Below are 57204 nucleotides of genomic sequence, written 5' to 3'. Positions count from 1 at the left end.
CATGGTCAGCTTGGCGTCGCTGACCGCCTGGGAGCTGGCCTGGGAGGCGTGCTCGGCAGAGTCGCGGTTGCGCTCGATGAGATTGTTCAGTTGCTTGCGGCCGGCGGCCCAGGCCGGCGTCACCTGGTCGTTGAGCAGGTCCTGGGCCAGGGAGAAGTGCTTCTGGTGGTAGGCGTCCAGCACCTTGGCCAGGGCCTGGTCATAGGCGACGCGCGTCTTCGAGAACTCGTCGAAACTGGCCTTGTCCTCGGGGTCGAACACGGTTTTCTGGTAGTTGCCCATCTGCTCGCTCAAGCGGTCGGCGAAGGCCTTGTACTGGTCCTCGTCGGCCGTGACGAACTCACGCTGGTAGCTCAAGCCCACCAGTTGCTGGGTGTAGACGAAGCTCTCGACCCAGGCGCTGCGGATCATCGAGCTGTAGTAGACGCCGGGGACGCTGTCGGCGCGCACGTTTTCCTGTGCGTCGTCGATGGCCTTGAGGCGCGTATAGGAGGCCACCACCATCAACAGCATAATGGCGATAATCACGGCGAAGCTCGCCAGGATCCGTTGGCGCAATGTCCAGTTCTTCACAGTCATCCCTCGAAAGTGCTACGTCTACCGGCAAATTGGCCGAGTATAGCCCACAGATAACCCTGCTGACTGTGTCGTTTTTGCCTAGGTTTCCATATCTTTTCGACATGATGGCGCGAAGCCACACATTCCCCGTAGCAGCGGCCGCAGGCCGCGTCCGGTCTCACCGCGGTGTGCCAGGAAAGGCGCGGTGCCCTGGACGCGGCCTCGCGGCCGCTGCTACGGGGCCGTTGGGGCCAGGCGCTGGTCGATGGCGGTGATGACGGGGGCGAACACGGCGGCCGGCAAGGCGGCCACCGCTTCGCGGATCTTGGCAAGGAACGCCGGGGTGGCCGTGCGCGTTGCGCGCATGACCCACTGGGCCGCCTCGTCGAGGTTGCCCTGGCGCACCAGCATCGCCGCGTAGCTGCACTGGCCGCGAAAATCCCCGGCCAGGGCCGAGCGCTGGAACCAGTCGAAGGCCAGCGCGGCGTTTACCGGGATGCCCCAACCCTCTTCATGAAAGCGCCCCACCAGGTTCATGGCCTTGGCGTGGCCGCTGTCGGCGGCGCGCTGGTACCAGGCCAGCGCCTGCGCCATGTCGCGCGGCACGCCGCGGCCCTGGCTGAGCAGGTTGGCGTAGTTGTACTGGCCCCAGTCCAGCCCGCGCTGGGCGGCGGCGCGGTAATGCACCGCCGCCGCGGGCAAGTCCGGGGCGCAGCCCCAACCCAGTTCCAGGCAGCGGCCGACCATGTTCAGCGCCACCAGGTGCCCGCGCCCCGCCGCGATGCGGAACCAGCGCAAGGCCAGCCCCGCGTCGCGTTCTATGCCGTGGCCGTCGAGCAGCGCCTGGCCCAGGTGCGCCTGGGCCTCGGGGTTGCCGGTGGCGGCCTGGTCCAGCAGCAGGCGTGCCACCGCGGTGCGGTCCTGCACACCCAGGCGCAGGACGGGATCGGCCAGCATCAGAAGCGGTACTCGGCGGTCAGCGTGGCGCCGCGGCCATCACCCGGAATACCGTAGCCACGGCCGTTGTATTCGGTGAAGTAACGCTTGTCGAAGATGTTGGTGACGTTCAGGCGCAGATCGATGTTCTTGTTGATCGCGTGGGTGAACGCCACGTCATGCACCACGTAGTCCGGCAGGGTGGTCTTGGTCGCCGCGCTGGTGACCGAGTCGGCGCCGGTGCCGGTGCCTTGGTAGATGTCCACGGTGTCTTCGTAGCGCACGCCATAGCTGAAGGTGTTGTCGCCCGGCAGCTTCCAGGTGTTCCACAGGCTGATGGTGTGCTTGGGCGTGTTGGCGATGCCGACCGTGCCATCTTCAGAGGTGGCGTTGGCGGCTTTCAAGGTCACGGCGTTCTGGTAGGCATAGCCGGCATAGATCGACCATTTGTCGGTGATGTTGCCCACCACGCCCAGTTCCAGGCCGCGCACGCGCTGCTCGCCGCCCACGTTCAGCGTGGCGCCGGTGTCGTCGTCGGTGTAGGTCAGGCTGCGCTTGGTTTCATACAACGCCGCGGTCAGGCTGAGGTTTTCGTTGAACACATCCCACTTGGTACCCAGCTCGATGGTCTTGCCGCGCTGGGTGCTGTCGCCGGTGCTGGCGCCGGTCTGGGCGATGGCGGTCAGGCTGCTGGGCTGGCGGGCGTTGGCGTAGCTGAGGTAGATGCTGCCCTCTTCCACCGGCTTGTAGACCAGGGCGGTGTGCACGCTGGTGACTTTTTCCGAGTCCGACGAGTTGCCACCGTCCACCCAGGCGGCGGTCTGGCTGCTGCGCGACCAGTTGCTGGTGATGCGCGAGTCGTAGTGGTCCTGGCGGCCGGCCAGGTGCAGTTGCCAGTGGTCGTTGAAGGTCAGGGTGTCGAGCACGTAGAAGGCCTTGTCGACCTGCTCGGCGGCCACTTCGGCGCTGGTGTAGGTGTCAGCCGAGTACGGGTACTTGGACCAGCTGTTGCTCTCGGCCGTGAGGTTGCTCATGGTCGCGGCGTCGGCGGCGGTGAGCTTGCCGGTGTCTTCCTGCAGGGTCTGCTTGCTGTACTCGATGCCGGTGACCAGGGTGTGGCCGATGCCGAAGGTGTCGAAGCGGAACGTCAGGTTGCTCTGGTCGCTCCAGGTAGCGTTGGTCTGGTCGCGCGACGGGGTGTTGAGGTAGCGACGGTACACCCCCTTGTTGGCCATCACGCCCGGCGCCGGGCTGTTGGCGGCGTAGTAGGTGCCACCCGGGGTGGTGACGAAGTAGTCGTGGTCCAGGTGGAAATAGGTCAGCTGGTTGTCGAAGGTGACGTTGTCGTTGAAGTCATGGGCGAACTTCAGGTTCAGGCGGTGCGACTCGTTGTTTTCCTTGTCCAGGTTGCGCCAGCCCCAGTAGCTGCTCCAGCTGCCCAGGCGGTGCGGGCTGCTGCCGTTGCTGCCGTCGACGGTAGGAATGCCGTAGTCGGTGTTGCCGTTGTCGTGGATGTATTCGTAGGCAATGGTGAAGCGGGTGTCGGTGCCCAGGCCCAGGGACAGCGACGGCGCGAAGCCGTTGCGCTCGCGCTGGATCCAGTCACGGCCGTTCTCGCCGCCCTTGTAGCCCACCACGTTGAGGCGGAAGGCCGCGCCCTCGCCCAGGCCGTCGATGGTGTGGTTGATGTCCAGGGTGCTGCGCTTGTAGTTGGCCGTGCCCACGCCCACGTCCAGGGTGTCGAAGTCCTTCAGCTCCGGGCTCTTGGTGACCATGTTGATGGCCCCGCCAATGGCGCCCACGCCCCAGCCCGAGCTGCTGGAACCCTTGAGCACTTCCACCTGTTCGGTGTTGAACAGCTCTGAGCGGGTGTATTTCGCCGGGTCGCGCACGCCGTCGCGGTAGATGTTGCCGTCGGCGCTGAAGCCACGGATGTTGATGCTGTCGCCAACGCCGCCACCGCCCTCGCCCGAGTTGAAGGTAATGCCGGGCACGTTGCGCAGCACGTCCTTGAGGTCCTGGGCGTTCTGCTCTTCCAGCACGCGCTTGGGCACCACGCTGATGCTCTGCGGGGTGTCGCGCAGGGCCTCGGTGAACTTGCTGCCCGAGAGCTTTTCAGTCTGGTAGGGCGCTGTGTTGTCCTGGGGCGCGTCGATGACGGTCTGGTCCAGCTGCAAGGTGTTGGGCACCTGGTCGGCGGCGTAGGTCAGGCTGCTGAGGGTGGCGACGGCCATGCCCAGGGAAACGTCCAGGCGAGGTTGGAGGGTGGATTGACGGCTCATGGGGTTCTCGAAGGAGGGGCCAACGGGTTAAAGTAATTAACAACGATTCTCTTTCGCGCATTGTGCGATAACGCTTCTCAAGTTCTTGTTAAGAAGTTTTTACAATCGTTACATTTCCATGAAATCTGGACCGCCCATGCGCATTCTGGTCATCGAAGACGACCTGGTTATCCTCGAGAACATCACCCGCTACCTCAGCCGCCGCGACTACATCGTCGACTGCGCGGAGAACGGCGCCCAGGGCCTGGAGATGGCCCGCAGCGGCGACTTCGACCTGATCGTGCTCGACCTGATGCTGCCGCGCCTGGACGGCTACAGCCTGTGCCGGCGCCTGCGCGAGGAAGGCGGACGGCGCATTCCGGTGATCATGGTCACCGCCCGCGACACCCTGGATAACCGCCTGGAAGGCTTCGAGGCCGGCGCCGACGACTACCTGGTGAAGCCCTTCGCCCTGGCCGAGCTGGCCGCGCGGGTGAACGCCGTGCTGCTGCGCGCCGCGCCTCAGCACAAGGCCGTGCTGCAGGTAGCCGACCTGTGCCTGGACACCACCACCCTGGCCCTGAGCCGGGCCGGCCAGCCGCTGAAACTGCCGCCCGCCCCCCTGCGCCTGCTGATGGCGCTGATGCAGGCCAGCCCCGCAGTGGTGGCACGGCGCAAGCTGGAAGAACTGCTGTGGAGCGACTCGCCGCCCGACAGCGACAGCCTGCGTACCCACATTCATCAACTGCGCCACGTGGTCGACAAGCCCTTCGCCCTGCCCCTGCTGCGCACCGTGCACGGCATCGGCTACCGGCTGGCCGATGACTGAGCGCCGCCGCCATAGCCTGGGCCGCCGGCTGATCCTGATCTACGGGCTGGTGAGCCTGCTCACCGGCGCGCTGGTGCTGGCCCTGTCGGACCTGAGCCTGAACCGCCTGGAGGTGCGCCTGCAGGAAATCGACATGGGCATCGCCATCCAGCGCGTGCGCGAAGAAATCGCCAGCGGTGGCGCCGGCCGCCCGGGGCGCTTCTTCGTCGGCCAACCGGGCTCGGCGCAGTTCCCCGCCGACCTGCGGCAGCTGTCCCCCGGCTTCTACAAGCTGATGCGCGGCCAGCGCCTGTGGCATGTGCGCGTGGTGGACGACGGCGCCCAGCGCTACCTGCTGATGCGCGACTACACCGACTACGAACACGGTCTGTCGACCCTGTTGATTGTCGGCGTCACCAGCCTCGGCGGCCTGGTGCTGCTGGCCGTACTGCTGGGGGTGATCACCACCCGGCGCCTGGTGCGGCCCATCGAGCGCCTGGCCGCGAGCATGGGCGCGCGCACCGCCCTGCCCCCTTCCAGCCGCCTGGCGCCGGACTTCCCTGCCAATGAAATCGGCGCCGCCGCCCAGGCCTTCGACGACACCTACAACCACCTGGAACTGGCGCTGCAGCGCGAGCGCCTGTTCACCGCCGACGTCGGCCATGAACTGCGCACACCGATGATGGCAGCGCTGAGCGCTTGCGAGGTGCTGCGCGACGAGGAGCCGCTGAGCCCCGCCGCCGATGCCCAGCTGGCCCAGGTGGAGGCGTCGATCAAAGACATGCGCCAGCGCCTGGACACCTACCTGATGCTGGCCCGTGGCGAGGCCGACTGCTTGGGGTTCGCCCACGCCAGCCTGGCCCAGGCGGTGGCCGAACAGGTGCAGCAGGCCTGCCCCCAGGCGCGGCGCCTGCATTTGGCGCTGCTGGTGGAACCCCAGGGCAGCTCGGCCACCCCGCCGGCCTATCCATTGCCGCTGCTGCGCACGGTGCTGGGCAACCTGTTGCGCAACGCGCTGCAGTACGCCGGCACCGGCAGTGAGATTCGCCTGCGGGTGGGCGACAGCTGGGTGGAGGTGCAGGACAACGGCCCCGGCGTGCCCGCCGACCAGCACGAGGCGATTTTCCTGCCCTTCACCCGGGGGGCTCAGCCCAGCGTCGAAAACCTGGGCCTGGGCCTGTCACTGGTCAAGCGTATCTGCCTGAACCAGGGCTGGGCCATCAGCGTCCATTCCCCCGAGGGCGGGCCGACATGCTTCCGCCTGGACTGCGCATCGTCCCCAAAACAGAAACAATAAGTTCACCCTCTGGATAATTGTTCCTGAAACGGTTTCGCGGCCACAATGGCCGCGCCTCCCAACCTCAAGGAACGACCCACCATGCGCCCCGTACCCACCTCCCTCGCCCCGGCCCTGAGCTTCAACGGTGGCTTCGTCGACACCGTGGGCTTCCTGGCCCTGCAGGGCCTGTTCACCGCCCACGTCACCGGCAACTTCGTCACCCTGGGGGTGAGCATCGTGCACGGCACCTCGGGGGCGCTGGCGAAATTACTGGCGTTGCCGGTGTTCGCCATGGTCGTGGGCTTCACCCACCTGGCCGCCACCGCGTTGCACCGGCGCAACCTGGCGTCGCTGCACCTGCTGATGCTGGCGCACACCCTGCTGCTGGCGCTGTTCATGGCCTGCGCGGTCTGCCTGGGGCCGTTTACCGACGGTGATTCGCTGGTGGCACTGGTCACTGGCATGGTCGGCGTGGCGGCCATGGCTATCCAGAACGCGCTGTCGCGCCAGCACCTGAAAGCCGCGCCACCGACCACGCTGATGACCGGCAACGTGACGCAACTGGCGATCGACCTGTTCTCGCTGATCGGCCTGCGCGACCGCGGCGAACGCGACGTGGTGCTGGCGCGCATGGGGCCCATTGGCCGCAACCTGCTGGGCTTCACCGTGGGCTGTATCGGCTCGGCGCTGCTCTACCTGGCGGTGGGGCTGTGGTGCCTGGTAATTCCTGTGGCCGTGGCCGCCTGGGGCTGCGTGATGGTGTACGAAGGCAAGACCGACCTGGCGTAAGCCGTCAGGCGCAGCGCAGGCAATCGCGCCCGGCGGCCTTGGCGGCGTACAGCGCCTGGTCTGCCGCGGCAATCAGGGCATCGGCGCCCGTGTGCGGGGCCATGGCCGCCGCCACGCCCAGGCTGGCCGTCACCCGCGCCCCAGCGCCCAGCACCGGGTGCGCAATGGCCAGCGCGGCCACCGCCTGGCGCAACGCCTCGCCCAGGGCCTGCGCCTGGCCGGCCCCGGCGCCCACCTGCAGAATCAGCAGCTCTTCCCCGCCAAAGCGAAACACCAGGGCATCCTGCGCCTGCGCGGCCTGCTGGATAGCCTGGCTAACCTGGGCCAGGCAGGCATCGCCCTGCAGGTGGCCGTAGTTGTCGTTGTAGGCCTTGAAGTGGTCGATATCCAGCAGGATCACCGCCACGCTCACCGGCCTCGCCGCCGCCTCTTCCCACACCTGGGTCATGACTTCGCCCTGATAACGACGGTTGAACAACTGGGTCAGGGCGTCGGTGCGGGCAATGTCCAACAACTGCTCGCGCAGCAGGCGCCCACGCAAGGCAAACAGGTAGCTCAGCCGGCTGGCGCGCTCCTGGAAATACGAAGCCATCAACAGCAGCGCCACCGTGGACACGAACAGCAGCGCATTGGCCTGCCAGATTCTGAAGTCGGCAAAGTCGGCAAGGTAGGTGGTGACCAGCTGGATCGCCAGCATGCACAGCATGGCCACCGAGGCAAAGCGCATGGGCAACTGCTGGATCATGGTGCAGTAGACCATGATCAGCAGCATCCCCAGCTGGTAATGCAGCCGGTACGGGCTGTGGCTGTAGATCATCGCCACCAGCGGTATCAGTGACGACACCACGGTGCCGGCCGCCGCGGCCGTTTCCACGGCCCACCGGCGGGTGAGGCGCTGCCCCAGCACCAGCAAGGCGATGAACAGCGGCGTGACCAGCAGCAGGCGGCCGGCGGCCACGTAGGCGAACATGTCCCGCAGGGTCAGCCAGTCGCTGAGCAGGAACAGGTTGTACACCACCGCGCCGCCGATGCCCACGGCGGTGATGAACTGCAGGCGCTGCCTGACGGTGTCGGCCTGGTAGCGACGCTCCAGCCCATCACTGAACCGCAGGATGCGCACCCCGGAGGCAATCGTGCGCTCGACGTCGGCCAGGGTTTGCGCGTCGTGTGCTGGGTGGGGAACAGACATTGGGCACCGGGTACGAGTTGAGTCCGACTACCATAGACCAACAGGCAGCCGTTCGAAAAAAAAGATATACACTCGCCCCATCAGCTTTATAGATCCCGTAGCAGCTGCCGCCAGGCTTCGTCCCGTGCCACCGCGGTGAAGCAAGACGCAGCCTGGCGGCAGCTGCTACGGACTTTGCGAGTGCCCTGTCCATGATGACCCTGCGCCAGATCCGCCATTTCATTGCCGTGGCCGAGACCGGTTCGATCTCGGCCGCCGCCCAGGCGGTGTTCATTTCCCAGTCGACGCTTACCCTGGCCATCCAGCAACTGGAGCAGGAGATCGGCGTCAGCCTGTTCAACCGCCACGCCAAGGGCATGACCCTGACCCACCAGGGCCATCAGTTCCTGCGCCAGGCGCACCTGATCCTGGCCACCGTCGACAACGCCAAGCGCAGCCTGCAGCAGAGCACCGACCAGGTGGCCGGGCAGTTGATCATCGGCGTGACCAGCCTGGTGGCCGGCTATTACCTGGCCGACCTGCTGACCCGCTTCCAGCGCGCCTACCCCAACGTGGAACTGCGGGTGATGGAGGACGAGCGCCCGTACATCGAGCACCTGCTGGTGAGCGGCGACGTGGGCGTGCTGATCGTCTCCAACCTGGAAGACCGCCACGCCCTGCAGACCGAGGTGCTGACCCACTCGCCCCACCGCCTGTGGCTGCCGGCCCAGCACCCGCTGCTGGAGCACGACAGCATCACCCTGGCCGACGTGGCCCGCGAGCCGCTGATCCAGCTCAACGTCGACGAGATGGACCGCAACGCCCAGCGCCTGTGGACCCACGCCAGCCTGACGCCGCGCATCAGCCTGCGCACCGCCTCCACCGAGGCCGTGCGTAGCCTGGTGGCGGCGGGCCTGGGGGTGTCGATCCAGCCGGACATGACCTACCGGCCCTGGTCGCTGGAAGGCGACATCATCGAGGCACGGCCGCTGGCTGACCTGACCCAGACCCTGGACGTGGGCCTGGCCTGGCGCCGTGGCACCGCACGGCCGGCGCTGGTGGACCCGTTCCTGACCGTGGCCCGCGAGCAACCCAACGCTGGGCGCAGGCTATCGATTTAATCGAATGCTGCATTCAGTATTTAGAATTTGTAGCCCACTCGCCCGCGCACTAGTCTCTAACCACCGAGACAATCCGTGCCCGGGCTGCCTGTATCAAGGAGCCTGCCCGTGAGCCCAAAAGAAAAGAGACCTCGCAAGATGGCCGGCACTTCCACCCCTACCCTGTGCACCGCACTGCTGATCGACGGCGAGCTCGTCGCCGGGCAAGGCCTGGTGGAACCGATCATCAACCCGGCCACCGCCGAGGTCCTCACCCACATCGCCGAGGCCAGCAGCGAGCAGGTGGAGCACGCCATCATGGCCGCCCACCGCGCCTTCGCCAGCTGGTCGCGCACCACCCCGCAGCAACGCGCCAGCCTGCTGCTGCAGATTGCCGACGCCGTGGCCCGCCAGGCCGACAGCCTGGCGCAGCTGGAAGCACTGAACTGCGGCAAGCCGCTGCACCTGGCGCGCCAGGACGACCTGGCGGCCACCGTCGATGTGTTCCGCTTCTTCGCCGGCGCCGTGCGCTGCCAGACCGGCCAGCTGGCCGGTGAATACGTACCCGGCTACACCAGCATGGTGCGCCGCGACCCGATTGGCGTGGTGGCGTCCATCGCGCCATGGAACTACCCGATCATGATGGCCGCGTGGAAGATCGCCCCGGCGCTGGCAGCGGGCAACACCCTGGTATTCAAGCCATCCGAGCACACGCCGCTGTCGATCCTGGCACTGGCCCCGGCGCTGGCGCAGATCCTGCCGCGCGGGGTGCTGAACATTGTCTGTGGCGGCGGCGAGGGCGTGGGCGGCCACCTGGTCAGCCACGCCAAGGTGCGCATGGTGTCGCTGACCGGCGACATCGTCACCGGCCAGAAAATTCTCCAGGCCGCCTCGAAAACCCTCAAGCGCACCCACCTGGAACTGGGCGGCAAGGCGCCGGTGATCGTCTGCAACGACGCCGACCTGCGCGCCGTGGTCGACGGCGTGCGCAACCACGGTTACTACAACGCCGGCCAGGACTGCACGGCGGCCTGCCGGGTGTACGCCCAGGCGGGCATCCACGACCAGTTGGTGAGCGAACTGGGAACCGCAGTGGGCAAGCTGCGCTTCGCCGGCAAGCGCGATGCCGACAACGAGCTGGGGCCACTGATCAGTTCGCGCCAGCGTGACCGCGTGGCCAGCTTCGTCGAACGGGCGCTGAGCCAGCCGCACATCGAACGCATCACCGGCGCCGCCGTACATTCGGGCCCCGGCTTCTTCTACCAGCCAACGCTGCTGGCCGGCTGCCGCCAGAACGACGAGATCGTCCAGCGCGAGGTGTTCGGCCCGGTGGTCACCGTCACCCGCTTCGACGAGCTGAGCCAGGCCGTGGACTGGGCCAACGAATCGGAATACGGCCTGGCCTCGTCGGTGTGGACCCAGAACCTGGACAAGGCCATGCAGGTGGCGGCGCGCCTGCAGTATGGCTGCACCTGGATCAACAGCCATTTCATGCTGGCCAGCGAAATGCCCCACGGCGGCCTCAAGCGCTCGGGCTACGGCAAGGACCTGTCCAGTGACTCGCTGCAGGACTACAGCGTGGTGCGCCACATCATGGCGCGCCACGGGGAGCACCTCTGACCCGCCAGGCGTTATCACCACTACTCTAATAATCAGCCTCGACGAAGGCCCGCTGCACCGTTCGAACACTGCCCCGACCATAATTTAAAGAAGAGGGATACCATGCACGCGCACAAGACCGCACTGCTCAGCGCCTTGACCACCGCCCTGCTGGCCAGCGCCAGCCTGCAGGCCGCCGAACCGCTCAAGGCGGTGGGTGCCGGTGAAGGGCAACTGGATATCGTTGCCTGGCCGGGCTACATCGAACGGGGCGAGAGCGACAAGAACTACGACTGGGTGACCGGCTTCGAGAAGGAGACCGGCTGCAAGGTCAACGTCAAGACCGCCGCCACCTCGGACGAGATGGTCAGCCTGATGGCCAAGGGCGGCTACGACCTGGTCACCGCCTCGGGCGACGCCTCGTTGCGGCTGATTGCCGGCAAGCGCGTGCAGCCGATCAACACCGCGCTGATCCCCAACTGGAAGAACATCGACCCGCGCCTGAAGGACGGCCCCTGGTACGTGGTCAACAAGCAGACCTACGGCACCCCGTACCAGTGGGGGCCCAACGTGCTGCTGTACAACACCAACGTGTTCAAGACCCCGCCCACCAGCTGGGGCGTGGTGTTCAACGCCCAGGACCTGCCGGACGGCAAGCCCAACAAGGGCCGTGTGCAGGCCTACGACGGCCCGATCTACATCGCCGACGCGGCGCTGTACCTCAAGAGCGCCAAGCCCGAGCTGGGCATCCAGAACCCCTACGAGTTGAACGAAACCCAGTACAAGGCCGTGCTCGACCTGCTGCGCGCCCAGCACGCGCTGGTGCACCGCTATTGGCATGACGCCACGGTGCAGATGAGCGACGTGAAGAACGAAGGCGTAGTGGCCTCCAGCTCCTGGGGCTACATGGTCAATGGCCTTAAGGCCGACAACCAGCCCGTGGCCTCGACCATTCCGCAGGAAGGCGCCACCGGCTGGGCCGATACCACCATGCTGCACGCCGAGGCCGCGCACCCCAACTGCGCCTACAAGTGGATGGACTGGTCGCTGCAACCCAAGGTGCAGGGCGACGTGGCGGCCTGGTTCGGCTCGCTGCCGGCGGTACCGGCGGCGTGCACCAGTAGCGAACTGCTGGGGGCCGAGGGCTGCAAGACCAATGGCGTCGACCAGTTCGACAAGATCGCCTTCTGGAAAACCCCGCAGGCCGAGGGCGGCAAGTTCGTGCCGTATAGCCGCTGGACCCAGGATTACATCGCGATCATGGGCGGCCGCTGAGCCCACGCCCTTGTGGGAGCTGGCTTGCCAGCGAGCTTTGAAGGCCCTCAAAAGCTCGCTGGCAAGCCAGCTCCCACATCCTCCACGCCACACTCTCCATGCCCACCGGAGTAGCGCATCATGACGCTTGCAGTCCAGTTCACCCAGGTTTCCCGCGTGTTCGGCGAAGTGAAGGCCGTCGACCGGGTATCCATCGATATCCAGGACGGCGAGTTCTTTTCCATGCTCGGCCCCTCCGGCTCGGGCAAGACCACCTGCCTGCGCCTGATCGCAGGCTTCGAGCAGCCCAGCAGCGGCTCGATTCGCATTCATGGCGCCGAGGCCGCCGGCCTGCCGCCCTACCAGCGTGACGTCAACACCGTGTTCCAGGACTACGCCCTGTTCCCGCACATGAACGTGCTGGACAACGTGGCGTACGGCCTCAAGGTCAAGGGCGTGGGCAAGCAGGAGCGCCAGCAGCGCGCCGAGGAAGCCCTGGCCATGGTGGCCCTGGGCGGCTACGGCCAGCGCAAGCCGGTGCAGCTGTCGGGCGGCCAACGCCAGCGCGTGGCCCTGGCCCGCGCGCTGGTCAACCGCCCACGGGTGCTGCTGCTGGACGAACCCTTGGGTGCCCTCGACCTGAAGCTGCGCGAGCAGATGCAGGGCGAGCTGAAGAAGCTGCAGCGCCAGCTGGGCATCACCTTCATCTTCGTCACCCACGACCAGACCGAAGCGCTGTCCATGTCCGACCGCGTGGCGGTGTTCAACAAGGGCCGCATCGAGCAGGTGGACAGCCCGCGCACCCTGTACATGAAGCCCGCCACCCCCTTCGTCGCCGAGTTCGTCGGCACCTCCAACGTGCTGCGTGGCGAGGCCGCGCGCCTGGTGTGCGGCAGCGACCAGCCCTTCTCCATCCGCCCGGAACACATCCGCTTCGGCGAGGCCGCCACTGGCCACGAAGTGCAGGTGGACGGTGTGCTGCACGACATCCAGTACCAAGGCAGCTCCACCCGCTACGAGCTGAAGCTTGCCAGCGGCCAGGTGATCGCCATCAGCCAGGCCAACAATCAGTGGCAGGAGCCGAGCATCGTGCTGCAGCCTGGCCAGCGCCTGAGCGCGCGCTGGGCCCGCGAGGCGATGACGCCGCTGCGCGACGGCGAGGGCCTGTGACATGAGCCTGGCCCTGGAAAAACCGGCGCCGCTGGCGGACTACTCGCCCCTGCGGCGGCTGTGGAACCTGCTGTACCGCAAGCCCAACCTGTACCTGTCGCTGCTGCTGGTGCCGCCGCTGCTGTGGTTCGGCGCCATCTACCTGGGCTCGCTGCTGAACCTGTTGTGGCAGGGTTTCTACACCTTCGACGACTTCAGCATGACGGTCACGCCGGAGCTGACCCTGGCCAACTTCGCCGCGCTGTTCAACCCGGCGAACTTCGACATCATCCAGCGCACCCTGGTGATGGCCGTGGCCGTGTCGCTGGCCAGCGCCCTGGTGGCCTTCCCCATCGCCTATTACATGGCGCGCTACACCACGGGCAAGACCAAGGCGTTCTTCTACATCGCGGTGATGATGCCCATGTGGGCCAGCTACATCGTCAAGGCCTACGCCTGGACCCTGCTGCTGGCCAAGGGCGGCGTGGCCCAGTGGTTCGTCCAGCACCTGGGGCTGGAGCCGCTGCTGCAGGCGGTGCTGGGCATTCCCGGCATTGGCGGCAGCACCCTGTCCACCTCGCACCTGGGGCGTTTCCTGGTGTTCGTGTACATCTGGCTGCCGTTCATGATCCTGCCCATCCAGGCCTCGCTGGAGCGCCTGCCGCCGTCGCTGCTGCAAGCCTCGGCCGACCTGGGCGCCAAGCCGCGGCAAACCTTCATGCAGGTAATCCTGCCGCTGTCGGTGCCGGGCATCGCCGCCGGTTCCATCTTCACCTTCTCGCTGACCCTGGGCGACTTCATCGTGCCGCAGTTGGTCGGGCCGCCCGGCTACTTCATCGGCAGCATGGTCTACGCCCAGCAGGGCGCCATCGGCAACATGCCGATGGCCGCGGCGTTCACCCTGGTGCCCATCGTGCTGATCGCGGTGTACCTGTCCATCGTCAAACGCCTGGGGGCCTTCGATGCGCTCTGAACAACCCTCCATCGGGCTACGCCTGGCTGCCTGGGGCGGGCTGGTGTTCCTGCACTTCCCGATCCTGATCATCTTCCTGTACGCCTTCAACACCGAAGACGCCGCCTTCAGCTTTCCGCCCCAGGGCTTCACCCTGAAGTGGTTCGGCGTAGCCTTCGCCCGCACCGACGTGGTGGAGTCGATCAAGCTGTCGCTGCAGGTGGCCTGCGTGGCCACGCTGATTGCCATCGTGCTCGGCACCCTGGCGTCAGCGGCGCTGTACCGGCGCAATTTCTTCGGCAAGGAAGGCATCTCGCTGATGCTGATACTGCCCATCGCTTTGCCCGGCATCATCACCGGTATCGCCCTGCTGTCGGCGTTCAAGAGCCTGGGCATCGAGCCGGGGTTGATGACCATCGTCATCGGCCACGCCACCTTCTGCGTGGTGATCGTCTACAACAACGTCATCGCCCGCCTGCGGCGCACCTCCCACAGCCTGATCGAGGCGTCCATGGACCTGGGCGCCGACGGCTGGCAGACCTTCCGCTACATCATCCTGCCCAACCTGGGCTCGGCGCTGCTGGCCGGGGGCATGCTGGCGTTCGCGCTGTCGTTCGACGAAATCATCGTCACCACCTTCACCGCCGGCCACGAGCGCACGCTGCCGATCTGGTTGCTCAACCAGCTCAGCCGCCCACGCGACGTGCCGGTGACCAACGTGGTCGCCATGCTGGTGATGCTGGTGACCATGCTGCCGATCCTGGGCGCCTACTACCTGACACGCGGCGGCGAAAGCGTGGCCGGCAGTGGCGGCAAATAACACCTTCAAGGGGACAACAACCATGCAAACCCAACTGCTGATCAACGGCCATTTCGTCGCGGGCGAAGGCCCGCTGCAAGCGGTGTTCAACCCGGCCCTGGGCCGCGTGCTGGTGGAAATCCACGAAGCCAGCGAAGCCCAGGTCGACGCTGCCGTGCGCGCCGCCGATGCCGCGTTCGACAGCTGGTCGCAGACCACGCCCAAGGACCGCGCCCTGCTGTTGCTGAAGCTGGCCGACGCCATCGAGGCCCACGGCGAAGAGTTGGCCAAGCTGGAATCGGACAACTGCGGCAAGCCCTACAGCGCCGCGCTGAATGACGAGATCCCGGCCATCGCCGACGTGTTCCGTTTCTTCGCCGGCGCTACTCGCTGCATGAGCGGCTCGGCCGCTGGCGAGTACCTGCCGGGCCACACCTCGATGATCCGCCGCGACCCGGTGGGCGTCATCGCCTCCATCGCGCCGTGGAACTACCCGCTGATGATGGTCGCCTGGAAGATCGCCCCGGCGCTGGCTGCCGGCAACACCGTGGTGCTGAAACCCTCGGAGCAGACACCGCTGACCGCCCTGCGCCTGGCGCAGCTGGCCAACGACATCTTCCCTGCCGGCGTGCTCAACCTGGTGTTCGGCCGCGGCCCCAGCGTGGGCAGCCCGCTGGTCAACCACCCCAAGGTGCGCATGGTCTCGCTGACCGGCTCCATCGCCACCGGCGCGCACATCATCGCCGACACCGCCGACAGCGTGAAACGCATGCACATGGAACTGGGCGGCAAGGCGCCAGTGATCATCTTCGACGACGCCGACATTGACGCCGCCGTGGAAGGTATCCGCACCTTCGGCTTCTACAACGCCGGCCAGGACTGCACCGCCGCCTGCCGCATCTACGCGCAAGCGGGCATCTACGAGCAGTTCGTGGAGAAACTGGGCGCTGCGGTCAGCAGCATCAAATATGGCCTGCAGGACGACCCCAGCACCGAGCTGGGCCCACTGATCACCGCCCAGCACCGCGACCGCGTGGCCGGCTTCGTCGAACGCGCACTGGCGCAGCCGCACATTCGCCTGGTCACCGGTGGCAAGGCGGTGGATGGCAACGGCTTCTTCTTCCAGCCCACGGTGCTGGCCGACGCCCAGCAGGATGACGAGATCGTTCGGCGCGAGGTGTTCGGCCCGGTGGTGTCGGTGACTCGTTTCGACGACGAAGCCCAGGTGCTGGGCTGGGCCAACGATTCCGACTACGGCCTGGCCTCGTCGGTGTGGACCCAGGATGTCGGCCGCGCCCACCGCTTGAGTGCGCGCCTGCAATACGGCTGCACCTGGGTGAACACCCACTTCATGCTGGTGAGCGAGATGCCCCATGGCGGGCAGAAGCTGTCGGGGTATGGCAAGGACATGTCGATGTATGGCCTAGAGGACTACACCACCGTGCGCCACGTCATGTTCAAACACTGAGTAACCCTGGACGCGGCCTGACGGCCGCTGCTACGGGTGTTTGGCACGTAACTACAACAACGACCTGGGGTGTGCCTGTGGGCACCACCCCCGGGCACCTGCAACCTGAATCTGCCGATTCCTTCGGAGCACACACATGAGCGTCACCCCTGACATGGCAGCCGTCGACCACGATGCCGAGCAGCTCAGGCAACTGGGCTACACCTCGAACTTCAACCGCAGCATGAGCCTGTGGGAAAACTTCGCCCTGGGCTTCACCTACCTGTCGCCCGTGGTGGGCGTGTACACCCTGTTCGGCCTATGCCTGGCCGCCGGCGGCCCGCCGATGTTCTGGGCCTACCTGCTGGTGGGCCTGGGGCAGATGCTGGTGTGCCTGATCTTCGGCGAAGTGGTGTCGCAGTTCCCGATTTCCGGCGGCGTCTACCCCTGGGCGCGCCGGCTGGTGGGCAAGCGCTGGGCGTGGATGGTGGGCTGGATCTACTCCATCGCCCTGTGCGTGACCATCGCCGCCGTGGCGGTGGGCGCTGGCCCCTACCTGGCGGTGATGCTGGGCTTCGAGCCGAGCAACAACACCAACATCGTCATCGCCCTGGTGCTGACCCTGTTCGCCACCCTGGTCAACCTCAGCGGCACCAAGATGCTCGCACGCATCGCCATGTTCGGCTTCCTCTGCGAGCTGGTGGGCGCGCTGATCGTCGGCATCTACCTGCTGATCTTCGAACGCCACCAGCCGTTCAGCGTGCTGTGGAACACCTTCGACATCAGTGTCGACGGCTCCTACCTGCCGGCCTTCCTCACCGCCTCGCTGGCGGGGATGTTCCTCTACTACGGCTTCGAAGCCTGTGGCGACGTGGCCGAGGAAACCCCCAACCCCAGCAAGCGCATCCCGGTGGCCATGCGCATGACCATCTACATTGGCGGCATCTCGGCGATGTTCGCCTGCCTGGCGCTGATCCTCGCCGTGCCGGACATGCAGGCGGTGATCAACGGCACCGACAAGGACCCGGTCACCACCGTGCTCAACAACGCCTTCGGCAGCGTCGGCTCGCGGGTGATCATGGCGGTGGTGATGGTCTCGTTCATCTCCTGCGTGATCAGCCTGCAGGCCGCCGCCAGCCGCCTGCTGTACTCCTACGCCCGCGATGAGATGGTGATCGGCAGCGGCCTGCTCAAGCGCCTGTCGGCTACCACCCAGGTGCCGGTCAACGCGCTGTTCGTGGCCGGCGTGCTGCCGGCGCTGATCATCATCCTCGGCTTCTTCCTGCAGGACGCCGTGGCCACCATCGTCAGCTTCGCCGCCATCGGCATCTACCTGGCCTTCCAGATGATCGTGCTGGCTGCACTCTATGCGCGCCTGCGCGGCTGGAAACCCAGTGGCCAGTTCAACCTGGGGCGCTGGGGCCTGCTGGTGAACGTGGGGGCGCTGGTGTACGGCGTGGGCGCCATCATCAACATGGCCTGGCCACGCACGCCGGATACGGCCTGGTACGTGAACTACGCCATGGTAGTGACCACCGTGGTGGTGATCGGCCTGGGCCTGCTGTACATGTGGCTGGCCAAGCCCTACGACCGCGGCAACGCGCCGGCGGGCGATGCCTGGAAAATCGGCCGCTGAAGCCTTGCGGCCTCAGCTCAACTCACGGGCCAGCAGGCGAAAGCAGCGGGACTCATCGTAGTAGTTGGCCAACTCGCCGCGCCACTCGTGAATCACCTGCTGCAGCGCCTGCGCCACCCGCGGGCGCTGCACCGGGCGCTGGTAGGCCCGGTCGGCGTACGGCAACAGGCGGCTGAGCTGCAGCTTGCGCCAGTCGCTGCCATCGAAAATGCTCGCGCTGAAATACCCCGGCTGCCCCTGCCGGGCCGGCTTGCCCGCATCCTGCGCGGGCGCGCTGACGTCACACCAATACAAGTAAATATCCCCACAGCCCCCGAAATGGTGATCGAACACCACGTGGCCGGTCACGGTAATTCGCGTTGGTCTTACCCTGGGCATCAAGCGCTTCCTCGCTGGTCTGGGTGAGTCGAGGGGGGATTATTGCGGGTGTGGCTGGGGGGATAACGAGGAAGGATCTGGCGTTTTTGTAGGATTTTTCTGAAGCGCGGTTTCTCTACCCCAAAACCGCATTTCGCAGGGCAGCCCAATGAACCCTGTGGGAGCTGGCTTGCCAGCGAGCTTTTCGGGCCGTCAAAAACTCGCTGGCAAGCCAGCTCCCACAGGGTTTCACCGCGACCTGCTCAAGTGTTCTTGACCACCAGCTTGGCAGCCTTGCCCGCTCACCTTGCATGGGGCGGCTACGAATCATCGATTTTTTACAGGTTTTTTTCCCTCTCCTTGCGAACCCCACGCCCACTTTGTTATCTGTTATGAGTTGATTGCGTTTGGCCGAGGGCATGTCCAGACCTTTATCTCGATCCAGCCCGGCAGCCAGGAGGCGGCCCGGATTATTTGCAGACAGGTTTATTTATGCACCGTAGGCACCTTCTCAAGGCCTCGATGGCGCTCGCCGCCTACACCGGGCTGTCCGGCACCGGCCTGTTGGCCGCGCAGGCCATGGCGGCCACCGCCGATGGCGATGCCGAGCCGTTCAGTTTCGATCTGCTGCAGGCCCAGGCCCGGCAGCTGGCCACCCAGGGCTACACCGACCGCAAGCAGGTGCTGCCGCCGACCCTGGCGAACATGACGCCCCTGCAGTTCAACGCCATCCAGTACGACCCCAAGCATTCGCTGTGGTACGACAACAAGGGCCAGTTGGACGTGCAATTCTTCCACGTGGGCATGGGCTTCAAGCTGCCCGTGCGCATGTACAGCGTCGACGCCGGCAAACAGCAAGCGCGCGAGGTGCACTTCCACCCGCCGCTGTTCCGCTACGACAACACCGGCGTGGACACCAAGCAGCTCAAGGGTGACCTGGGCTTTGCCGGGTTCCGCCTGTTCAAGGCCCCGGAGCTGGACAAGCACGACATCCTGTCCTTCCTCGGCGCCAGCTACTTCCGCGCGGTGGACGCCACCGGCCAGTACGGCCTGTCGGCGCGCGGCCTGGCCATCGACACCTACGCGAAGAAGCGCGAGGAATTCCCCGACTTCACCAAGTTCTGGTTTGAAACCCCGGACAAGGAAAGCACCCGCTTCACCGTCTACGCCCTGCTGGAGTCGCCCAGCGCCACCGGTGCCTACAAGTTCGACATCGACTGCCAGGCCCAGCAGGTGGTGATGGCCATCGACGCCCACGTGTTCGCCCGCACCGACATCGAACAGCTGGGCATCTCGGCCATGACCAGCATGTTCAGCTGCGGCACCCAGGAACGGCGCATGTGCGACACCATCCACCCGCAAATCCACGACTCCGACCGCCTGGCCATGTGGCGCGGCAACGGCGAGTGGATCTGCCGCCCGCTGAACAACCCGGCCACCCTGCAGTTCAACGCCTTCGCCGACAACAACCCCAAGGGTTTCGGCCTGGTGCAGACTGACCACGCGTTCAGCAGCTACGAAGACACCGTCGACGGCTACGACAAGCGCCCGAGCCTGTGGGTGGAACCGACCACCAACTGGGGCGAGGGCTCGGTCAGCCTGATGGAGATCCCGACCACGGGCGAGACCCTGGACAACATCGTCGCCTTCTGGACGCCCAAGCAGCCGGTCAAGGCCGGCGACGCGCTGAACTTCGGCTACAAGCTGTACTGGAGCGCCCTGCCGCCCGTGGGCACGCCGCTGGCGCGGGTGCATGCCACCCGTTCGGGCATGGGTGGCTTCACCGAGGGCTGGGCCCCCGGCGAGCACTACCCGGAAGTGTGGGCGCGGCGTTTCGCCGTGGACTTCAAGGGCGGCGGCCTGGAGCGGCTGCCCGAAGGCACCGGCATCGAGCCGGTGGTGACGGTGTCCAGCGGCAAGGTGCAGGACTTCAACATCCTGGTGCTGCCGGACAAGGGCTACCGCGTGACGTTCGACTGGTACCCCACCAGCGACAGCGTCGCGCCGGTGGAGATGCGCCTGTTCATCCGCACCCAGGACCGTACGCTGAGCGAGACCTGGCTGTACCAGTACTTCCCGCCAGCGCCGGACAAGCGCAAGTACACGTGATGCGGCGCCTGGGACGCGGCCTCCGGCCGCTGCTACAGGCGTAGCAGCAACTGCCTTTGTGGGAGCAATGTAGCAGCGGCCGTAGGCCGCGTCCCGGGGCCACTCAATCGCGCAGGTCGGACTCGTGTATCGGCTGGTCGCGATGGGTGGCGCGCTGGTATTGCGCCGGCCACGTCGCCTGGCGGCCGCCCAGGTCGTCGTCGGCGTGCAGCGGCCAGTACGGGTCGCGCAGCAGTTCGCGCGCCAGCAGGATGATGTCCGCCTGGCAGGTGCGCAGAATGTGCTCGGCCTGGGCCGGCTCGGTAATCATGCCCACGGTGCCGGTGGCGATGCCCGACTCCTTGCGCACCCGTTCGGCGAAGCGGGTCTGGTAGCCAGGGCCCGTGGGAATCTCGGCGTTTGCCGCAGTGCCGCCTGACGACACGTCGATCAGATCCGCGCCCAGCGCCTTCAGGCGCTTGGCCAACTCCACGGTTTCATCAGGGTTCCAGCCATCCTCCACCCAGTCGGTGGCCGAGACCCGCACGAACACCGGCAGCTCTTGCGGCCACACGGTGCGAATTGCCTCGGTCACCTGCAGGGTCAGGCGGATACGATTCTCGAACGAGCCGCCGTAGCTGTCCTGGCGCTGGTTGCTGATGGGCGACAGGAACTGGTGCAGCAGGTAGCCGTGGGCCGCGTGCACCTCCACCACCTTGAAATTGGCTTTCAAGGCACGCCGGGCCGCCTCCACGAACGCCAGGATGACTTCCTGGATCTGCGCTTCATCCAGCGCCGTGGGCGCGGTGTGGCGGGGGTCGAAGGCGATTTTCGAGGGCCCCACCGGCACCCAGCCACCCTCGTTCACCGGAATGCTGCCGGCCTTGCCCAGCCACGGCCGCCAGGTGCTGGCCTTGCGCCCGGCGTGGGCCAACTGGATGCCGGGCACGGCGCCCTGGGCGGTGATGAAGCGGGTGATGCGCTGCAGCGGTTCGATCTGTTCGTCGTTCCACAGGCCCAGGTCTTCGGGGGTGATGCGGCCGTCGGCGGTGACTGCCGTGGCTTCGGTGAACACCAGGCCGGCGCCCCCCACGGCGCGGCTGCCCAGGTGCACCAGGTGCCAGTCGTTGGCCAGGCCGTCGACGCTGGAGTACTGGCACATGGGCGACACGGCGATGCGGTTGGGCAGGGTCAGTTGACGCAGGGTATAGGGTTCGAGCAGCAGGCTCATGGGGCACCTCTCAAGGCATGTGATCGGGCGCAGACAATGTCTAGAGCCTAGTCGACAACGCCGCCTTGAGCAGGGTTCAGCCGTTTCTCAGCGTGGTTCCATGTGGGCGATCAGCAATTGCACGGTTTCCTGGCCGCGGAATTCGTTGACGTCGAGCTTGTAGGCCAGCTCCACCCAGCGCACGGTGGGGTTGGGCCACACCTCGCGGTCGATGCCGAAGGCGATGCCGTCCAGGCGCACCGAGCCGCACTCGCTCTTGAGCACCACTTTCAGGTGGCGCTCGCCGACGACCCGCTGCTCGGCCAGCTGGAACACACCGTGGAACAGTGGCTCGGGGAAGTGCTGCCCCCAGGGCCCGGCGTTGCGCAGGGCGCGGGCCAGCTCCAGGTGAAACTCTTCCACGGCCAGGCTACCGTCGGTGAGCAGGCGCCCGGTGAGGTCGTCTTCCTGCAGCTGCCGGCGCACTTCCTCGTCGAAGGCCGCGGCGAACGCCGGGAAGTTGGCCTCGGGCAGCGACAGGCCGGCCGCCATGGCGTGGCCGCCGAACTTGCTGATCAGCTGCGGGTGGCGCGCGGCCACCGCGTCCAGGGCGTCACGGATGTGGAACCCTGGCACCGAACGGGCCGAGCCCTTGAGCATGCCCTCGCCGGCGTCGGCAAAAGCGATGGTGGGCCGGTGGTAGCGCTCTTTCAGACGCGAGGCGAGGATACCGATCACACCCTGGTGCCAGTCGGCGTCGAACAGGCACAGGCCGAACGGCATGGACTCCACCGGCAGGTCCTTGAGCTGGGCCAGCGCTTCACGCTGCATGCCCTGCTCGATGGATTTGCGGTCCTGGTTCAGCTCGTCCAGCTGCGCCGCCATGGCCTGGGCCAGGGCGGTGTCGTCGCTGAGCAGGCACTCGATGCCCAGGCTCATGTCGTCCAGGCGGCCGGCGGCGTTCAGGCGCGGGCCGAGAATGAACCCCAGGTCGGTGGAGGTGATGCGCCGATGATCGCGCTTGGCCACTTCAAGGATCGCCTTCAGGCCCGGCCGCGCACGGCCGGCGCGAATGCGCTCCAGGCCCTGGTGCACCAGGATGCGGTTGTTGGCGTCCAGCGGCACCACGTCGGCAACGCTGCCCAGGGCCACCAGGTCCAGCAGCTCGCCGATGTTGGGCTGCGGACGGTTGTCGTAATGGCCCAGGCTGCGCAGGCGCGCGCGCAAGGCCATCAGCACGTAGAAAATCACCCCGACCCCGGCCAGCGACTTGCTGGGGAATTCGCAGCCCGGCTGGTTGGGGTTGACGATGGCATCGGCGGCCGGCAGCTCGTGGCCGGGCAAGTGGTGGTCGGTGACCAGCACTTTCAAGCCGGCGGCCTTGGCGGCGGCCACGCCCTCGACGCTGGAGATGCCGTTGTCCACGGTCACCAGCAGGTCGGGTTGGCGTTGCAGGGCCACGGCGACGATTTCCGGGGTCAGGCCGTAGCCGTATTCAAACCGGTTGGGCACCAGGTAATCGACATGGGCCGCGCCCAGCAGGCGCAGGCCCAGCACGCCGACGCTGCTGGCGGTGGCGCCGTCGGCGTCGAAGTCACCGACGATGAGGATGCGCTGGCGGGTGGCCAACGCGTCCACCAGCAGGTCCACCGCCGCGTCGATGCCCTTGAGCTGCTGGAACGGAATCAACCGCGCCAGGCTCTTGTCCAGTTCAGCCGCCGACAGCACGCCCCGCGCCGCGTACAGGCGGGTCAGCAGGGGCGGCAGGTCGCCGAGGAAGGGCAGGATGGCAGGCAGTTGACGCGGTTCGATACGCATGGGGCTTCTTATCTGTGAGGCAAGGTCAGGAAAAGGACGTGGCGGCTTAGCCGCGTTCGCCCATCAACCACTCCAGTTGCACTTCGTGCTGGCCGCGGTCGTCGGTAACGAAGATGGTGCCTTCGCTGATCATCACGTCCCACTTGATGGCGCGGGGCATGTCCTTGGCCAGGGTTTCCAGCACTTCCTGGGGCACGGCGGCGATGTTGACGTTCTTCAGGTTCTTCACCGCGTCCACCACCTTGGTCTGCCACACGCGCAGGCTGCCGTAGGCCAGCAGGCTGGTGCGCTCGGTGCGGCGCGAGCACCAGGTGAGGCGGTCGGCGTCGGGCTGGCCCACTTCGATCCAGTGCACCACGCGGTCGTCCAGGCTCTTTTCCCACAGGGCCGCTTCGTCCACGTCCGACAGGCCGCGGCCGAAGGACAGCTGCTCGTTGTACCAGAAGGCGTAGGCCAGCAGGCGCACGGCCATGCGTTCTTCGGTTTCCGAAGGGTGACGGGCGATGGTCTGCTTGACGCTTTCGTAGACCCCACGGTCAAGGTCGGTCAGATTGAGTTCGAATTTGTAGGTCGTGGAGGGCTGGGCCATGAAGGGGCTTCTTGCTACGAGGAAAAGTCGCACAGTCTAACCGATCATGGCCTAATCAACTAAGACCGATGGCCGACAACTTACCCAGCAGGCGCAGACCTGTGTTATCTAGACATTCAGCTGTTTCGGAGCCCGTATCATGGAAGGTCGCCGCCGATTGACGTTGCTGTTGTTGTACCTGGGCCTGCCACTGGTCGCCCAGGCTGGGGAACCACTGACGTGGCTGGTGCGCGATCTGCCGCCCCTGACCATCGAGAGTGGCCCGCGCGAAGGCCAGGGGGCCGTGGACCGCATGCTGCCGCTGCTGATGCAAGCGCTGCCGCAGTACGAGCACAGCGTGGTGCGGGTCAACCGCGCCCGCGCTTCGCAAATGCTCCAGGAAGCGCCGCTGAGCTGCGACCCGACCCTGCTGTGGACCGCCGAGCGCAGCCAGTCGGTGGTGTATTCCATGCCGGTGCTGGCCAGCCAGACCAACGGCCTGATCATCCGCCGCCAGGACCGCCACGGTTTCAACACCTTCATCCACCACGGCGAGCTGGACCTGCCGGCCGTGCTGGCCAGCCCCAACATCAAGATCGGCCGCGTAGCCGAGCGCAGCTACGGCATGGCCATCGACACCATGCTGGCAGCAGCGCCCAAGGGGGCGGTCAACGCCCATCACGGCAACGACGCGGTGGCCAGCCTGCTGCAGATGCAGCAGCACGGGCGCCTGGACGGCGTGCTGGGGTATTGGCCGGAGGCGTTGTACCTGGCACCCCAGGAGCAGATCAGCGCCAACGACCTGCTGTTCCTGCCGGTGCGCGGGGTGCCGCGCTACCAACCGGTGTACGTGGGCTGTTCGAACACCCCGGCCGGCAGGACGGTAGTCGAGCAGTTGAACCGCGTGTTGGTGGGTCTGCGCAGCACCACGTTGCCGGGGTTCTATGCCGACTGGCTGGACCCGGCGAGCCGTGCGGACTACCTGCGTGATTCCCGGCGCTTCTTCGAGGAATCGGCCCGCGCCAGCCCCTGAATCGCGGGCAAAAAGAAACCCCGGGCAGTGGGGAAGCTACCCGGGGTCAAACGTGGCCACTGTGGGCCAATACGACAGGTGACTGACACCGGAGCACAATGTCAGCCCCCCTGCCCTTACAGGATCGGAACACACCTGCGCGGGAAGGTTCCCTACCTCATCGAAGCACTGGCCACAGGCGCTACCGCGGCTTGCGCCAGGGCAGCCAGCATGCACGGCTGCAGCCGCCCCTCGACGACCATCAGGTCGCGATGCAGGCCGTCAACCACGTCCGTGAGGGCGTGCTTGTCGGCGAACTGGCGGCGGTTGAAGCGTCGATCCAGCACCAGAGCGCCGGTCGAATCGCGCAATATCACCCGGCATTCAAGCGGGCCGCCCACGTCAACCACGTCCACGTGGTAGGGCGTCAGTGCTTCAGTCAGCAACTCGTTGATATTTTCCATTCGATCACCACTCAGTTGTTCGAAATCAAGGTGTCTATCAATGACCCGTCGACAGTGCAAAAAGTTCTAAAAACGGCTCCGACGGGGAGTTAACCTGCCGTTTCAGCTTGCCCGTCGAATATGACAGTTGGAATGTGCAAAAAGCCAGCCCCCCGGCGAATGTGCCAGACTCCTCGCCTGGAACAGCCACCGCGCTTGGAGCCTTACCGTGAATACGCCTTCCCACCCGCCGCTGCGCATCCTGGTGGCCGACGACCACCCGATTTTCCGCATCGGCCTGCGCGCCGTGCTGCAACAGGACCCGGACCTGGCGGTGGTGGGCGAGGCCAGCAGCCCGTCGGAGCTGACCCAGTGGCTGGAAGAAGGCCAGTGCGACCTGCTGATCACCGACTTCATGATGCCGGCCGAACACCAGAACGACGGCCTGCGCCTGCTGGAGACCGTTCGTCGGCATTGGCCGGAACTGCCGATCCTGGTGGTGACCATGCTCAACAACGCCGGGCTGTTCCGCTCCATGCTGGGCTTGGGCGTGAAAGGCCTGCTGGGCAAGGCCAGCCTGGTCAGCGAACTGCCAATCGCCATCGCCCAGGTGCGACGCAACAAGGTGTTCATCGCCGATTCGGTGAGCCAGGCGCTGCTGCAGGAGGGTGAGGTGCGCCCGGACCGCATGTTCGAGCGCGAAGCGCTGTCACCCCGGGAGATCGAGGTGACCAGGCTGCTGGCCGGCGGCCTGTCGGTGGGCGAGATCGCCGCGCAGCTCAACCGCAGCAAGCAGACGGTCAGCGCCCAGAAGGTCAGTGCCATGCGCAAGCTGGGGGTGGCCAACGACGCCGCCCTGTTCATCTACCTGCAGGAACATGGCCTGGCCTGAGCCCTGCGCTCAGGCCTGGCAAGGCTGGCCGTGCTGCGCAGCCCAATGGCTGAGGTCGCGGGTCGCCATCCAGGCGCCCAGCGCTTCCTGCGACATGGGCCGGGCCACATAGGGGCCTTGCAGCGCCGGCTGCCCCAGGGCCTGCAGGGCGTGGAAGTCGCTGGCGCTTTCCACCCCTTCCACCACCACCCCCAGGCCCATGCGCCGCGCCATGATCAGCGCCCCAGCCACCACCGCAGCCTTGCGACCGTCCTGCGCCATGCCGCGCACGAACCGGCTGGGAATCTTCAGCTCCGAGAACGGCAGGTCCAACAGGCGCTGGATGTTCGACTCACCAGTGCCAAAGTCATCGATGGCCAGGTGGCAGCCCAGCATGCGCAGGCGCAACAACGCTTCCACCTCCAGGCCATTGGCAGGGCCCTGGCGGGTTTCGCGCATTTCCAGGGTCAGCACCGTGGCCGGCAAACCCACCTGCCTGAGCAGCGCCTGGAGCTGAGCGGTGAAACCTTCGGCCTCGATAAGGCCCGGCGCCATGTTGACGGCTACCGGCAGCGCTTCACCGGTGTGTTCGCGCACCGACGCGCTTAGCTGCAACGCAGCTTCCAGCACATGCCAGGTAAGCTGCGGCAGCAGCCCCGCATAGCTGACCAGCGGCAGGAAGCTTGCCGGCGACAACAGGCCCAATGCCGGGTGCTGCCAGCGCACCAGGGCTTCGACCCCCAGTAGGCGGCCGTCGATGGCAACTTTGGGCTGGAACCACACCTGCCACTGCTGACGCAGCTGTGGCAGGCGCTCCAGCGTCAGCTCGTCCAGGCCGACCAATTCGTTGACCTCCACCAGGGGCATCACGCCGGGCGCTGTTTCGCCTTGCTCATACCGTTGCAACAGGTCGTGCAGCACTGCCGGGGTGGCCGGTTTTTCCAGCACCCCCAGCACCTGCAAGCCAAGGTGCCGGGCCAGTTGGCCGACGCTGTCGAGCACGCCGCGTTCCAGGCTCGACAGGATGATCAATGCCTGGGCCTGGCGATGGCGTGCCAGGTGGCGGATCAATTGCAGGCCGTCGCCCTCCTCCAACTGCAGGTCGCAGATGGCGATGTCGACAGGGCCGCGGTTTTCCAGTGATTGAAGCGCGGCATCGACACTTTCGGCCGTCAGGACATCGAAGACCCCGCTGGCGTTGAGCATTTGATGCACCGCCATGAGTTGGAAGGGGCTGTCTTCGAGAACCAGAACTTTCAGTGCGTGCATGTGCATACCTCCGAATCACGCCCGCGTAGTGAGGGGCGCTTGATGCACACTCTAGAGAGCGGGCCGGGGTCGACACATAGGACAAGTCCTAAACTTTGTAGGATATTTCCGAAAGTTGTTTCTCGATGTCCAGGCTCAGCGCTTGCAGGCGCTGGCGCAGGGTGGCCCATTGCTGCCCGAGCCCATCGCCCGCACGGGCCTTGGCGCTGCTGTCCAGCTCAGCGCAGGCCATGGCCATGGGCCCTGCGTCAATCAGGCAGGCCACGCCCTTGAGGCGATGCAACGCGGCCCGCATGGGCGACCAGTCGGCCGTGGCCACCGCCGCCTCCAGCACCTGGGTTTCCTGGGCGATGTTGTTGCGCAGCTCCTCCAGCATCTTTTTCATCACCGTATCATCTGCCAGGGTCATGCGCCGCAGGGTGGCCATGTCGAAGGCTGGCGGCGCCGCCAGCCCGGCCAGCAACTGGCCAAGCTGTTCAAGGCCGATGGGCTTTACCAGCAGCTGGTCCATGCCCGCCAGGCGACAACGCTCTGCCTCGCCATCGGAGGCATTTGCGCTGCTGCCGATGAACGGTGTACGCGGCCTTGCGCCCTGCGCCTCGGCGGCACGGATGGCGCGGGCCAGGTCATAGCCACTCATGCCCGGCATGTTGCAGTCGCTGATGATCACGTCGGGGGCCTTGGCCTGCCACACCGCCAAGGCCTGCGCGGCGCTGCTCACAGCCTGCACCTGATGGCCGAAGAAACTCACCTGCTGGGTCAGCACCAGGCGGTTGGCGGCCATGTCATCCACCACCAGCACCTGCAGTGCACGGCCAGCATACGGCTGAGCGTGCGCCGCGGTGTTGCCGGGGCTGCCGGCAACGCGCGGCAGGTCCAGGGTCAAGGTCACCCGCGTGCCCTGCCCCGGTGCGCTGGCCAGGCGAATATCGCCGCCCATCAGGCCCACCAGCTGCTTGCAGATGCTCAGGCCCAGGCCGGTGCCACGCACCTCCTGTGCAGACGGCGCGCCCACCTGCACGAACGGCTTGAACAGCCGCGCCTGCTGCTCGGCGTCCATGCCCACGCCAGTGTCGCTGACTTCGATGCACAGGCCGCCCTGTTCGCTCAACCTTACCTCGAGGGTCACCTGGCCCTGATGGGTGAACTTCAAGGCGTTGCTCAGCAGGTTGTGAATCACCTGGCGCAGGCGCAACGGGTCGAACCAGTAGCTGCCGTCCAGCCCCGCCGCCAGGTCCAGCTCCAGGCGCAAGCCTCTCTGCTGCGCCTGGGCGCTGAACAGCTGGACGATGGTGGCGAAGAAGGGCCGCAGCTCGGTGGCTTCGGGTGCCAGTTGCAAGCTGCCCGCCTCGATCTTGGCCAGGTCCAGGCTGTCACCGATCAGGGCGATCAGGTCGCGGGCCGACTGGTAGGCCACGTCCAGCGCCTGCGACGGCTCGCCACCGTGCAGGCGAGCGGTCTCGCGCTCCAGTTCCAGCAGGCCGATGATGGCCGCCATGGGCGTGCGGATCTCGTGGCTCATGGTGGCCAGGAACGCGCTCTTGGCCTGGCTGGCCTGCTCGGCCACCTGCCGCGCATGCACCAACTCCGCCTCCAGGCGCTTGCGCTCGCTGATGTCGATCCAGCCGCCCAGCATGCCCTGCAACTGGCCGTCGGCGCGGTAGAACGGCACCATCCACTGCCAGGCGTCCACCGGCTGGCCCTTGAGCTCGATCTGCCGGTCGGCGAAGCGCGGCTGCTGGTCCTGCAGCAGCGCCAGGTAGTCGGCGTGCAGCTGCGCGGCCTTGTCGGCGGCGATCAGTGACACTTCGGGCAGCAGCTTGCCGCGCACCAGCGCCAGGCGGGTCGAGAACACCTCCTCGTAGCTCTTGTTGCACGACACCATGCGCCCCTGCAGGTCGCGCACGTAGATCGGGTTGGGGATGCCGTCGAGCAACGCACGCTGGAACGCCAACTGGTCGCTCAACGCCTCCTCGGCCTGCTCGCGCTGCTGGATCTGCGCCTTCAGGCGGCTGTTCCACATCAACGACACCAGGCCAAACAGCACCGCCGCCGCCAGCGCCCACCACACCCATGGTGCGATGCGTTGCCAGGCCGGTGGCGGGCCGTCGACGGCGCCCAGCCACTTGATTCGCACCGCGCGCAACTCCGGCACCGGGTAGGCTTCCAGGGATTTGTTGAGAATACTCAGCAGCAGCGGTTCATCCAGGCGCACGGCAAAGCGGTCCGCCGCCCACCGGCCTTCCACGCTGCGCCCTACCTTCAGCTCGCCCGGCGGGTAGCGGCCCACCGAGCGCCAGGCGCTGACTTCGCTGTCCAGTGTCGCGTCGGCCTCGCCCCGCCGCACCAGGTCGCGGGCCTGGTCGTAGGTGTCCACCAGGCGCAGGATGATGTTGGGGTATTCCTCGCGCAGGCTGCTCTCTAGCGCGTGCTGGCGCGGCAGGGCCAGCACGCGCCCGGCCATGTCCTCCAGCGAGGCCACCGGCGGCCCATTGCCCCGCACCACGAACACCCAGCCCTGGCCGCCGAAGGCATGGGAGAACCCCAGGAAGGCCTTGCGCTCGGGGTTTTCCGACAAGGTGGTATTCATGTCGACGTTGCCGGCCTTCAGCGCCTGCAGGCTGTCGGCGATGGACGCAGAGGGCACGTAGTCGAACTGCAGGCCGCTCATGGAGGAGATGGTCGCCAGTACGTCGCGGTTGAGCCCTGCCCAGTTGCCCTGGCGGTCGCGGTACAGGTACGGCGGGTAATCGCTGGCTGCCACCCGCACCCTGGGGTGGGCATGCAGCCAGGCCTGCTCCTCGGCCGACAGCGCCACCCGCGGCTGGCCGATGTCCGAACCCAGGCCGGTGGTCCAGCGGCCGAGGATTTCCCGGCGCAACGACTCGTCGATACTGGCCAGGGCGCGGTCCAGCAGGCCCAGCAGCACCGGGTCGGTGCCGCGCACGGCGAAGGCGAAGCCGGCATCGGGCAGGCTGGCCTCGCCAGCGATGCGCAAGCCCATGAACGGCCGCAGCGCACTGTAGGCACGTACCACCACCTCGTTGCCGATGAAGGCCTGCACGTCGCCCTGGGCCACCGCCTCCAGGCCGCTGGCGAGGCTGGGGGCCAGCACCAGCTCGCTGTGCGGGTAGGCGGCGTGCAGCACGTCGAGGTCGAGGTAACCATCGAGCACGGCGATGCGCGAGCCTGCCAGGGCGTTGGGGCCGCCCAGGTTCTCCCGTTGCACCAGCACCGCGTCGTCGGGCATGTACGCGCGGGTGAAGGCTAGCCCCGGGTGCTTGCGCACAAAACCGTTGGCGCTGGTGAGGATATCGATTTCGCCGGACTCCAGGGCCTCCACCGCTTCCTCGCGGCGGGCGAAGCCGTGAATCTGCAGCGGCAGGTCGAGGCGGCTGGCAATCAGGTTGAGGTAGTCGGCGCTGATACCGCGGTAGCGGTTGCGGTCCACGGTGATGTCGACCGGCTCGAGGTCGGTGATCGACACCCCTACCCGCAGCACCGGGTGCTGGGCCAGCCATTGCCGGTCGCCGGCCGCCAGGGGCAGCGGCTCAAGCCGGGTGAACGCCGGCATCAGGGTGAACGGCAGGGTCTGTGCGGCCTGGACCAGGCTGCAGGTGGCCAGGCACAGCAGCACCAAACAGGCCGCCAGCCAGCGTTTTGCCTTGTGCAGGTTGTGCTTCATGCCGTGTCATGGCCCTTGGGGAATCGAACCCCAAGTGTGACACGCGCAAAGAATAAAGCCCGTCGAGCGACGGGCTTTATGTGTTGCAGGGCTATTCAGCGTAACGCAGCGTTACAGCGGCTTGCCACGGTTGCCGTGCTGGCTGACGAAGGCCTGGACGGCCTTGAGGTCGTTCGGCAGCACCGTGCATTTTTCCTCGCGGCTGAACAGGTCGGTGAGGTGGGCTGGCAGCTCCAGCGCCTTGCCAACGCCAGCCTTGACCACCGCGTCGGGGAACTTGACCGGGTGCGCCGTGCCCAGCACCACCATGGGAATGTCCAGGCTGCGGCGGCATTCGCGCGCGGCCTTGACGCCGATGGCAGTGTGCGGGTCCAGCACTTCGCCGGTCTGGGCGAAGACTTCGGCGATGGTCTCGCAGGTGGCTTCGTCGCTGACCGCCAGGGAGTCGAACAGCTTGCGCGCTTCGGTCCAGCGCTCTTGCTCGACGCTGAAGCCGCCACCCTGCTTGAAGGTGTCCATCAGCTCGGCGACGGCGGCGCCATTGCGACCGTGCAGGTCGAACAGCAGGCGCTCGAAGTTCGACGAGACCATGATGTCCATGGACGGCGACAGGGTGGCGTGCAAGGTTTCCTTGGCATACTGGTTGCCGCTCATGAAGCGGTGCAGGATGTCGTTGCGGTTGGTGGCGACGATCAGCTGGTTGACCGGCAGGCCCATGTTGCGGGCCAGGTAGCCGGCGAAGATGTCGCCGAAGTTGCCGGTAGGCACCGAGAACGACACCGAACGCGCCGGGCCGCCCAGCTGCAGGGCCGCGTGGAAGTAGTAGACGATCTGGGCCATGATGCGCGCCCAGTTGATCGAGTTCACGGCAACCAGGCGGGTGCCCTTCAGGAAGCTCTGGTCAGCGAAGCTGTTCTTGACCATTTCCTGGCAGTCATCGAAGTTGCCTTCGATGGCGATGTTGTGGATGTTGTCGCCGAACAGCGTGGTCATCTGCCGACGCTGCACTTCCGACACGCGCTGGTGCGGGTGCAGGATGAAGATATCGACGTTCTCGCAGTGCTTGCAGCCTTCGATGGCGGCCGAACCGGTGTCACCGCTGGTGGCGCCAATGATCACCACGCGCTCCCCGCGCTTGGCCAGGGTGTAGTCCAGCAGGCGGCCCAGCAGCTGCAGGGCGAAGTCCTTGAAGGCCAGGGTCGGGCCGTGGAACAGCTCCAGCACCCATTCGTTGCCGTTCAGCTGGCGCAGCGGCGCCACGGCGTTGTGGGCGAAGGCACCGTAGGTTTCCTCGAGGATCTTCTTGAAGTCGGCGTCCGGGATGCTGCCGGTGACGAACGGGCGCATGATGCGGAAGGCCAGTTCGTGGTATGGCAGGCCGGCCCACGAGGCGATTTCTTCGACGGTGAAGCGTGGCAGGTTTTCCGGCACGTACAGGCCGCCGTCACTGGCCAGGCCAGCCAGCAGGACGTCTTCGAAGTTCAGGGCCGGGGCTTTGCCGCGAGTACTGATATAACGCATGGTTCCAAACCTTTGGTTCGCACCGCCAGCCCTGGCAGGGCTGGCGGCTACTGATTAGTTGAGGTGCTCGACGCGGATGCGGACAACGGGGCTGACCACGCCTTCCAGGCCTTCGAGGGCCTTGATGGCGTCGTTCATGCGCTGTTCCTGCACGCGGTGGGTCAGGAGGATCATCGGCACGCGGCCGTCCTGTTCCTCGACTTCCTTCTGCATGATCGACTCGATGTTGATGCCGCGCTCCGACAGGATGCTGGCAACCTGGGCCAGCACGCCTGGGTGGTCCTTGGCGTGGATGCGCAGGTAGTAGGCGGTCTCGCACTGCTCGATCGGCAGGATCGGGTGGGCCGACAGCGAATCGGGCTGGAAGGCCAGGTGCGGCACGCGGTTCTCCGGGTCGGAGGTCATGGCACGCACCACGTCCACCAGGTCGGCGACCACGGACGAAGCGGTAGGCTCCATGCCGGCGCCAGCGCCGTAGAACAGGGTGGAACCGGCGGCGTCACCGTTGACCATGACGGCGTTCATCACGCCGTTGACGTTGGCGATCAGGCGGTCGGCCGGGATCAGCGTCGGGTGCACGCGCAGCTCGATGCCGGCGGCGGTGCTGCGCGCCACGCCTAGGTGCTTGATGCGGTAGCCCAGCGCTTCGGCGTAGTTGACGTCGGCGGTGGTCAGCTGGGTGATGCCTTCGGTGTAGGCCTTGTCGAACTGCAGCGGGATGCCGAAGGCGATGGACGCCAGGATGGTCAGCTTGTGCGCCGCGTCGATGCCTTCCACGTCGAAGGTCGGGTCGGCTTCGGCGTAGCCCAGGGCCTGGGCCTCGGCCAGCACGTCTTCGAAGGTGCGGCCCTTCTCGCGCATTTCGGTGAGGATGAAGTTGCCGGTGCCGTTGATGATGCCGGCCACCCAGTTGATGCGGTTGGCGGACAGGCCTTCACGGATGGCCTTGATCACCGGGATGCCGCCGGCCACGGCCGCTTCGAAGGCGACGATGACGCCCTTCTCGCGCGCCTTGGCGAAGATCTCGTTGCCGTGCACGGCAATCAGCGCCTTGTTGGCGGTGACCACGTGCTTGCCGTGCTCGATGGCCTTGAGCACCAGTTCGCGGGCCACGGTGTAGCCGCCGATCAGCTCGATGACGATGTCGATGTCGGGGTTGGTGGCCACGGCAAAGACATCGTTGGTAATGGGGGTACCGGTAATCTGGCAATTCGGGTTCTGCGAACGCATGGCAATCTGGGCCACTTCGATTCCACGCCCGGCACGGCGGGCAATCTCCTCGGCGTTGCGCTGAAGTACGTTGAAGGTGCCGCCACCGACGGTACCTAACCCACAGATGCCTACTTTGACCGGTTTCACTCTGAACTCCCCATAAAACGGCCGACGCAGGGTCGGCCGTGACAAACCGCCGCACACCCGTGCGGCTTGGTAAATTACGGCCTGGCGGGCATTCCCGTCAGGCCTTGATCTTGGATGACACGAAGGCGGCGGCCATCAGCCCTTGGCGCCCAGGGCCAGCTTGGCCACTTGCGGGGCCGGCTGGTAGCCAGGAATCATCTGGCCGTTTTCCAGGATGATGGCCGGCGTGCCGTTGACACCGATGGACTGGCCCATGGCGAACTGCTTGCTCACCGGGTTGGCGCACTTGGCCGGTGTGTCGACGCTCTTGCCGTTGATCAGCTTGGTCAGCGAGTCCTGGCGGTCCTTGGAGCACCACACGGCCTGCAGCTGCTCGTCACCGGGCGAACCCAGGCCCTGGCGCGGGAAGGCCAGGTAGCGCACTTCGATGCCCATCTTGTTCAGCGCAGGCACTTCCTCGTGCAGCTTGTGGCAGTACGGGCAGGTGGTGTCGGTGAACACGGTGATGTGCGACTTGGTCTCGCCCACGGCCGGGAACACCACCATTTCGCTGGCAGGGATGGCGTTGATGGTCTTGGCCACGCCCTGGCGTTCGGTGATCTCGGTGAGGTTGACCGGCTTGCCGTCCTGCACCTGGAACAGGTAGCCCTGCATCACGAACTTGCCGTCGGCGCTGGCGTAGAGCACGCGGCTGCCCTGCAGCTTGACTTCGTACAGGCCGTTGAGCGGGCTGGCGGCGATGCTTTCGATCGGGGTGTCGAGTTGCAGGGTGTCGAGGGTCTTGCGGATGGCCTGCTCGGCCTTGTCGTCGGCCATAGCCACGGTGCTGAGCAGCGCAAGGGCGGCGGCAGCGAGAATTCGGGTCACGCGCATGGGAACTCCTGAGGCAGCGGACGAAGGGGCCAATCGTGCTGGGTCGGCGGTCCGTGGACAGCCGGCATTCGATGCCCGCTTTGGTAACCGCCCAAGCCTACCACATTCACAGGCTCTGTCCGAATGACACGGCAACAAGAGATGTGCGGTGATCGCCTCAGCCACGCGGGTGATGACGGGCATGCAGGTCCTGCAGGCGGGCCCGGGCGACATGGGTGTAGATTTGCGTGGTGGACAGGTCGCTGTGGCCCAGCAGCATCTGCACCACGCGCAGGTCGGCGCCGTGGTTGAGCAGGTGCGTGGCGAAGGCGTGGCGCAGGGTGTGCGGCGACAGCGACTTGCCGATGCCGGCCACGCTGGCCTGGTGCTTGATGCGGTGCCAGAAGGTCTGGCGGGTCATCTGCTCGCCGCGCTGGCTGGGGAACAGCACGTCGCTGGGGCGCCCGCCCAGCAGGTCGTTGCGGCCGTCGCGCAGGTAGCGCTCCACCCACACCACGGCCTCCTCGCCCATGGGCACCAGGCGTTCCTTGCTGCCCTTGCCCATCACCCGCAGCACGCCCTGGCGCAGGTTGACCTGGTCCAGGGTCAGGCTCACCAGCTCGGTCACGCGCAGGCCACAGGCATACAGCACTTCGAGCATGGCGCGGTCGCGCTGGCCGATGGGCTCGCTGAGGTCCGGGGCCTTGAGCAGCGCCTCCACGTCGGCTTCCGACAGGGACTTGGGCAACGGCTTGCCCAACTGCGGCATCTCGACCTGCAGGGTCGGGTCCACGCCGATCAGCTTTTCACGCAGCAGGTAGCGATAAAAGCCACGCACGCCGGAGAGAAAACGCGCGGTGGAACGCGGCTTGTAGGCCTGGTCCACGCGCCAGGCCAGGTGGTCGAGGATCAACTCGCGGCCCGCCTGGGGCAGCTGCACGCCTTTTTCCTGCAACCAGCCGTTGAACAGGGTCAGGTCGCTGCGGTAAGAGTCGCGGCTGTTGTCCGACAGGCCTTTTTCCAGCCACAGGGCATCGAGGTACTGGTCGATGAGGGGGTGATCTACAGCGGGCATCTGCGCAAACCGGGCGATTGAAAGCCGCAGTCTACCTCACAGGCCCGGCAATACCGGCACCGGGCGCTTGTCATCGTCGATGGCGACGAAGCTGAACACGCCTTCGATGGCCTTTTCCCGGCCGTCGCAGCTCATGCTTTCCACGAACACTTCAACCCGCACCTTGAGGCTGGTGTTGCCGACTTTCACCACAGTGCCTCCAGTTCGACGATGCTGCCGGCAGGAATGGGGTGGTTGAAGTCGATGCGGTCGGTGGACACGGTCACCAGCGGCAGGCGGCAGAAGCGCGTGGCGGTGATGAACGACACCTCGTCCATCCAGGCCAGGGCAGTGCCGCCGAACAGGGTGTTGTGGTGGTTGGTGGTGGGCGGGAACACCGCCTTGGTGACGCGGCTGACCGAGAGGTCGGTGCGGCGTTGTATTTCGAGGTCGCGTGGGGTCATGGAGGGCTATCGCCAGGGTGTTGGGAATGTGGGAGCTGGCATAAATCGCGGGCACAAAAAAGCAGCCCGTAGGCTGCTTCTTTCTTGCATCGGTAAAACGGCTATTAAGCCAGTTTTTCCTTGATGCGAGCTGCTTTACCCGACAGGTCGCGCAGGTAGTACAGCTTGGCTTTACGCACGTCACCACGACGTTTCACGGCCATGCTGTCGATCTGCGGGCTGTAGGTCTGGAAAGTACGCTCTACGCCAACGCCGTTGGAGATTTTACGAACAGTGAAAGCACTGTTCACACCACGGTTACGCTTGGCGATAACAACGCCTTCGAACGCCTGCAGGCGAGCGCGATCGCCTTCCTTCACTTTCACCTGAACGACGATGGTGTCGCCCGGGGCAAAGGCCGGGATTTCTTTGGTCATCTGCTCGGCTTCGAGTTGCAGAATGATTTTGTTGGTCATGCTGTGCTCCTAAGGTAAATCTTTGTGATCTACCATCGATACGTTAACTATCGTCCCGCTCACGGAGATACTCCGTCAGCAGCTTCTTCTCTTCTCCAGAAAGCGAGCGTCTTTCCAGAAGATCGGCACGTCGTTCGTAGGTCCGCCCAAGGGACTGCTGCAAACGCCAGCGCCGGATGTGTGCATGATTGCCACTAAGCAATACGTCGGGAACACGCTGATCCGCATACACCTCCGGTCGGGTGTAGTGCGGGCAATCCAGCAGACCATCCGTGAAGGAGTCTTCCTCCGCGGAGTCCGCATGCCCTAAAGCTCCGGGCAGCAGTCGTGTAACCGCATCGATCAGGACCATCGCCGGCAGCTCACCGCCAGACAGGACATAGTCACCAATCGACCACTCTTCATCGACATGAGCCTGAATAAACCGCTCGTCAATGCCTTCATAGCGCCCTGCGATCAGAATCAAGGATTCCGATTCAGCCAGTTCGCGTACCCCCTGCTGAGTCAGCTGGCGGCCTTGCGGCGACAGGTAAATGACCTTCGCCGACTCCCCCGCTGCGTTCCTGGCCTCGGCCAGCGCATCTTCCAGGGGCTTGATCTTCATCACCATGCCCGGACCACCGCCAAACGGCCGATCATCCACCGTATGGTGACGATCTGTGGTGTAGTCCCGCGGATTCCAACAGGTCAGTTGCAACAACCCCTGTTTCACCGCGCGGCTGGTAATGCCGTACTCGCTGATGGCCGAAAACATCTCGGGGAACAGACTGATCACTTCTACGCGCAGGCTGGCCATTGCCTAGAAGTCCGCATCCCAATCAACCTTCATTTCGCCTGCGGCCAGGTCGACGGCCAACACACACTGCTCCGTATAGGGCAGCAAGCGTTCGCGATCATCCAGGCTGCCAGCGCAAGGCTTGACCACCATCACATCATTCGAACCGGTCTCCAGCAGGTGATCGATCTTCCCGAGCAGTTGCCCGAGTTGGTCGATGACATTCAGACCTTCCAGCTGGTACCAGTAGTACTCGCCGTCGTCCAAATCTGGAAACAGATCACGTGGCACGCAGATCTCGTAACCGGACAGAAGCTGGGCTTCGTCGCGATCATCAAGACCCTTGAGCTTCGTGACCAGGAACTTGCTCTGCAAGCGCCCACTGACCAGCTCTACCTGCTTGTCCACGCTGCCTGCGCGCTTGAGCGTCCAGGTTTTGTAGTCCAACAGGTTGTCAATCGGATCAGTAAAGGAGTAAACCTTCACTTCGCCACGAACGCCGTGAACCGAGAAAATCTTGCCGATAACGATCAAATCATCAGCAGTAGCTGGCGTCGTGTTCATATTGCTCAGGCCGCAGCCTTGGCAGCTTCCTTCAGCAACTGAGCAACGCGCTCAGAAGGCTGTGCACCAACGCTCAACCAGTGGTTGACGCGCTCTTGGTTCACGGACAGGCGGATTTCCTGACCACGAGCCACTGGGTTGAAGAAGCCAACGTGCTCTTTGTGCGAGCCGTCACGCGGGTTGCGCGAGTCGGTCACGGTCAGTTGGTAGAATGGGCGCTTTTTAGAGCCGCCACGGGCAAGACGGATGGTTAGCATTGAACATCGTTCCTGTAGTCGGTGCTGCAAATCATAATGCACAGCGGGCACACGGGTGCCCGAAAGGCCGCATATTCTCAAGGAATATCCGGACTTTTGCAAATGCCTTTTTCCGGCACACACAGTGCACCCGATAGATTTGCTTCATATGACCACCCGAAGGGGTGGCCGGTGGACCTGCCGGGGCAGGTTTACCGCAGTGCCCGCACTGCTGCGGGCGGTGCCAGCCCGGGGGCTGGCACGGGTAATCACATCTTCGGCATGCCACCGCCGCCGGGCAGCATGCCGCCCATGCCGCGCATCATCTTGGCCATGCCGCCCTTGGTGGAAAACTTCTTCATCATCTTCTGCATCTGCTTGTGCTGCTTGATCAAGCGGCCGATGTCCTGCACCTGGGTGCCGGAACCCAGGGCGATCCGGCGCTTGCGCGAACCGCTGATCAGGTCAGGGTCGCGGCGCTCGGCCGGGGTCATGGAGTTGATGATGGCTTCCATCTGCTTGAATTGCTTTTCAGCGGCGTTCTGGGCGTTGCCCATCTGCGACAGATTCATGCCGCCGATGCTCGGCAGCTTGTCCATCAGGCCACCCAGGCCGCCCATGTTCTTCATTTGTTGCAGCTGGTCACGGAAGTCTTCGAGGTCGAAGCCCTTGCCCTTCTTCAGCTTCTTGGCCAGTTTGTCGGCCTTCTCTTTATCCAGGGTCTGCTCGGCCTGCTCGATCAGGCTGAGCACGTCGCCCATGCCCAGGATCCGCGAGGCGATACGATCCGGGTGGAAGGGCTCGAGCGCTTCGCTCTTCTCGCCCATGCCGATGAACTTGATCGGCTTGCCGGTGATGGCACGCACCGACAGGGCGGCACCGCCACGGGCGTCGCCGTCGACCTTGGTCAGGATCACGCCGGTCAGCGGCAGCGCATCGCCAAAGGCCTTGGCGGTGTTGGCGGCGTCCTGGCCGGTCATGGCGTCGACCACGAACAGCGTTTCCACCGGCTTGATGGCCGCGTGCAGGGCCTGGATCTCGCCCATCATCTCGGCGTCGATGTGCAGGCGGCCGGCGGTGTCGACGATGACCACGTCGATGAACTTGAGCTTCGCCTCGCGGATCGCCGCTTCGGCGATGGCCACCGGCTTCTGGGTGATATCGGACGGGAAGAAGGTCACGCCGATGTCGTTGGCCAGGGTCTCGAGCTGCTTGATGGCCGCCGGACGGTAGACGTCGGCCGATACCACCATCACGCTCTTCTTCTTGCGCTCTTTAAGGAAGCGCGCCAGCTTGCCGGCGGTGGTGGTCTTGCCCGCACCCTGCAGGCCGGCCATCAGCACCACTGCAGGCGGTGCGGCGTTCAGGGCCAGGTCTTCGTTGGCCGCGCCCATCAGGCCTTCGAGTTCGATCTGGACGATCTTCACGAACGCCTGGCCAGGCGTCAGGCTACGCGATACTTCGGTGCCGACCGCGCGTTCCTTGACCTTGTTGACGAAGTCCTTCACCACCGGCAGGGCGACGTCGGCTTCCAGCAACGCCATGCGCACTTCACGCAGGGTGTCTTTGATGTTGTCTTCCGTCAGCTTGGCCTTGCCAGTTACATGGCGCAGCGTCTGCGAAAGACGTTCGGTAAGGTTTTCAAACATGCGCGATCCTTTCAGGCTCAATTGAACCGAGGTTAAGCAGCCTGGCCCGTGAATAATATTAGAGGCGCGGCGTGGGCAGGCCGGCGATTATAGCCAGAAGTGCGCGCCACGGACACCAGTGCGGCGCCAGTCTTTCGTCCGGCGGCCGTTCTATGCCACACTCAGCCACTTTCGGGCTTGCTCCACAGGACTTATGCTCCCCTTGTCACCCAGTTTGCTACCCAGCCTCGCCGCCGCCTTCCTTTATGCCGCTGCGACCGTCTACCACGGCACACGCGTGAAGCAGCGCGCAGCGGTCGACAAACGCCTGCTCTACGTGATCGGCGCACTCGCCGTGGTAGCCCAGGGCCTGGCACTGAAATACCAGCTGATCACGCCCCAGGGCCTGAGCCTGGACTTCTTCGGCGCCGCCAGCCTGATCTCGGCGGCGGTCATCGCCCTGACCCTGATCGCCTGCACGCGCATCCCGGTGGAGAACCTGCTGCTCCTGCTGTTCCCCCTGGGCGCCACCACCACGCTGATCGCGCAGTTCATCCCCAAGGGCACGGTGCCGCTGATCGACGAGGAGCCGGGCATCCTGGCGCACATCCTGCTGTCGATCCTGGCCTACGGCATGTTCACCATCGCGGTGTTCCAGGCCCTGCTGCTGCTGATCCAGAACCATCAGCTCAAGCACAAGCACCCTTCGGGGCTGATCAAGAACTTCCCGCCCCTGCAAACCATGGAAAGCCTGCTGTTCGGCTTCCTGTGGGCCGGCTGGGGGCTGCTGTCGCTGTCGTTGATTTCCGGCTGGCTGTTCCTGGAAAACCTGTTCGCCCAGCACCTGGTGCACAAGACCCTGCTGGCGTGCCTGGCGTGGATCGTGTTCAGCGTGCTGTTGTGGGGCCGCAACCGCCTGGGCTGGCGCGGGCACAAGGCGATCCGCTGGACCCTGGCCGGTTTCTGCCTGTTGATGCTGGCCTACTTCGGCAGCAAGCTGGTTCGCGAATACATTCTGCACATCTGACGGGCGAGTAAATGGACAATCTGCCGTTGGGCGCGATGCTGGGTTTCGTGCTGCTGTCGATCCTCTGGTCGGCGCTGTTCACGGGCGTGGAGACAGCCCGCAACCACCTGGCTGCCCTGCGCACCCGGCGCAAGGTGGGCGAGCGCCCCAGCCTGGCCTTCCCGCTGGAAAGCCTGGTGCTGTGCAACACCCTGTGCCGGGTGCTGGCGGTGGTGCTGGGGGTGTTCGTGGCGGTCTACCACTGGCACGCCAAGGGCCTGTGGGCCGGCGGCCTGATCATGGCCGCCGTGCTGGTGACCTTCAGTGAATACCTGCCACGCCTGCTGGCGCGCCGCCATCCCGAGGCCTTCATCGGCCTGGGCAACTCGCTGCTGCGCCTACCCCTGACCCTGCTGTACCCGCTGGTGTGGCCGTTCAGCGGCATCGCCCGCCTGCTGCTCAAGCCGTTCGCGCCCATTGCCCGGCCCATCGCCCGCCCCCACGACGAGCCGGGGCCGGATGAGAGCGAGGACGACCTCGACGAAGACCAGGAACCCAGCGCCCCGCACCTGCTGGGTGGCCTGCAGTCACTGAACCGCATCACCGTCAATGACATCCTGGTGCCGCGCAGCGAAGTCGACGGGCTGAACCTGGACGACCCGATCGAGAAGATTGCCGAGCAGCTGATCATCAGCCGCCACACCCGCCTGCCGGTGTACCACAACGACATCAACCAGGTGGAAAAGGTGCTCAACACCCGCCAGGTCAGCCACCTGCTGCCCAAGGGCGAGCTGACCATGGAAGCCCTGCTGGCGGCCTGCTACGACGCCTACTTCGTGCCCGAGAGCACCCCGCTGCACCTGCAACTGCTGAACTTCCACAAGCAGCAGCGGCGCCTGGGCGTGGTAGTGGACGAATACGGCGAAGTGCTCGGCCTGGTGACCCTGGAAGACATTCTCGAGGAAATTGTCGGCGAGTTCGAAGACGAACACACCATGGACAACCCCCACGTGCACCCGCAGGCCGACGGCCGCTTCGTGGTGGATGGCGCGGCGTCGATCCGCGAGCTGAACAAGAGCCTGGGCTGGCACCTGCCCAGCGACGGCCCCAAGACCCTCAACGGCCTGGTCACCGAGGCGCTGGAGAGCATCCCCGATTGCGCGGTGTGCCTGAAGATCGGCCGCTACCGCCTGGAAATCCTCCAAGCCGAGGAAAACCGCGTGACGCGGGTGCTGATCTGGCATACATCCAGTTTGCCCAAGCTGGCCTGATTGCTGCTGGCCGGATAATTCATCGTGGCGACCAGGCGCATGCCTGAATGGTTGTGGCGCCCGTGAGATCGAGCGCCGCCCGCGCGGCGCATCGCGAGCGAGCTCGGCTCCTACATCTGTTGCATCGTGCCATGGCCTGACGAACCGAGCTGATAGCCTTGGTTGTGCACTTAGAGCTTGTGCAACCCCTTCCCTCCCCGGTTAACATCCCTGCACACATAATAATGCGCCCCCGCCCGGACCAAGCGCCGGCGCGGAGGCACGCTTGCCAGGGAACCTGCAATGAGCACCAGCACCTACGCTGCCAGCGGCGCCGAACAGCCGCGCAATTCCACCGCACGGGTGGCCACCGCCAGCTTCATTGGCACCGCCATCGAATTCTATGACTTCTACGTGTACGCCACGGCTGCCGCCCTGGTGATCGGCCCGGTGTTCTTCCCGCAGACCTCCGGTACTGCGCAGATGCTTTCGGCCTTCCTCACTTTCGGCATCGCCTTCCTCGCCCGGCCGCTGGGCTCGGCGCTGTTCGGCCATTTCGGCGACCGCGTCGGGCGCAAATCCACCCTGGTGGCCTCGCTGCTGCTGATGGGCGTGTGCACCACCCTGATCGGCGTGCTGCCCGGCTACGACCAGATAGGCGCCTGGGCGCCGATCCTGCTGTGCGTGCTGCGCTTCGGCCAGGGCCTGGGGCTGGGCGGCGAATGGGGTGGCGCGGCGCTGCTGGCCACCGAAAACGCGCCCAAGGGCAAGCGCGCCTGGTTCGGCATGTTCCCGCAACTGGGGCCATCCATCGGTTTCCTGGCGGCCAACGGCCTGTTCCTGGGCCTGGCCATGCTGCTCAGCGACGAGCAGTTCCGCGCCTGGGGCTGGCGCCTGCCGTTCCTGCTCAGTGCCCTGCTGGTGATGGTGGGCCTGTACGTGCGCCTGAAGCTGGAAGAAACCCCGGTGTTCGCCAAGGCCATGGCCGCCCATGAAAAGCTGAAGATCCCGTTGGTGGAACTGTTCGCCCAGTACTGGCGGCCCATGCTGCTGGGCGCCGCCTCCATGGTGGTGTGCTACGCGCTGTTCTACATCTCCACGGTGTTTTCCCTGAGCTACGGCGTGGCCACCCTGGGCTACAGCCGGGAAAGCTTCCTGGGCATGCTGTGCTTCGCGGTGCTGTTCATGGCCCTGGCCACGCCGATTTCGGCGGCCCTGAGCGACCGTTTCGGGCGCAAGCCGGTGCTGGTGTTCGGCGGCGTATTGGCGATTGCCTCGGGCTTTGCCATGGAGCCACTGCTGACCCAGGGCTCGACCAGCAGCGTGGCGTTGTTCCTGAGCATCGAGTTGTTCCTGATGGGCTTCACCTTCGCCCCCATGGGCGCGTTGCTGCCCGAACTGTTCCCCACGCGCGTGCGCTACACCGGCGCGTCGGCGGCGTACAACCTGGGCGGTATTGTCGGGGCATCGGCGGCGCCGTTCGCGGCGCAGAAGCTGGTGGCCATGGGCGGCCTGGGCTGGGTGGGCGGGTATGTGTCGGCGGCGGCGCTGCTCAGCCTGCTGGCGGTGCTGTGCCTGAAGGAAACGCGGGATGAGGATTTGAGCAAGGTGGCGTGACGCGGCCTGTGGCCGCTGCTACAGGGTTCGTAACAGCTGCCGCAGGCGGCGTCCGGGCAATTACAGTTCCACGTTCACAGCCTGGGCCGAGCGAGTAGCCTTGGCGCGGGCCGCTTCGATCGACTCGTCACGCGCCAGGGCCACGCCCATGCGGCGCTGGCCAGCCACTTCCGGCTTGCCGAACAGGCGCAGCGCGGTGTCTGGCTCGGCCAGTGCGGCGCCCAGGTTGGCGAAGGCGGTCTGGGTGGAGTTGCCTTCCACCAGGATCACCGCCGAGGCCGACGGGCCGAACTGGCGCACGGCCGGAATCGGCAGGCCGAGGATGGCGCGGGCGTGCAGCGCGAACTGCGACAGGTCCTGGGAGATCAGGGTCACCAGGCCGGTGTCATGGGGGCGCGGCGAGACTTCGCTGAACCACACCTGGTCGCCCTTGACGAACAGCTCCACGCCGAACAGACCACGGCCACCCAGGGCCTCGGTCACGGCCTTGGCCACGCGCTCGGATTCGGCCAGGGCCACCGGGCTCATGGCCTGCGGCTGCCAGGACTCCTGGTAGTCACCCTTCTCCTGGCGGTGACCTACCGGGGCCAGGAAGGTGGTGCCGCCCACGTGACGCACGGTCAGCAGGGTGATTTCGTAGTCGAAGTCGATGAAGCCTTCGATGATGACGCGACCCTTGCCGGCACGGCCGCCTTCCTGGGCGTAGTCCCAGGCCTTCTGCACGTCGTCGGCGCTTTTGAGCAGGCTCTGGCCCTTGCCCGACGAGCTCATCACCGGCTTGACCACGCACGGGAAGCCCAGGTCCTGGACGGCGTCGCGGTACTCTTCGAAGGTGTCGGCGAAGTGGTACGGCGAGGTCGGCAGGTCCAGCTCTTCGGCGGCCAGGCGGCGGATGCCTTCACGGTTCATGGTCAGCTGGGCGGCACGCGCGGTAGGCACCACGGTGAAACCCTCGGACTCCAGCTCCACCAGGGTGGCGGTGGCGATGGCTTCGATTTCCGGCACGATGTAGTGCGGCTTCTCGGCCTCGATCACCGCACGCAGCGCGGCGCCATCGAGCATGTTGATCACATGGCTGCGGTGGGCGACCTGCATGGCAGGGGCGTTGGCATAACGGTCGACGGCGATCACTTCAACGCCCAGGCGTTGCAGCTCGATCACCACTTCCTTGCCCAGCTCGCCGCAGCCACACAGCAGTACGCGCGTCGCGGTCGGCGACAGTGGAGTTCCGATACGGGTCATTTCAGGTCCTTAAGGGGAACGGGTTATCGCGGGCCGCCCGGGTGCGGCCCACCGAGGCTGGCATTTTACATCAATCGGCGCGAGGCGGCGCTGCGACACGACCGCCAGGCAATAGGCGCTGCAAAACCGTAGCCGCTGCCGCAGGCTGCGCTGGCCCTGTGCCCCGCTGGAGATTTCCAGGGTTCACACCGGCCAGCGCAGCCTGCGGCAGCGGCTACGGATAGGGGGGCTTCAGGCGCCGGCGACAAACATCATCCCGCCGGCCACGGCGCGTTCGTGGCACTTGACCAGCACTTCGCGGCGCTCGTCGTTGCTCATGCGCCCCCAGCGGGTGATTTCGGCGGCCGTGCGCTGGCAGCCGGTGCAGATATCGTCGTCATCCAGGGCACAGACCTGCACACAAGGCGAGGCGACGGGGCGTTCTTGGTTCATCAGTCTTCCTGGGGGGCAAGGTCCCGCGCGTAGCGTCGGGCATTGTGTACGTAGTGGGCGGCGCTGGCCTCGAGCATCTTCATCTGCGCCTCGGTCAGCTGGCGCACGACCTTGCCGGGCGAGCCCATCACCAGCGAACCGTCGGGTATTTCCTTGCCCTCGGCGATCAGCGCGTTGGCGCCGATGATGCAATGCTTGCCGATGCGGGCACCGTTGAGGATCACCGCGTTGATGCCGACCAGGCTGTAGTCGCCCACGGTGCAGCCGTGCAGCATGGCGTTATGGCCGATTGTAACACCGCGGCCGACGGTCAGTGGCGACCCCATGTCGGTATGGATCACCGTGCCGTCCTGCACGTTGCTGTCGGGGCCGATGTCGATCAGTTCGTTGTCGCCGCGTAGCACGGCGCCAAACCACACGCTGGCGTTTTCCTGCAGGCGCACCCGGCCGATCAGGGTGGCGGTGGGCGCGGTCCAGCTGGTGGCATGAGTCTCGACGCGGGCGTCGCCCAAACGGTATTTCATCGGTGGCTTCCTCAGGCAGGCAAAGGCGGCTCGCAGGTCCGCTCAAATTGACGTGAAATGCTCGGGGGGGCGGTGCAGGCTGATGTCGGCGTCGTACATCAGGTTCACCAGCTCGACGATCATGATCGCCGACAGGCCCCAGATCTTGTATTCGCCAAAGCGGTAGCTGGGCACGTACCAGCTGCGGCCCTGGTAGTCGATGCGGTGGGTGTGCTCGCGCGGGTCTTCACGGAAGAACGCCAGCGGCACGCTGAACACTGCGGCAATTTCCGCATCGTTGGGGCGGTATTCGACGAAGTCCGGGATCACCCCGACGAAGGGCGTCACCTTCAGGCCATGCTTGGAGATCAGCGGGCTCAGGGGGCCCAGCACTTCCACCAGGCCGGGCGGCAGGCCGATTTCTTCCTCGGCCTCGCGCAGGGCGGTGAACACCAGGTCCGGGTCCTCGGGGTCGCGGCGGCCACCAGGGAACGCCACTTCGCCGCCGTGGGTGGACAGGCCCTTGGCGCGCAGGGTGAGCACCAGCTCGGGCTCGGCACTGCGGGTGATGGGCAGCAGCACGGCTGCCTCGGGGAAACGCTGATCGGTCTCCAGGGTCCGTGGCCTGTGGCTGCTCATCCGACGCAGTAGCTCGTCCAGCATGGTCTCTCTCAATTCGATGCCTAGGGGCAATCATGCACCAAAGCCACGGCCCTGCCCAACCCCCCTTGCGTACAAAACCGCCCTTGCGGTGCGGGGACCACTGGCGCCAAGATAGGCGCAGCGATCAGGAAGCCCGACATGAAATTCTGCAGCCAGTGCGGCAACCCGGTAACCCAGCGCATTCCCCAGGGCGACAACCGCCTGCGGTACGTGTGCGGGCACTGTGAATTCATTCACTACCAAAATCCCAATATAGTCGCCGGTTGCCTGCCTGTGTGGGGCGATCGCGTATTGTTGTGCCGCCGGGCCATCGAGCCGCGCCGCGGTTTCTGGACCCTGCCCGCCGGTTTCATGGAAAACGGCGAGACCCTGGAACAGGCCGCCAGCCGCGAGACCGAGGAGGAAGCCTGTGCACGCGTCCGCCAGCTGGCGCTGTACACGCTGTTCGACTTGCCGCACATTAGCCAGGTGCATGTGTTCTTTCGCGCCGAGCTTGCCGACCTGGACTACGCCGTGGGCGAGGAAAGCCTGGAAGTGCGGCTGTTCGAACAAAGCGAAATACCCTGGGCCGAGCTGGCTTTCCCCACGGTGAACCGTACCTTAGAATGCTACTTTGCCGACCGCCAGGGCCAACACTTCCCTGTGCGCAACGAATTTCTGCCGCCGCTGCACGGGCTGGGGCAGACCTGAAACCGACCGTGTCACGCGGCACCGGCGCAAGCGGGGTGCGATTCACCTGCAGGATTGATCGTTAAATGCGCTGGTTGCTTGCCCTCTTCTGTCTGTCCTACGCCACCCTGTCGTCGGCCGCCTTCACTGTCACTGTCGTCAAGCAGCCACCCGCGGGCACTGCACCGGCCGTGGTCGATGCCGTCACCCCCAGGGTGCCGGCGGACCTGGCCAACGCCGTGGTGGACAAGGTGCTGGTGCTCAAGTCCAGCCACCAACTGCAGTTGCTCAGCCGTGGCCAGACCCTGAAAAGCTACCGCGTGTCGCTGGGCAAGAGCCCGCGCGGGCCCAAGCAGTACGAGGGCGACATGCGCACCCCCGAAGGCTTCTACTGGCTGGACTGGCGCAAGGTCAGCGACCGCTTCAACCTGGCCATCCACGTGTCGTACCCCAACGCCGGCGACGCCGCCAAGGCACGCAGCGCCGGCCTGCCCGCCGGCGGCATGATCATGATCCACGGCACCCCGGACAGCGAGGAATACCCCGAGTGGTATTTCAACACCCTGGACTGGACCGACGGCTGCATCGCCATGAAGAACCAGGACATGCGCGAACTGTGGAGCCTGGTCAAGGACGGCACCATGATCGAAATCCGCCCGTAACCGTGGGAGCTGGCTTGCCAGCGAGCTTTTCAGGGGCCATAAAAGCTCGCTGGCAAGCCAGCTCCCACAGGCTCTCCACCCAAACCCGCTTGCGGGTTTTTTTGTACCCGCACAACCACTGGCATTGACGTGGTATTCAAGTGGTATTACCTTGAAGCCCACTACCGAGCGCCATAACTCTCACAATCGCATCGGAACCCTACATGAACGACCTGCTCGCGCTGCGCCCCGACGACACCCAGGCCACGCCGCTGTACCTGCAGCTGGCGCGCAACCTGGAAGCCGCCATCCATGCCGGTGTATGGAAGGCCGAACAGGCCTTGCCCTCCGAACGTACCCTCAGCGAACAGCTGGGCCTGTCCCGGGTCACCGCCCGCAAGGCGCTGGAGATCCTGCTGGAACAGGGCCTGATTCGCCGCAACCAGGGCTCGGGCACCTTCATTACCCCGCGCCTGGAACAACCGCTGTCACGCCTTTCCAGTTTCAGCGAGATGCTCCGCCTCAAGGGTTTCGTGCCCGGCTCGCAGTGGCTGGAGCGCGGCATTGCCGTGCCCACCCATGAGGAAGTGATCCGCCTGGGGCTATCGCCCACCGACCAGGTGGCGCGCCTCAAGCGCCTGCGCAAGGCCGACGACACCGTCATGGCCATCGAGATGAGCGCCCTGCCCGCGGCCCTGCTGCCGCACCCCGAGGCCATCGGCGATTCGCTGTACCAGTACCTGGAAAGCATCGGCCGGCGGGTGGTGCGCGCCCTGCAGCACATCCGCGCCATTAACGCCTCGGCCGAATTCGCCGCCCTGGTAGGCATCGAACCGGGCACCGCGATGCTGCTGATGACCCGTATCGGCTACCTGGACGACAACACCGCCATCGAGCTGACCGACACCTATTGCCGCAACGACTACTACGACTTCGTCGCTGAATTGCGGCGCTGAACCACGAGCCTTCCTGCCATGTCCGACGACAACATCCTCACCCCCAACGGCTGGTACCGCGGCCGCCTGCTGCACGCCGAAGGCAAGATCACCGGCGTCGACGGCGTGCCCTGCGACCCGGCCGACAACGACCGTCCCTACCTGCTGCCCGGCTTCATCGACCTGCACGTGCACGGGGGTGGCGGCAAGGACATCATGCAGGGCGGCGACGCCTTCGCCACCATTGCCCGCACCCACGTGCGCTTCGGCACCACCGCGCTGCTGGCCACCACCATGACCGCCCCGGCCGAGGAAATCGCCAGCGTGCTCAAGGGCCTCGACCACTACTGCCAGGCCCGCGAGCCCGGCAGCGCGCGGGTGCTGGGGGTGCACCTGGAAGGCCCGTACATCAACCCCGGCAAGCTGGGCGCCCAGCCCAACTTCGCCCACACCGCGCTGTTGGCCGAGGTGGACCACTACCTGAGCCTGGCGCCCATCAAGGTCATCACCATTGCCCCGGAAATTGCCGGCCACAACGTGCTGATCCGTGAACTGAGTGGCCGTGGCGTGCGCCTGCAGATCGGCCACACCCTGGGCAGCTACGAGGACGGCGTGGCCGCGCTGGAGGCCGGCGCCAGCAGCTTCACCCACCTGTACAACGCCATGAGCCCGCTGCACCACCGCGAGCCGGGCATGGTCGGCGCCGCCCTGGCCCACGCCCGCTACGCCGAGCTGATCCCCGACCTGTTGCATGTGCACCCCGGCGCCATCCGCGCGGCGCTGCGGGCCATCCCGTGCCTGTACTGCGTCACCGATTCCACCGCGGCCACCGGCATGCCCGACGGCAACTACATGCTGGGCAGCAACCACGTGACCAAGTGCCTGGGCGGCGTGCGCCTGGCCGACGGCACGCTGGCCGGCAGCACGCTGACCATGGACCTGGCGCTGCGCAACCTGGTGAAGATCGGCGTGCCCTTGGACGATGCGTCCCGGCGCCTGTCGCAATTCGCCGCCGATTACCTGGGCGTCAGCGACCGCGGCCGCCTGCAACCGGGGGCCTGGGCCGACTGCGTGCGCCTGGACCGCCACCTGATGCTGACCGACGTGATGGTCGAAGGAGAAGCCATTGACTTGCAAGATGCTTGAAGAAGCGCGCAGCGCCCACGCGGCCGTGAGCCGCCAGCTGCAGACCCTCGACCCGCTGCTGCAGGCCCTGGCCGAGCGCCTGCGCCAGCAGCCGCCGCACGTGGCCATGACCGTGGCGCGCGGCAGCTCCGACCACGCCGCCAGCTACCTGGCCTACCTGGCCATGCAGCAGTTGGGGGTGCCGGTGGCCTCCTTGCCGATGTCGGTGGTCAGCCTGCGCCATTCGCCGCTCAAGGTCGACGGCCAGGTGGTGTTCGCCCTGTCCCAGTCGGGCCAGAGCCCGGACCTGGTGGACAGCCAGCGCCTGCTGCGCGAACGCGGTGCCCTCAGCGTGGCGCTGGTGAATGCCGAGGACTCGCCGCTACAGGCCGCCAGCGAATACACCGTGCCGCTGTGCGCCGGCGCCGAGCTGAGCGTGGCCGCCACCAAGAGCTTCATCGCCACCCTCAGCGCCAGCGCCCGGCTGGTCGGCCACTGGGCCCAGGACCCTGAATTACTGGCCGCCGGCACCGCCCTGCCCGATGGCCTGCGCCAGGCCGCAGCGGTGGATTGGGCTGGCGCCGTGGACGCCTTCAAAGGCTGCGACCGGCTGATGGTGATCGGCCGTGGCGCCGGTTTCGCCATCGCCCAGGAGGCGGCGCTCAAGCTCAAGGAAACGGCCGGCATCCAGGCCGAGGCGTTCAGCAGCGCCGAGGTGCGCCACGGCCCCATGGCCCTGATCGACGCCGGCTACCCCTTGCTGGTGTTCGCCCCGCGCGGCGCCGAGCAGGCCGGCCTGCTGAAACTTGCCGCCGACATGCGCGAGCGCGGCGCCAAGGTGCTGCTGGCCGCCCCCGATGACATCGGCGAACGCGACCTGGACCTGTGCCGCGCCCAACACCCGGCGCTGGACCCGATCCTGGCCATCCAGAGCTTCTACGTGATGGCGGCCCACCTGGCCCTGGCCCGCGGCCTGGACCCCGACCAGCCGCGCTATTTGAGCAAAGTCACCCGTACCCACTAGTTGCCCGAACGAGTACCGCGCCCATGAATAACAATAATGAAGTGACCCTAAGCGCCCCCTTGAGTGGCCCCGTACTCGCCCTGGCCCAGGTCCCCGACCCGGTGTTCGCCAGCGGCACGATGGGCGACGGCATCGCCATCGACCCCACCGACAATTGCCTGGTGGCGCCCTGCGCCGGCGAGATCCTGCACGTGGCCCGCACCCTGCACGCCATCACCCTGCGCGCCGACAACGGCGCCGAACTGCTGCTGCACCTGGGCATCGACACCGTGCAACTGAACGGCGAAGGCTTCCACCTGCAGGTGCAGCCGGGCATGCGCGTAACCCCCGGCCAGCCCTTGCTGCGCTTCGAGATGGACCGGGTGGCGCGGCACAGCACCAGCCTGGTCAGCCTGATCATCGTCACCAATGGCACGCACTTTCGTGCCGAGCGCCTGGCCCCGGAGCGGGTGCGCGCCGGCGAACCGCTGCTGCGCCTCGTCGGCAACCAGGCCACCGGCGCAGTGACCGACGCGGCCGGTGAGAGCGTGGAAGGCAGCGCCAGCGTCGCCCACGTCGGCGGCCTGCACGCCCGCCCCGCCGCGCGCTTGCGCCAGGTGGCGCAAGGCTTCGATTGCAGCGCCCAGCTTCGCCACGAAGGACAGCTGGCCGACGTCACCAGCCTGGTGGCGGTAATGGGCCTGGGCGTGGACCAACACGCCCAGGTGCAGGTGATCTGCCGCGGCCCGCAGCGTGAAGCGGCGCTGGCCGCGCTGCTGAAGGCCTTGGGCACGGCCATCGCCGGCGACCACCCGGCCCCGGCGCCCCTGCCGTTGCCAGCTGCGGCGATGCAAGCGCCCGGCATGCTCGCCGGCGTCTGTGCCGCCCCTGGCCTGGCCAGCGGCCCGCTGGTGCTGCTGGGCGGCGTGACGTTGCCAGCCGACCCGGGCGGCCATGTTGCCAGCGAACAGCAACGCCTGCTGGACGCTGCCGTGGCGGGCGTCGCGCGCGCCCTGGCGCTCGCCCAGGCCCAGGCGCAAATGCGCGAGGACGCTACCGAGCAAGCCATCTTCGCCGCCCACCTGGCGCTGCTGGAAGACTCGACCCTGGCCCAGGCGGCCCACGCGGCCATCAACACCGGCCGCGCCGCCAGCCACGCCTGGAGCGACGCCATCGACACCCAGTGCCGCGTGCTGCACGCCACCGGCAAGCCGCTGCTGGCCGAACGCGCCAACGACCTGCTCGACCTGCGCCAGCAGGTATTGCGCGAGCTGCTGGGCGACAGCGCGCGGCCGCCACTGCCCCGTGGCGCCATCGTCGCGGCTCAAGAACTGACCCCCTCCGACCTGCTGTACCTGCACGAGCAAGGCGCCGCCGGCCTGTGCATGGCCGCTGGCGGCGCCACCGCCCACGTGGCTATCCTGGCGCGCGGCAAGGGCCTGCCCTGCCTGGTGGCCATGGGCGACGCGCTGCTGGCGCAGGCCATGGGCACCCCAGTGGTGCTGGACGCCGACAACGGCCGCCTGGAACTGACGCCCAGCGCCCAGCGCCTCGACCAGGTGGCCAGCCAACTCGCCGCACGGCAGGCTCGCCAGCAGTTGCAACAGGCGCACGCCCATGAACCGGCGCGCACCCGGGATGGCAGCGTGATCGAGATCGGCGCCAACGTCGCCTCGCGCCAGGACGCCGAACAGGCCCACCAGGCCGGCGCCGACGGCGTAGGCCTGCTGCGCACCGAATTCCTCTTCGTCGACAGCCACGCAGCCCCCGACGCAACCCAGCAAGTGGCGGCCTACCGGGCCGTGCTCGACGCCATGGGCGACAAGCCGGTGGTCATCCGCACCATCGACGTGGGCGGCGACAAGCAGCTCGACTACCTGCCCCTGCCAGTGGAAGCCAACCCGGTGCTGGGCCTGCGCGGCATTCGCCTGGCCAGCGTCAACCCGCAGGTGCTCGACCAGCAACTACGCGCCCTGCTGCGCACCGGCCAGCCCGAGCGCTGCCGGATCATGCTGCCCATGGTCACCGAAGTGGATGAACTGCTGCAGGTGCGCCAGCGCCTTGCCCAACTGGCCGACGAACTGGGCGTCACGCAACTGCCGCAGCTGGGCGTGATGATCGAAGTGCCCGCCGCCGCCCTACTGGCCGCCCAGCTGGCCGAGCATGCCGACTTCCTCTCCATCGGCACCAACGACCTTTCCCAGTACACCCTGGCCATGGACCGCGACCACGCCGGCCTTGCCGCCCGCGTCGACGCCCTGCACCCGGCGGTGCTGGCGCTGGTGGCCCACACCTGCGCCGGCGCCCGCTTGCATGGCCGTTGGGTGGGTGTGTGCGGCGCCCTGGCCAGCGACCCGCTGGCCACCCCGGTGCTGCTCGGCCTGGGCGTGCAGGAACTGTCGGTCAGCCCGCCCTTGGTGGCCGAGATCAAGGCACGGGTGCGCGACCTCGACCTGGCCGCCTGCCAGGCGCAAGCCCCCCAGTTGCTGGCCCTGCCCGGCGCCGCCGCGGTACGCCAGGCCTGCCACCGGCACTGGCCCCTGAACGCCTAAGCCAATAACAACAACGGATCGGGAGACACGCCATGTACCAACACTTCATCGAAGGCCTGCAACGCCTGGGCCGCGCGCTGATGCTACCCATCGCCATCCTGCCCATCGCGGGCCTGCTGCTGCGCCTGGGCGACACCGACCTGCTGAACATCGCCATCATCCACGACGCCGGCAACACCATCTTCGCCAACCTGGCGCTGATCTTCGCCATCGGCATCGCCGTGGGTTTCGCCCGCGACAACAACGGCACCGCCGGCGTGGCCGGGGCCATCGGCTACCTGGTAATGGTCTCGACCCTCAAGGTGCTGGACCCCAGCATCAACATGGGCATGCTTGCCGGCATCATCAGCGGCCTGCTGGCGGGCGGGCTGTACAACCGCTTCAAGGACATCCAGTTGCCCGCCTACCTGGCATTCTTCGGCGGCCGGCGCTTCGTGCCCATCGCCACCGGCTTCGCCTCGGTGGGCCTGGGCGTGCTGTTCGGGCTGATCTGGCCGCCGATCCAGGACGGCATCAACAGCCTGGGGCAACTGCTGCTGGCCAGCGGCAGCCTGGGCGCGTTCATCTTCGGCGTGCTCAACCGCCTGCTGATCATCACCGGCCTGCACCACATCCTCAACAACATGGTGTGGTTCGTGTTCGGCAGCTTCACCAACCCGGCCACCGGCCAGGTGGTGAGCGGCGACCTGGCGCGCTACTTCGCCGGCGACCCCAACGGCGGCCAGTTCATGACCGGCATGTTCCCGATGATGATGTTCGGCCTGCCGGCCGCCTGCCTGGCCATGTACCGCAACGCCCTGCCCGAGCGGCGCAAGCTGATGGGCGGGATACTGCTGTCCATGGCGTTGACCTCGTTCCTGACCGGGGTCACCGAGCCCATCGAGTTCGCCTTCATCTTCCTGGCGCCGCTGCTGTATGGCCTGCATGCCCTGCTCACCGGCCTGTCCATGGCCATCACCAACCTGCTGGACATCCACCTGGGCTTCACCTTCTCCGGCGGCGCTATCGACATGGCGCTGGGCTGGGGCAAGTCCACCAACGGCTGGCTGATCTTCCCGGTGGGGCTGGTTTATGGGCTGCTGTACTACCTGGTGTTCGATTACTGCATTCGCCGCTTCAACCTCAAGACCCCGGGCCGCGAGGCCGTGGCCAGCAGTGACAGCCCGGTGGTGGCCGACAGCGACCGCGCCGGCGCCTATATCCAGGCCCTGGGCGGTGCGGCCAACGTGCTCAGCGTCGGCGCCTGTACCACCCGCCTGCGCCTGCAACTGGCCGACCGCGACCAGGCCGACGACGCCCGCCTGAAGGCGCTGGGCGCCATGGGCGTGGTGCGCCCCGGCCACGGCGGCAGCCTGCAGGTGATCGTCGGGCCGCTGGCCGACAGCCTGGCGGACGAAATTCGCCTGGCGCTGCCGGCGGCGGCTAAACCCATGCAACCACTGCAACCCTGGTTGCAGGCACTGGGCGGGGCGGCCAACATCGACACCCTGGAGTGCCTGGCCGTGACCCGCCTGCGCGTGCAGCTCAATGGCGCGCCGCTGGACCTGCACGCGCTCAAGGCGCTGGGCTGCCAGGGCAGCACCGACCTGGGCGACGGCACCTGGCACCTGCTGGTAGGTGAACAGGCACAAGGCCTGAGCCAAGCCCTGCAGCCACTGCTGGCCCGCCGCGAAGTACTGGCCTGAACCACGCCCGCAACCGCTACCGTCTTTGTGGGAGCTGGCTTGCCAGCGAGTTTTTTTGGGGGCCCCAACAGCTCGCTGGCAAGCCAGCTCCCACAAGATGAACGATGTGGAACGTTAGTGCCAGAACCGTCCTACACAAACCCTGGAAGCGTCTGAACTCATTTGAGTGGATATCCCGGTAGATTCCCTACCAACGGATAGCCACTCAAAAGAATAACAAGATGCCCAAGGTGACCGGCCTGCTGGCCTGCTGTGCCCTCTTTATCGCCCCCCTGGCGCTGGCCGACGACACGTTGCGTTGGCTGGACCAGGAACGCCGCGACCGCGAGGCCCTGGAGCGCGACCAGCGCCTGCGCCAGCTGCAGCAGCCACGGCCCACGCCACCACCCGCCGAACCGACTGTGGCCGCCGAAGCCCGTTGCTGGCGCCTGAGCGGCCTGCGCCTGGCGGGCAACCGCCTGATCGATGATCGCACCCTGCAACCGCTGCTCAGCCAACGCCTGCGCCCGTGCATGGGCGCCGATGCCTTGCGCCAGGTGCTTGTCGATATTACCCAGGCCTACGTGCAGCGCGGCTACATCGCCGCGCGTGCCTACCCGGCGCAGACGCCGGCGGACGGCCAGCCGCTGGACATCGTCATCGAAGAAGGCTTCGTCGAGTCCATCGAACTGGCTGACGACAGCCTGCCGGTGTCCCTGGCCAGCGCCTTCCCCGACCTGGTCGGCCGGCCGCTGCACCTGCCCACCCTGGAACAGGGCCTGGACCAGCTCAACCGCCTGCGCAGCATCGACCTGCAGGCCCAGGTGCAGCCCGGCGAACTGGACGGTGGCTCACGCATCCTGCTGACCTCACGCAGCCGCCGCTCGCCCTGGGGCCTGCGCGTGGGCTACGGCAACGGCGGCGACACCACCAACGGCCGCCACGGCCTGAGCCTGGTGGCCAGCCGCGACAACCCCTTGCAGCTCAACGACGTGCTGCAGGCCAGCCTGTTCGGCACCTTCGGCAACGCCCCCAACTACACCCGCGGCCTGGGCCTGTACTACAGCGTGCCCTACGGCGCCTGGACCCTGGGCGCCAGCCTGGGCCACAGCGAACAACGGGCGTTCACCGGCCACGGCGTGCGCCACGACTACACCAGCGACAGCCGCGGCCTGAGCCTGGGCCGCAGCCTGTGGCGCAACCAGCACACCCTGCTCAGCGCCAGCCTGCGGCTGAACCGCAAGACCCGCGACTACCGCCTCAACCACCGGTCAATCGCCCAGCAGGACGCCAGCCTGACCAGCGCCGGCCTGGACCTCAACCTGCTGTGGCTGGGCCGCGCCACCTGGAGCGCGCAACTGGGCTACGCCCACAGCCTGCCGTGGCTGGGTGCCGACACCCGGCCATTCGAGCAATGGCGCCTGGGCGTTTTACGCAGCCAGGCCTGGCCCGGCAACCGCCACCAATGGCGCTGGGACAGCAGCCTGGAAGCCCAGTACAGCCCCACCCTGCTGCCGGCCAGCGAACAGTGGTTGCTGAGCAGCCCCGGCAGCGTGCGCGGCCTGCGCGACAGCAACATCGCCGCCAGCAGCGCGCTGGTGCTGCGCAACAGCCTGAGCCTGGCGTTGCCCCTGGCGCCAGGGCTGGTATTGACCCCGCACGTAGCCGTGGACTACGGCCGCGGCCGCGGCACCTGGCACGGCCGCGGCCGCCAGCAACCCGCTCTCGCCGGCGTCAGCACGGGCGCCAGCCTGGGCTGGCGCGGTGGCGAAGTGAAACTCGATTATCGCCACGCCGTGGTGATCAAGGATGGCCCTCCCTCAGAGCCGGGCTTCTGGAACATGGAGCTGAAACTGGACTTCTGATTCATCAATAAGAGAAATAAAAACAATGACTCAGCGACCCCCACGCTTTACCGCCAACCGCCTGCACTGGGCG

50 protein-coding genes and 1 pseudogene (2 of these 51 cut by a window edge) are annotated in these 57204 nt (G+C 66.3%); 26 read left to right on the top strand and 25 right to left on the bottom strand.

Going from position 1 to position 57204, the window contains the following annotated elements; all coding sequences use genetic code 11:
* From RAM80_RS23445 to RAM80_RS23435, 3 genes are all read right to left on the bottom strand, one after another.
* Positions 1–573, bottom strand: partial view of a methyl-accepting chemotaxis protein gene (locus tag RAM80_RS23445; protein WP_416422797.1) — the start only. 1050 nt of this gene lie to the left of the window's left edge; 573 of the gene's 1623 nt are visible here — the first part of the coding sequence; the start codon lies at positions 571–573; the stop codon falls past the left edge of the window.
* Positions 574–792: 219 nt separating this feature from the next.
* On the bottom strand, positions 793–1515 hold the full coding sequence (locus tag RAM80_RS23440; protein WP_416422796.1) for a tetratricopeptide repeat protein: 723 nt from the start codon (positions 1513–1515) through the stop codon (positions 793–795).
* Positions 1515–3776: a TonB-dependent receptor gene (locus tag RAM80_RS23435; RefSeq protein WP_416422795.1), complete on the bottom strand. Its 2262-nt coding sequence runs from the start codon at positions 3774–3776 to the stop codon at positions 1515–1517. The genes RAM80_RS23440 and RAM80_RS23435 overlap by 1 nt, the downstream gene beginning before the upstream one ends.
* 136 nt (positions 3777–3912) lie before the next feature.
* Here RAM80_RS23435 and RAM80_RS23430 point away from each other — a divergent pair, with 136 nt between their 5' ends.
* The 3 genes from RAM80_RS23430 (at position 3913) to RAM80_RS23420 (ending at position 6631) form a co-directional block, all read left to right on the top strand.
* Positions 3913–4584 (top strand): response regulator transcription factor, encoded by a 672-nt coding sequence (locus tag RAM80_RS23430; RefSeq protein ID WP_416422794.1) that lies wholly within the window; start codon positions 3913–3915, stop codon positions 4582–4584.
* Positions 4577–5860, top strand: coding sequence for a sensor histidine kinase (locus RAM80_RS23425; protein ID WP_416422793.1), 1284 nt, complete (start codon positions 4577–4579; stop codon positions 5858–5860). Before RAM80_RS23430 ends, RAM80_RS23425 begins: the two co-directional genes overlap by 8 nt.
* 81 nt (positions 5861–5941) lie before the next feature.
* The gene (locus tag RAM80_RS23420; protein WP_416422792.1) at positions 5942–6631 is read left to right on the top strand and encodes a YoaK family protein; all 690 of its coding nucleotides are present in this window, start codon (positions 5942–5944) and stop codon (positions 6629–6631) included.
* A 4-nt stretch (positions 6632–6635) separates the two neighbouring features.
* On the opposite strand, the gene RAM80_RS23415 is transcribed toward RAM80_RS23420, so the two are convergent.
* Positions 6636–7820 carry a diguanylate cyclase domain-containing protein gene (locus RAM80_RS23415; protein ID WP_416422791.1) on the bottom strand — a complete coding sequence of 395 codons (1185 nt, stop codon included), beginning with the start codon at positions 7818–7820 and terminating at the stop codon, positions 6636–6638.
* 191 nt (positions 7821–8011) lie between these two features.
* Here RAM80_RS23415 and RAM80_RS23410 point away from each other — a divergent pair, with 191 nt between their 5' ends.
* From RAM80_RS23410 to RAM80_RS23375, 8 genes are all read left to right on the top strand, one after another.
* Positions 8012–8920 (top strand): LysR family transcriptional regulator, encoded by a 909-nt coding sequence (locus tag RAM80_RS23410; RefSeq protein ID WP_416422790.1) that lies wholly within the window; start codon positions 8012–8014, stop codon positions 8918–8920.
* Between the two features lie 138 nt (positions 8921–9058).
* A complete protein-coding gene (locus RAM80_RS23405) occupies positions 9059–10519 on the top strand; it encodes a gamma-aminobutyraldehyde dehydrogenase (protein ID WP_416427544.1) in 1461 nt (486 codons plus the stop codon).
* A 102-nt stretch (positions 10520–10621) separates the two neighbouring features.
* The gene (gene ydcS, locus RAM80_RS23400; RefSeq protein WP_416422789.1) at positions 10622–11773 is read left to right on the top strand and encodes a putative ABC transporter substrate-binding protein YdcS; all 1152 of its coding nucleotides are present in this window, start codon (positions 10622–10624) and stop codon (positions 11771–11773) included.
* 120 nt (positions 11774–11893) lie between these two features.
* Positions 11894–12922, top strand: a complete 1029-nt coding sequence (locus RAM80_RS23395) for an ABC transporter ATP-binding protein (protein ID WP_416422788.1) — start codon at positions 11894–11896, stop codon at positions 12920–12922.
* A gap of 1 nt (position 12923) precedes the next feature.
* The gene (locus RAM80_RS23390; protein WP_416422787.1) at positions 12924–13874 is read left to right on the top strand and encodes an ABC transporter permease; all 951 of its coding nucleotides are present in this window, start codon (positions 12924–12926) and stop codon (positions 13872–13874) included.
* Complete coding sequence (locus RAM80_RS23385; protein ID WP_416422786.1) at positions 13864–14673, top strand: ABC transporter permease; 810 nt, start codon at positions 13864–13866, stop codon at positions 14671–14673. The genes RAM80_RS23390 and RAM80_RS23385 overlap by 11 nt, the downstream gene beginning before the upstream one ends.
* Before the next feature lie 22 nt (positions 14674–14695).
* Positions 14696–16120 carry a gamma-aminobutyraldehyde dehydrogenase gene (locus RAM80_RS23380; protein ID WP_416422785.1) on the top strand — a complete coding sequence of 475 codons (1425 nt, stop codon included), beginning with the start codon at positions 14696–14698 and terminating at the stop codon, positions 16118–16120.
* Positions 16121–16256: 136 nt separating this feature from the next.
* Entirely contained in the window at positions 16257–17735 is a 1479-nt protein-coding gene (locus RAM80_RS23375; protein ID WP_416422784.1) for an APC family permease, read from the top strand.
* A gap of 12 nt (positions 17736–17747) precedes the next feature.
* Here RAM80_RS23375 and RAM80_RS23370 read toward each other — a convergent pair whose 3' ends face one another.
* Positions 17748–18113 carry a hypothetical protein gene (locus tag RAM80_RS23370; RefSeq protein ID WP_416422783.1) on the bottom strand — a complete coding sequence of 122 codons (366 nt, stop codon included), beginning with the start codon at positions 18111–18113 and terminating at the stop codon, positions 17748–17750.
* 471 nt (positions 18114–18584) lie between these two features.
* On the opposite strand from RAM80_RS23370, the gene RAM80_RS23365 reads away from it, so the two are divergent.
* Positions 18585–20201 (top strand): glucan biosynthesis protein D, encoded by a 1617-nt coding sequence (locus tag RAM80_RS23365; RefSeq protein WP_416422782.1) that lies wholly within the window; start codon positions 18585–18587, stop codon positions 20199–20201.
* Between the two features lie 103 nt (positions 20202–20304).
* On the opposite strand, the gene RAM80_RS23360 is transcribed toward RAM80_RS23365, so the two are convergent.
* From RAM80_RS23360 to RAM80_RS23350, 3 genes are all read right to left on the bottom strand, one after another.
* Positions 20305–21411: an NADH:flavin oxidoreductase/NADH oxidase gene (locus RAM80_RS23360; RefSeq protein WP_416422781.1), complete on the bottom strand. Its 1107-nt coding sequence runs from the start codon at positions 21409–21411 to the stop codon at positions 20305–20307.
* 87 nt (positions 21412–21498) lie between these two features.
* Positions 21499–23208: a single-stranded-DNA-specific exonuclease RecJ gene (recJ, locus tag RAM80_RS23355; protein WP_416422780.1), complete on the bottom strand. Its 1710-nt coding sequence runs from the start codon at positions 23206–23208 to the stop codon at positions 21499–21501.
* 46 nt (positions 23209–23254) lie between these two features.
* Positions 23255–23797, bottom strand: coding sequence for a YaeQ family protein (locus RAM80_RS23350; protein ID WP_416422779.1), 543 nt, complete (start codon positions 23795–23797; stop codon positions 23255–23257).
* 139 nt (positions 23798–23936) lie between these two features.
* On the opposite strand from RAM80_RS23350, the gene RAM80_RS23345 reads away from it, so the two are divergent.
* Positions 23937–24809, top strand: coding sequence for a TIGR02285 family protein (locus tag RAM80_RS23345; protein WP_416422778.1), 873 nt, complete (start codon positions 23937–23939; stop codon positions 24807–24809).
* Between the two features lie 152 nt (positions 24810–24961).
* Here RAM80_RS23345 and RAM80_RS23340 read toward each other — a convergent pair whose 3' ends face one another.
* Positions 24962–25252 (bottom strand): DUF3509 domain-containing protein, encoded by a 291-nt coding sequence (locus RAM80_RS23340; RefSeq protein WP_416422777.1) that lies wholly within the window; start codon positions 25250–25252, stop codon positions 24962–24964.
* Positions 25253–25460: 208 nt separating this feature from the next.
* On the opposite strand from RAM80_RS23340, the gene RAM80_RS23335 reads away from it, so the two are divergent.
* Entirely contained in the window at positions 25461–26123 is a 663-nt protein-coding gene (locus RAM80_RS23335) for a response regulator (RefSeq protein ID WP_416422776.1), read from the top strand.
* Between the two features lie 9 nt (positions 26124–26132).
* Here RAM80_RS23335 and RAM80_RS23330 read toward each other — a convergent pair whose 3' ends face one another.
* The 12 genes and pseudogenes from RAM80_RS23330 to ffh form a co-directional block, all read right to left on the bottom strand.
* Positions 26133–27371 carry an EAL domain-containing protein gene (locus RAM80_RS23330; protein ID WP_416422775.1) on the bottom strand — a complete coding sequence of 413 codons (1239 nt, stop codon included), beginning with the start codon at positions 27369–27371 and terminating at the stop codon, positions 26133–26135.
* A gap of 88 nt (positions 27372–27459) precedes the next feature.
* Entirely contained in the window at positions 27460–31056 is a 3597-nt protein-coding gene (locus RAM80_RS23325) for an ATP-binding protein (protein WP_416422774.1), read from the bottom strand.
* Between the two features lie 111 nt (positions 31057–31167).
* Positions 31168–32577 (bottom strand): threonine synthase, encoded by a 1410-nt coding sequence (gene thrC, locus RAM80_RS23320; protein ID WP_416422773.1) that lies wholly within the window; start codon positions 32575–32577, stop codon positions 31168–31170.
* Positions 32578–32631: 54 nt separating this feature from the next.
* Positions 32632–33936 carry a homoserine dehydrogenase gene (locus tag RAM80_RS23315; protein WP_416422772.1) on the bottom strand — a complete coding sequence of 435 codons (1305 nt, stop codon included), beginning with the start codon at positions 33934–33936 and terminating at the stop codon, positions 32632–32634.
* Positions 33937–34071: 135 nt separating this feature from the next.
* A complete protein-coding gene (locus tag RAM80_RS23310; RefSeq protein WP_416422771.1) occupies positions 34072–34809 on the bottom strand; it encodes a thioredoxin fold domain-containing protein in 738 nt (245 codons plus the stop codon).
* Positions 34810–34966: 157 nt separating this feature from the next.
* Positions 34967–35863 carry a site-specific tyrosine recombinase XerD gene (gene xerD / locus RAM80_RS23305; RefSeq protein WP_416422770.1) on the bottom strand — a complete coding sequence of 299 codons (897 nt, stop codon included), beginning with the start codon at positions 35861–35863 and terminating at the stop codon, positions 34967–34969.
* A 36-nt stretch (positions 35864–35899) separates the two neighbouring features.
* Positions 35900–36306, bottom strand: a pseudogene (locus RAM80_RS23300) (acyl-CoA thioesterase).
* Positions 36307–36410: 104 nt separating this feature from the next.
* Entirely contained in the window at positions 36411–36761 is a 351-nt protein-coding gene (rplS, locus tag RAM80_RS23295) for a 50S ribosomal protein L19 (RefSeq protein WP_027978895.1), read from the bottom strand.
* Between the two features lie 43 nt (positions 36762–36804).
* Positions 36805–37557, bottom strand: a complete 753-nt coding sequence (gene trmD / locus RAM80_RS23290; RefSeq protein ID WP_027978896.1) for a tRNA (guanosine(37)-N1)-methyltransferase TrmD — start codon at positions 37555–37557, stop codon at positions 36805–36807.
* 3 nt (positions 37558–37560) lie between these two features.
* Complete coding sequence (gene rimM, locus RAM80_RS23285) at positions 37561–38100, bottom strand: ribosome maturation factor RimM (protein WP_416422769.1); 540 nt, start codon at positions 38098–38100, stop codon at positions 37561–37563.
* Between the two features lie 5 nt (positions 38101–38105).
* Positions 38106–38357, bottom strand: a complete 252-nt coding sequence (rpsP, locus tag RAM80_RS23280; protein WP_008366201.1) for a 30S ribosomal protein S16 — start codon at positions 38355–38357, stop codon at positions 38106–38108.
* Between the two features lie 248 nt (positions 38358–38605).
* A complete protein-coding gene (gene ffh / locus RAM80_RS23275; RefSeq protein WP_416422768.1) occupies positions 38606–39985 on the bottom strand; it encodes a signal recognition particle protein in 1380 nt (459 codons plus the stop codon).
* A gap of 193 nt (positions 39986–40178) precedes the next feature.
* Here ffh and RAM80_RS23270 point away from each other — a divergent pair, with 193 nt between their 5' ends.
* The 3 genes from RAM80_RS23270 to RAM80_RS23260 all read left to right on the top strand — a co-directional run bounded on the left by RAM80_RS23270 (position 40179) and on the right by RAM80_RS23260 (position 43837).
* Positions 40179–40991 carry a cytochrome C assembly family protein gene (locus tag RAM80_RS23270; RefSeq protein WP_416422767.1) on the top strand — a complete coding sequence of 271 codons (813 nt, stop codon included), beginning with the start codon at positions 40179–40181 and terminating at the stop codon, positions 40989–40991.
* A gap of 11 nt (positions 40992–41002) precedes the next feature.
* Entirely contained in the window at positions 41003–42241 is a 1239-nt protein-coding gene (locus RAM80_RS23265; protein WP_416422766.1) for a transporter associated domain-containing protein, read from the top strand.
* A gap of 282 nt (positions 42242–42523) precedes the next feature.
* A complete protein-coding gene (locus RAM80_RS23260) occupies positions 42524–43837 on the top strand; it encodes an MFS transporter (RefSeq protein ID WP_416422765.1) in 1314 nt (437 codons plus the stop codon).
* 60 nt (positions 43838–43897) lie between these two features.
* Here the strand turns inward: RAM80_RS23260 and purT are convergent, their stop codons facing one another.
* The 4 genes from purT to RAM80_RS23240 all read right to left on the bottom strand — a co-directional run bounded on the left by purT (position 43898) and on the right by RAM80_RS23240 (position 46677).
* The gene (gene purT / locus RAM80_RS23255; RefSeq protein WP_416422764.1) at positions 43898–45079 is read right to left on the bottom strand and encodes a formate-dependent phosphoribosylglycinamide formyltransferase; all 1182 of its coding nucleotides are present in this window, start codon (positions 45077–45079) and stop codon (positions 43898–43900) included.
* A gap of 231 nt (positions 45080–45310) precedes the next feature.
* Positions 45311–45511, bottom strand: a complete 201-nt coding sequence (locus RAM80_RS23250) for a DUF1289 domain-containing protein (RefSeq protein WP_416422763.1) — start codon at positions 45509–45511, stop codon at positions 45311–45313.
* The gene (locus RAM80_RS23245) at positions 45511–46035 is read right to left on the bottom strand and encodes a gamma carbonic anhydrase family protein (RefSeq protein ID WP_416422762.1); all 525 of its coding nucleotides are present in this window, start codon (positions 46033–46035) and stop codon (positions 45511–45513) included. The genes RAM80_RS23250 and RAM80_RS23245 overlap by 1 nt, the downstream gene beginning before the upstream one ends.
* Positions 46036–46077: 42 nt before the next feature.
* Positions 46078–46677, bottom strand: coding sequence for a CoA pyrophosphatase (locus tag RAM80_RS23240; RefSeq protein ID WP_416422761.1), 600 nt, complete (start codon positions 46675–46677; stop codon positions 46078–46080).
* Positions 46678–46815: 138 nt separating this feature from the next.
* On the opposite strand from RAM80_RS23240, the gene RAM80_RS23235 reads away from it, so the two are divergent.
* The 9 genes from RAM80_RS23235 to RAM80_RS23195 all read left to right on the top strand — a co-directional run.
* On the top strand, positions 46816–47367 hold the full coding sequence (locus RAM80_RS23235) for an NUDIX hydrolase (protein ID WP_416422760.1): 552 nt from the start codon (positions 46816–46818) through the stop codon (positions 47365–47367).
* Positions 47368–47432: 65 nt separating this feature from the next.
* Positions 47433–48008 (top strand): L,D-transpeptidase family protein, encoded by a 576-nt coding sequence (locus tag RAM80_RS23230; protein ID WP_416422759.1) that lies wholly within the window; start codon positions 47433–47435, stop codon positions 48006–48008.
* A 203-nt stretch (positions 48009–48211) separates the two neighbouring features.
* Positions 48212–48943 (top strand): GntR family transcriptional regulator, encoded by a 732-nt coding sequence (locus tag RAM80_RS23225; protein WP_416422758.1) that lies wholly within the window; start codon positions 48212–48214, stop codon positions 48941–48943.
* Positions 48944–48961: 18 nt separating this feature from the next.
* Positions 48962–50068 carry an N-acetylglucosamine-6-phosphate deacetylase gene (gene nagA / locus RAM80_RS23220; RefSeq protein ID WP_416422757.1) on the top strand — a complete coding sequence of 369 codons (1107 nt, stop codon included), beginning with the start codon at positions 48962–48964 and terminating at the stop codon, positions 50066–50068.
* Positions 50049–51071: an SIS domain-containing protein gene (locus RAM80_RS23215; RefSeq protein ID WP_416422756.1), complete on the top strand. Its 1023-nt coding sequence runs from the start codon at positions 50049–50051 to the stop codon at positions 51069–51071. The genes nagA and RAM80_RS23215 overlap by 20 nt, the downstream gene beginning before the upstream one ends.
* Before the next feature lie 23 nt (positions 51072–51094).
* On the top strand, positions 51095–53602 hold the full coding sequence (ptsP, locus tag RAM80_RS23210) for a phosphoenolpyruvate--protein phosphotransferase (protein ID WP_416422755.1): 2508 nt from the start codon (positions 51095–51097) through the stop codon (positions 53600–53602).
* Between the two features lie 32 nt (positions 53603–53634).
* Positions 53635–55287, top strand: a complete 1653-nt coding sequence (gene nagE, locus RAM80_RS23205; protein ID WP_416422754.1) for an N-acetylglucosamine-specific PTS transporter subunit IIBC — start codon at positions 53635–53637, stop codon at positions 55285–55287.
* 221 nt (positions 55288–55508) lie between these two features.
* Complete coding sequence (locus RAM80_RS23200) at positions 55509–57131, top strand: ShlB/FhaC/HecB family hemolysin secretion/activation protein (protein WP_416422753.1); 1623 nt, start codon at positions 55509–55511, stop codon at positions 57129–57131.
* A gap of 25 nt (positions 57132–57156) precedes the next feature.
* Positions 57157–57204, top strand: partial view of a hemagglutinin repeat-containing protein gene (locus RAM80_RS23195; RefSeq protein ID WP_416422752.1) — the 5' end (the start) only. 4263 nt of this gene lie beyond the right edge of the window; only the first 48 of its 4311 coding nucleotides appear in the window; it begins with the start codon at positions 57157–57159; the stop codon falls past the right edge of the window.

This window comes from Pseudomonas sp. App30 (assembly GCF_047947025.1).
In the GTDB taxonomy this organism is placed as follows: Bacteria; Pseudomonadota; Gammaproteobacteria; order Pseudomonadales; family Pseudomonadaceae; genus Aquipseudomonas.
This window is presented reverse-complemented; position numbering and strand designations above follow the sequence as displayed.

Bases quoted from the DNA above. Each gene is read 5' to 3' on its own strand.
- RAM80_RS23235 (WP_416422760.1), top strand. From the start codon at position 46,816: ATGAAATTCTGCAGCCAGTGCGGCAACCCGGTAACCCAGCGCATTCCC.
- RAM80_RS23265 (WP_416422766.1), top strand. From the start codon at position 41,003: ATGGACAATCTGCCGTTGGGCGCGATGCTGGGTTTCGTGCTGCTGTCG.
- RAM80_RS23240 (WP_416422761.1), bottom strand. From the start codon at position 46,677: ATGCTGGACGAGCTACTGCGTCGGATGAGCAGCCACAGGCCACGGACC.
- trmD (WP_027978896.1), bottom strand. From the start codon at position 37,557: ATGGCCAGCCTGCGCGTAGAAGTGATCAGTCTGTTCCCCGAGATGTTT.
- RAM80_RS23260 (WP_416422765.1), top strand. From the start codon at position 42,524: ATGAGCACCAGCACCTACGCTGCCAGCGGCGCCGAACAGCCGCGCAAT.
- RAM80_RS23225 (WP_416422758.1), top strand. From the start codon at position 48,212: ATGAACGACCTGCTCGCGCTGCGCCCCGACGACACCCAGGCCACGCCG.
- RAM80_RS23360 (WP_416422781.1), bottom strand. From the start codon at position 21,411: ATGAGCCTGCTGCTCGAACCCTATACCCTGCGTCAACTGACCCTGCCC.
- xerD (WP_416422770.1), bottom strand. From the start codon at position 35,863: ATGCCCGCTGTAGATCACCCCCTCATCGACCAGTACCTCGATGCCCTG.
- recJ (WP_416422780.1), bottom strand. From the start codon at position 23,208: ATGCGTATCGAACCGCGTCAACTGCCTGCCATCCTGCCCTTCCTCGGC.
- rimM (WP_416422769.1), bottom strand. From the start codon at position 38,100: ATGAACACGACGCCAGCTACTGCTGATGATTTGATCGTTATCGGCAAG.
- RAM80_RS23310 (WP_416422771.1), bottom strand. From the start codon at position 34,809: ATGCGCGTGACCCGAATTCTCGCTGCCGCCGCCCTTGCGCTGCTCAGC.
- RAM80_RS23395 (WP_416422788.1), top strand. From the start codon at position 11,894: ATGACGCTTGCAGTCCAGTTCACCCAGGTTTCCCGCGTGTTCGGCGAA.
- RAM80_RS23350 (WP_416422779.1), bottom strand. From the start codon at position 23,797: ATGGCCCAGCCCTCCACGACCTACAAATTCGAACTCAATCTGACCGAC.
- RAM80_RS23440 (WP_416422796.1), bottom strand. From the start codon at position 1,515: ATGCTGGCCGATCCCGTCCTGCGCCTGGGTGTGCAGGACCGCACCGCG.
- RAM80_RS23330 (WP_416422775.1), bottom strand. From the start codon at position 27,371: ATGCACGCACTGAAAGTTCTGGTTCTCGAAGACAGCCCCTTCCAACTC.
- ptsP (WP_416422755.1), top strand. From the start codon at position 51,095: ATGAATAACAATAATGAAGTGACCCTAAGCGCCCCCTTGAGTGGCCCC.
- RAM80_RS23340 (WP_416422777.1), bottom strand. From the start codon at position 25,252: ATGGAAAATATCAACGAGTTGCTGACTGAAGCACTGACGCCCTACCAC.
- RAM80_RS23430 (WP_416422794.1), top strand. From the start codon at position 3,913: ATGCGCATTCTGGTCATCGAAGACGACCTGGTTATCCTCGAGAACATC.
- RAM80_RS23425 (WP_416422793.1), top strand. From the start codon at position 4,577: ATGACTGAGCGCCGCCGCCATAGCCTGGGCCGCCGGCTGATCCTGATC.
- ffh (WP_416422768.1), bottom strand. From the start codon at position 39,985: ATGTTTGAAAACCTTACCGAACGTCTTTCGCAGACGCTGCGCCATGTA.
- RAM80_RS23435 (WP_416422795.1), bottom strand. From the start codon at position 3,776: ATGAGCCGTCAATCCACCCTCCAACCTCGCCTGGACGTTTCCCTGGGC.
- RAM80_RS23250 (WP_416422763.1), bottom strand. From the start codon at position 45,511: ATGAACCAAGAACGCCCCGTCGCCTCGCCTTGTGTGCAGGTCTGTGCC.
- nagA (WP_416422757.1), top strand. From the start codon at position 48,962: ATGTCCGACGACAACATCCTCACCCCCAACGGCTGGTACCGCGGCCGC.
- RAM80_RS23370 (WP_416422783.1), bottom strand. From the start codon at position 18,113: ATGCCCAGGGTAAGACCAACGCGAATTACCGTGACCGGCCACGTGGTG.
- ydcS (WP_416422789.1), top strand. From the start codon at position 10,622: ATGCACGCGCACAAGACCGCACTGCTCAGCGCCTTGACCACCGCCCTG.
- RAM80_RS23365 (WP_416422782.1), top strand. From the start codon at position 18,585: ATGCACCGTAGGCACCTTCTCAAGGCCTCGATGGCGCTCGCCGCCTAC.
- RAM80_RS23410 (WP_416422790.1), top strand. From the start codon at position 8,012: ATGATGACCCTGCGCCAGATCCGCCATTTCATTGCCGTGGCCGAGACC.
- RAM80_RS23270 (WP_416422767.1), top strand. From the start codon at position 40,179: ATGCTCCCCTTGTCACCCAGTTTGCTACCCAGCCTCGCCGCCGCCTTC.
- RAM80_RS23200 (WP_416422753.1), top strand. From the start codon at position 55,509: ATGCCCAAGGTGACCGGCCTGCTGGCCTGCTGTGCCCTCTTTATCGCC.
- thrC (WP_416422773.1), bottom strand. From the start codon at position 32,577: ATGCGTTATATCAGTACTCGCGGCAAAGCCCCGGCCCTGAACTTCGAA.
- RAM80_RS23420 (WP_416422792.1), top strand. From the start codon at position 5,942: ATGCGCCCCGTACCCACCTCCCTCGCCCCGGCCCTGAGCTTCAACGGT.
- rplS (WP_027978895.1), bottom strand. From the start codon at position 36,761: ATGACCAACAAAATCATTCTGCAACTCGAAGCCGAGCAGATGACCAAA.
- RAM80_RS23415 (WP_416422791.1), bottom strand. From the start codon at position 7,820: ATGTCTGTTCCCCACCCAGCACACGACGCGCAAACCCTGGCCGACGTC.
- rpsP (WP_008366201.1), bottom strand. From the start codon at position 38,357: ATGCTAACCATCCGTCTTGCCCGTGGCGGCTCTAAAAAGCGCCCATTC.
- RAM80_RS23325 (WP_416422774.1), bottom strand. From the start codon at position 31,056: ATGAAGCACAACCTGCACAAGGCAAAACGCTGGCTGGCGGCCTGTTTG.
- nagE (WP_416422754.1), top strand. From the start codon at position 53,635: ATGTACCAACACTTCATCGAAGGCCTGCAACGCCTGGGCCGCGCGCTG.
- purT (WP_416422764.1), bottom strand. From the start codon at position 45,079: ATGACCCGTATCGGAACTCCACTGTCGCCGACCGCGACGCGCGTACTG.
- RAM80_RS23390 (WP_416422787.1), top strand. From the start codon at position 12,924: ATGAGCCTGGCCCTGGAAAAACCGGCGCCGCTGGCGGACTACTCGCCC.
- RAM80_RS23245 (WP_416422762.1), bottom strand. From the start codon at position 46,035: ATGAAATACCGTTTGGGCGACGCCCGCGTCGAGACTCATGCCACCAGC.
- RAM80_RS23375 (WP_416422784.1), top strand. From the start codon at position 16,257: ATGAGCGTCACCCCTGACATGGCAGCCGTCGACCACGATGCCGAGCAG.
- RAM80_RS23405 (WP_416427544.1), top strand. From the start codon at position 9,059: ATGGCCGGCACTTCCACCCCTACCCTGTGCACCGCACTGCTGATCGAC.
- RAM80_RS23230 (WP_416422759.1), top strand. From the start codon at position 47,433: ATGCGCTGGTTGCTTGCCCTCTTCTGTCTGTCCTACGCCACCCTGTCG.
- RAM80_RS23380 (WP_416422785.1), top strand. From the start codon at position 14,696: ATGCAAACCCAACTGCTGATCAACGGCCATTTCGTCGCGGGCGAAGGC.
- RAM80_RS23345 (WP_416422778.1), top strand. From the start codon at position 23,937: ATGGAAGGTCGCCGCCGATTGACGTTGCTGTTGTTGTACCTGGGCCTG.
- RAM80_RS23385 (WP_416422786.1), top strand. From the start codon at position 13,864: ATGCGCTCTGAACAACCCTCCATCGGGCTACGCCTGGCTGCCTGGGGC.